At 68.8% G+C, this 54818-nt stretch carries 60 protein-coding genes and 1 pseudogene (1 of these 61 running past the window's edge); 47 read left to right on the top strand and 14 right to left on the bottom strand.

Translation table 11 applies throughout. From position 1 onward, the window contains the following. A protein-coding gene (locus QMO56_RS16705; protein ID WP_283527503.1) for an FUSC family protein crosses the window boundary here: on the bottom strand, positions 1-723 show its 5' portion. It extends 1335 nt beyond the left edge of the window; 723 of the gene's 2058 nt are visible here — the first part of the coding sequence; it begins with the start codon at positions 721-723; the stop codon falls past the left edge of the window. A 520-nt stretch (positions 724-1243) separates the two neighbouring features. Here QMO56_RS16705 and rplK point away from each other — a divergent pair. The 44 genes from rplK to QMO56_RS16485 all read left to right on the top strand — a co-directional run bounded on the left by rplK (position 1244) and on the right by QMO56_RS16485 (position 37931). After that, complete coding sequence (gene rplK / locus QMO56_RS16700; RefSeq protein ID WP_283527501.1) at positions 1244-1678, top strand: 50S ribosomal protein L11; 435 nt, start codon at positions 1244-1246, stop codon at positions 1676-1678. A gap of 4 nt (positions 1679-1682) precedes the next feature. Continuing rightward, the gene (gene rplA / locus QMO56_RS16695; RefSeq protein ID WP_283527499.1) at positions 1683-2384 is read left to right on the top strand and encodes a 50S ribosomal protein L1; all 702 of its coding nucleotides are present in this window, start codon (positions 1683-1685) and stop codon (positions 2382-2384) included. A gap of 324 nt (positions 2385-2708) precedes the next feature. Then, positions 2709-3227: a 50S ribosomal protein L10 gene (rplJ, locus tag QMO56_RS16690; RefSeq protein WP_283527497.1), complete on the top strand. Its 519-nt coding sequence runs from the start codon at positions 2709-2711 to the stop codon at positions 3225-3227. A gap of 93 nt (positions 3228-3320) precedes the next feature. Further along, complete coding sequence (gene rplL / locus QMO56_RS16685) at positions 3321-3701, top strand: 50S ribosomal protein L7/L12 (protein ID WP_283527495.1); 381 nt, start codon at positions 3321-3323, stop codon at positions 3699-3701. A 187-nt stretch (positions 3702-3888) separates the two neighbouring features. Beyond that, complete coding sequence (gene rpoB, locus QMO56_RS16680; RefSeq protein ID WP_283527493.1) at positions 3889-8076, top strand: DNA-directed RNA polymerase subunit beta; 4188 nt, start codon at positions 3889-3891, stop codon at positions 8074-8076. Positions 8077-8161: 85 nt separating this feature from the next. Continuing rightward, complete coding sequence (gene rpoC, locus QMO56_RS16675) at positions 8162-12430, top strand: DNA-directed RNA polymerase subunit beta' (RefSeq protein ID WP_283527491.1); 4269 nt, start codon at positions 8162-8164, stop codon at positions 12428-12430. A 370-nt stretch (positions 12431-12800) separates the two neighbouring features. Next, positions 12801-13172 (top strand): 30S ribosomal protein S12, encoded by a 372-nt coding sequence (gene rpsL / locus QMO56_RS16670; protein ID WP_160939396.1) that lies wholly within the window; start codon positions 12801-12803, stop codon positions 13170-13172. A gap of 13 nt (positions 13173-13185) precedes the next feature. After that, positions 13186-13662, top strand: a complete 477-nt coding sequence (rpsG, locus tag QMO56_RS16665; RefSeq protein WP_160939395.1) for a 30S ribosomal protein S7 — start codon at positions 13186-13188, stop codon at positions 13660-13662. A 25-nt stretch (positions 13663-13687) separates the two neighbouring features. Then, a complete protein-coding gene (gene tuf / locus QMO56_RS16660; RefSeq protein WP_283527487.1) occupies positions 13688-14875 on the top strand; it encodes an elongation factor Tu in 1188 nt (395 codons plus the stop codon). 30 nt (positions 14876-14905) lie between these two features. Then, positions 14906-15214: a 30S ribosomal protein S10 gene (rpsJ, locus tag QMO56_RS16655; protein WP_007004401.1), complete on the top strand. Its 309-nt coding sequence runs from the start codon at positions 14906-14908 to the stop codon at positions 15212-15214. Between the two features lie 21 nt (positions 15215-15235). Then, positions 15236-15922: a 50S ribosomal protein L3 gene (gene rplC, locus QMO56_RS16650; protein ID WP_283527481.1), complete on the top strand. Its 687-nt coding sequence runs from the start codon at positions 15236-15238 to the stop codon at positions 15920-15922. A 10-nt stretch (positions 15923-15932) separates the two neighbouring features. Continuing rightward, positions 15933-16553, top strand: a complete 621-nt coding sequence (gene rplD / locus QMO56_RS16645) for a 50S ribosomal protein L4 (RefSeq protein WP_283527479.1) — start codon at positions 15933-15935, stop codon at positions 16551-16553. Next, complete coding sequence (locus tag QMO56_RS16640) at positions 16550-16882, top strand: 50S ribosomal protein L23 (protein ID WP_283527477.1); 333 nt, start codon at positions 16550-16552, stop codon at positions 16880-16882. Before rplD ends, QMO56_RS16640 begins: the two co-directional genes overlap by 4 nt. A 4-nt stretch (positions 16883-16886) precedes the next feature. Then, on the top strand, positions 16887-17720 hold the full coding sequence (gene rplB / locus QMO56_RS16635; RefSeq protein ID WP_283527475.1) for a 50S ribosomal protein L2: 834 nt from the start codon (positions 16887-16889) through the stop codon (positions 17718-17720). 5 nt (positions 17721-17725) lie between these two features. After that, a complete protein-coding gene (rpsS, locus tag QMO56_RS16630; protein WP_076958669.1) occupies positions 17726-18004 on the top strand; it encodes a 30S ribosomal protein S19 in 279 nt (92 codons plus the stop codon). 4 nt (positions 18005-18008) lie between these two features. Continuing rightward, positions 18009-18413: a 50S ribosomal protein L22 gene (gene rplV / locus QMO56_RS16625; RefSeq protein ID WP_283527471.1), complete on the top strand. Its 405-nt coding sequence runs from the start codon at positions 18009-18011 to the stop codon at positions 18411-18413. 1 nt (position 18414) lies between these two features. Next, complete coding sequence (gene rpsC, locus QMO56_RS16620; RefSeq protein ID WP_283527469.1) at positions 18415-19092, top strand: 30S ribosomal protein S3; 678 nt, start codon at positions 18415-18417, stop codon at positions 19090-19092. Positions 19093-19104: 12 nt separating this feature from the next. Further along, entirely contained in the window at positions 19105-19527 is a 423-nt protein-coding gene (rplP, locus tag QMO56_RS16615) for a 50S ribosomal protein L16 (protein ID WP_160935939.1), read from the top strand. A gap of 4 nt (positions 19528-19531) precedes the next feature. After that, positions 19532-19738: a 50S ribosomal protein L29 gene (gene rpmC / locus QMO56_RS16610; RefSeq protein ID WP_283527467.1), complete on the top strand. Its 207-nt coding sequence runs from the start codon at positions 19532-19534 to the stop codon at positions 19736-19738. A gap of 17 nt (positions 19739-19755) precedes the next feature. Then, positions 19756-20049, top strand: a complete 294-nt coding sequence (gene rpsQ, locus QMO56_RS16605; protein WP_283527465.1) for a 30S ribosomal protein S17 — start codon at positions 19756-19758, stop codon at positions 20047-20049. A 13-nt stretch (positions 20050-20062) separates the two neighbouring features. After that, positions 20063-20431, top strand: coding sequence for a 50S ribosomal protein L14 (gene rplN, locus QMO56_RS16600; protein ID WP_160935941.1), 369 nt, complete (start codon positions 20063-20065; stop codon positions 20429-20431). Between the two features lie 2 nt (positions 20432-20433). Beyond that, positions 20434-20754, top strand: coding sequence for a 50S ribosomal protein L24 (gene rplX, locus QMO56_RS16595; protein ID WP_160935942.1), 321 nt, complete (start codon positions 20434-20436; stop codon positions 20752-20754). Next, positions 20751-21311 (top strand): 50S ribosomal protein L5, encoded by a 561-nt coding sequence (gene rplE / locus QMO56_RS16590; protein ID WP_283527462.1) that lies wholly within the window; start codon positions 20751-20753, stop codon positions 21309-21311. Before rplX ends, rplE begins: the two co-directional genes overlap by 4 nt. A gap of 52 nt (positions 21312-21363) precedes the next feature. Continuing rightward, positions 21364-21669 (top strand): 30S ribosomal protein S14, encoded by a 306-nt coding sequence (gene rpsN, locus QMO56_RS16585; RefSeq protein WP_283527460.1) that lies wholly within the window; start codon positions 21364-21366, stop codon positions 21667-21669. A 9-nt stretch (positions 21670-21678) separates the two neighbouring features. After that, positions 21679-22077 (top strand): 30S ribosomal protein S8, encoded by a 399-nt coding sequence (rpsH, locus tag QMO56_RS16580; protein ID WP_283527459.1) that lies wholly within the window; start codon positions 21679-21681, stop codon positions 22075-22077. Between the two features lie 13 nt (positions 22078-22090). Further along, positions 22091-22627: a 50S ribosomal protein L6 gene (rplF, locus tag QMO56_RS16575; protein ID WP_283527457.1), complete on the top strand. Its 537-nt coding sequence runs from the start codon at positions 22091-22093 to the stop codon at positions 22625-22627. 1 nt (position 22628) lies between these two features. Further along, entirely contained in the window at positions 22629-22991 is a 363-nt protein-coding gene (gene rplR / locus QMO56_RS16570; protein WP_283527455.1) for a 50S ribosomal protein L18, read from the top strand. Positions 22992-23003: 12 nt separating this feature from the next. Then, positions 23004-23615: a 30S ribosomal protein S5 gene (rpsE, locus tag QMO56_RS16565; RefSeq protein WP_283527453.1), complete on the top strand. Its 612-nt coding sequence runs from the start codon at positions 23004-23006 to the stop codon at positions 23613-23615. Further along, positions 23608-23823 carry a 50S ribosomal protein L30 gene (gene rpmD, locus QMO56_RS16560; RefSeq protein ID WP_283527451.1) on the top strand — a complete coding sequence of 72 codons (216 nt, stop codon included), beginning with the start codon at positions 23608-23610 and terminating at the stop codon, positions 23821-23823. Before rpsE ends, rpmD begins: the two co-directional genes overlap by 8 nt. Before the next feature lies 1 nt (position 23824). After that, positions 23825-24316, top strand: coding sequence for a 50S ribosomal protein L15 (gene rplO / locus QMO56_RS16555; protein ID WP_283527449.1), 492 nt, complete (start codon positions 23825-23827; stop codon positions 24314-24316). Between the two features lie 121 nt (positions 24317-24437). Further along, positions 24438-25796, top strand: a complete 1359-nt coding sequence (gene secY, locus QMO56_RS16550) for a preprotein translocase subunit SecY (protein WP_283527447.1) — start codon at positions 24438-24440, stop codon at positions 25794-25796. A 40-nt stretch (positions 25797-25836) separates the two neighbouring features. After that, the gene (locus tag QMO56_RS16545) at positions 25837-26484 is read left to right on the top strand and encodes an adenylate kinase (RefSeq protein WP_283527446.1); all 648 of its coding nucleotides are present in this window, start codon (positions 25837-25839) and stop codon (positions 26482-26484) included. A gap of 234 nt (positions 26485-26718) precedes the next feature. Further along, positions 26719-27096 (top strand): 30S ribosomal protein S13, encoded by a 378-nt coding sequence (gene rpsM, locus QMO56_RS16540; protein ID WP_160935953.1) that lies wholly within the window; start codon positions 26719-26721, stop codon positions 27094-27096. Between the two features lies 1 nt (position 27097). Continuing rightward, positions 27098-27493, top strand: a complete 396-nt coding sequence (gene rpsK, locus QMO56_RS16535; RefSeq protein ID WP_283527443.1) for a 30S ribosomal protein S11 — start codon at positions 27098-27100, stop codon at positions 27491-27493. Positions 27494-27517: 24 nt separating this feature from the next. Then, on the top strand, positions 27518-28534 hold the full coding sequence (locus tag QMO56_RS16530) for a DNA-directed RNA polymerase subunit alpha (RefSeq protein ID WP_283527441.1): 1017 nt from the start codon (positions 27518-27520) through the stop codon (positions 28532-28534). 27 nt (positions 28535-28561) lie between these two features. Further along, complete coding sequence (gene rplQ, locus QMO56_RS16525; protein WP_283527439.1) at positions 28562-28990, top strand: 50S ribosomal protein L17; 429 nt, start codon at positions 28562-28564, stop codon at positions 28988-28990. A gap of 207 nt (positions 28991-29197) precedes the next feature. Further along, positions 29198-30022 carry an NAD kinase gene (locus QMO56_RS16520; RefSeq protein ID WP_283527438.1) on the top strand — a complete coding sequence of 275 codons (825 nt, stop codon included), beginning with the start codon at positions 29198-29200 and terminating at the stop codon, positions 30020-30022. A 135-nt stretch (positions 30023-30157) separates the two neighbouring features. Continuing rightward, a complete protein-coding gene (locus tag QMO56_RS16515) occupies positions 30158-31744 on the top strand; it encodes an ABC transporter substrate-binding protein (protein ID WP_408906533.1) in 1587 nt (528 codons plus the stop codon). Between the two features lie 3 nt (positions 31745-31747). Then, positions 31748-32719, top strand: coding sequence for an ABC transporter permease (locus QMO56_RS16510; protein WP_283527434.1), 972 nt, complete (start codon positions 31748-31750; stop codon positions 32717-32719). Between the two features lies 1 nt (position 32720). Then, positions 32721-33656, top strand: a complete 936-nt coding sequence (locus tag QMO56_RS16505; protein WP_283527432.1) for an ABC transporter permease — start codon at positions 32721-32723, stop codon at positions 33654-33656. A gap of 10 nt (positions 33657-33666) precedes the next feature. After that, a complete protein-coding gene (locus tag QMO56_RS16500; RefSeq protein WP_283527430.1) occupies positions 33667-34680 on the top strand; it encodes an ABC transporter ATP-binding protein in 1014 nt (337 codons plus the stop codon). Further along, positions 34677-35678 (top strand): ABC transporter ATP-binding protein, encoded by a 1002-nt coding sequence (locus QMO56_RS16495; RefSeq protein WP_283527429.1) that lies wholly within the window; start codon positions 34677-34679, stop codon positions 35676-35678. Before QMO56_RS16500 ends, QMO56_RS16495 begins: the two co-directional genes overlap by 4 nt. A 232-nt stretch (positions 35679-35910) precedes the next feature. After that, positions 35911-36918, top strand: coding sequence for an asparaginase (locus tag QMO56_RS16490; RefSeq protein ID WP_283527427.1), 1008 nt, complete (start codon positions 35911-35913; stop codon positions 36916-36918). A gap of 380 nt (positions 36919-37298) precedes the next feature. After that, a complete protein-coding gene (locus tag QMO56_RS16485) occupies positions 37299-37931 on the top strand; it encodes a DUF882 domain-containing protein (RefSeq protein ID WP_349362367.1) in 633 nt (210 codons plus the stop codon). Between the two features lie 7 nt (positions 37932-37938). On the opposite strand, the gene QMO56_RS16480 is transcribed toward QMO56_RS16485, so the two are convergent. The 9 genes from QMO56_RS16480 to QMO56_RS16440 form a co-directional block, all read right to left on the bottom strand. Next, positions 37939-38835 carry a delta(1)-pyrroline-2-carboxylate reductase family protein gene (locus tag QMO56_RS16480; RefSeq protein WP_283527423.1) on the bottom strand — a complete coding sequence of 299 codons (897 nt, stop codon included), beginning with the start codon at positions 38833-38835 and terminating at the stop codon, positions 37939-37941. A 170-nt stretch (positions 38836-39005) separates the two neighbouring features. Further along, a complete protein-coding gene (locus QMO56_RS16475) occupies positions 39006-40175 on the bottom strand; it encodes a mandelate racemase/muconate lactonizing enzyme family protein (protein ID WP_283527421.1) in 1170 nt (389 codons plus the stop codon). A 13-nt stretch (positions 40176-40188) separates the two neighbouring features. Next, positions 40189-41304 (bottom strand): FAD-binding oxidoreductase, encoded by a 1116-nt coding sequence (locus QMO56_RS16470; protein ID WP_283527419.1) that lies wholly within the window; start codon positions 41302-41304, stop codon positions 40189-40191. Further along, positions 41301-42695: an FAD-dependent oxidoreductase gene (locus QMO56_RS16465; RefSeq protein ID WP_283527417.1), complete on the bottom strand. Its 1395-nt coding sequence runs from the start codon at positions 42693-42695 to the stop codon at positions 41301-41303. The genes QMO56_RS16470 and QMO56_RS16465 overlap by 4 nt, the downstream gene beginning before the upstream one ends. Further along, positions 42692-42967, bottom strand: a complete 276-nt coding sequence (locus QMO56_RS16460) for a (2Fe-2S)-binding protein (RefSeq protein WP_283527415.1) — start codon at positions 42965-42967, stop codon at positions 42692-42694. The genes QMO56_RS16465 and QMO56_RS16460 overlap by 4 nt, the downstream gene beginning before the upstream one ends. Then, positions 42964-43659, bottom strand: a complete 696-nt coding sequence (locus QMO56_RS16455; protein ID WP_283527413.1) for an SDR family NAD(P)-dependent oxidoreductase — start codon at positions 43657-43659, stop codon at positions 42964-42966. The genes QMO56_RS16460 and QMO56_RS16455 overlap by 4 nt, the downstream gene beginning before the upstream one ends. Before the next feature lie 66 nt (positions 43660-43725). After that, positions 43726-45252, bottom strand: a complete 1527-nt coding sequence (locus QMO56_RS16450) for an ABC transporter substrate-binding protein (RefSeq protein ID WP_283527411.1) — start codon at positions 45250-45252, stop codon at positions 43726-43728. Positions 45253-45286: 34 nt separating this feature from the next. After that, positions 45287-46939: a hydantoinase B/oxoprolinase family protein gene (locus tag QMO56_RS16445; protein ID WP_283527409.1), complete on the bottom strand. Its 1653-nt coding sequence runs from the start codon at positions 46937-46939 to the stop codon at positions 45287-45289. Further along, entirely contained in the window at positions 46936-49008 is a 2073-nt protein-coding gene (locus tag QMO56_RS16440) for a hydantoinase/oxoprolinase family protein (RefSeq protein WP_283527407.1), read from the bottom strand. The genes QMO56_RS16445 and QMO56_RS16440 overlap by 4 nt, the downstream gene beginning before the upstream one ends. A gap of 171 nt (positions 49009-49179) precedes the next feature. On the opposite strand from QMO56_RS16440, the gene QMO56_RS16435 reads away from it, so the two are divergent. Both QMO56_RS16435 and QMO56_RS16430 read left to right on the top strand, forming a co-directional pair. Next, positions 49180-50016 (top strand): IclR family transcriptional regulator, encoded by an 837-nt coding sequence (locus QMO56_RS16435; protein WP_283527405.1) that lies wholly within the window; start codon positions 49180-49182, stop codon positions 50014-50016. A 148-nt stretch (positions 50017-50164) separates the two neighbouring features. Continuing rightward, positions 50165-50683, top strand: a complete 519-nt coding sequence (locus QMO56_RS16430) for a hypothetical protein (RefSeq protein ID WP_283527403.1) — start codon at positions 50165-50167, stop codon at positions 50681-50683. 14 nt (positions 50684-50697) lie between these two features. Here the strand turns inward: QMO56_RS16430 and QMO56_RS16425 are convergent, their stop codons facing one another. From QMO56_RS16425 to QMO56_RS16415, 3 genes are read right to left on the bottom strand one after another with little or no spacing between them, the layout of a single operon-like run. After that, positions 50698-51726 (bottom strand): Ldh family oxidoreductase, encoded by a 1029-nt coding sequence (locus tag QMO56_RS16425; RefSeq protein WP_283527401.1) that lies wholly within the window; start codon positions 51724-51726, stop codon positions 50698-50700. A 6-nt stretch (positions 51727-51732) separates the two neighbouring features. Beyond that, positions 51733-52482, bottom strand: a complete 750-nt coding sequence (locus QMO56_RS16420) for an MBL fold metallo-hydrolase (RefSeq protein WP_283527399.1) — start codon at positions 52480-52482, stop codon at positions 51733-51735. Between the two features lie 5 nt (positions 52483-52487). Continuing rightward, positions 52488-53477, bottom strand: coding sequence for a tripartite tricarboxylate transporter substrate binding protein (locus tag QMO56_RS16415; RefSeq protein WP_283527398.1), 990 nt, complete (start codon positions 53475-53477; stop codon positions 52488-52490). 147 nt (positions 53478-53624) lie between these two features. Here QMO56_RS16415 and QMO56_RS16410 point away from each other — a divergent pair, with 147 nt between their 5' ends. After that, on the top strand, positions 53625-54623 hold the full coding sequence (locus tag QMO56_RS16410; RefSeq protein WP_283527396.1) for a GntR family transcriptional regulator: 999 nt from the start codon (positions 53625-53627) through the stop codon (positions 54621-54623). 95 nt (positions 54624-54718) lie between these two features. On the opposite strand, the pseudogene QMO56_RS16405 reads toward QMO56_RS16410, so the two are convergent. Next, positions 54719-54818 (bottom strand): annotated as a pseudogene (locus tag QMO56_RS16405) (IS5/IS1182 family transposase); the annotation flags it as partial.

Below are 54818 nucleotides of genomic sequence, written 5' to 3'. Positions count from 1 at the left end.
GGTCGGCAGGGCACGGGCCCGCTCATGCAGCCGCGGCAGCCAGAGAAGCTGCGCCCGGCGATGGGGCGCTTCGTAGCGGGCCTGCTGGAACAGGGCGAGCAGCGCGGCACCGTCCCGCCCGATGCGGCGGCGCTCGGAGGAAAAGCGCACCGGGTCGTGCGGTGCGGTCAGGCTGTCGGCGGCGTAGCGGGCGAGGTCGTTCAGCCAGGCGCGGGTGGCCGCCAGCAGCCGCGGGGCGGAGGGGCGGGGAAAGAGGATGCCATGCATCAGCAGGGCGCAGAGGATGCCCAGGCTGGTCTCGATGACACGGTAGATGGCGGTGTCGAAGATGGTTCCCGGACTGTCCACCATGGGGAAGCAGATCAGCGCCGCCGTGTAGCCCGAAAGCATGAAGCCGTAGGAGCGCGGCGTCGGGTCGTAGAGCGAGGCGGCGAGGCAGAGGCCGATCCAGAGCGCTACGGCGAGGGAGAACAGGATCGGCTCGTCGATCAGGTTCGGCATCGCCAGCACGGAGAAGACACCGCCGCAGAAGGTGCCGATCAGGCGCCAGAGCGCCTTGGCCCGCAGCGCGCCGGTGAAGGTCTGCGAGACGATATAGACGGTGCCCACCGCCCAGTAGGGGCGGGGCAGGTCCAGCGAGAAGGCGATCCAGAGCGCCAGGGCCGCCGCGGCGAAGCTGCGCAGCGAGAAGAGCCAGTCGGCGCGACTCGGGAAGCCGGGCATCAGCGCAATTCCCCCGGGACGCCCCCTGGGACGTCCCCTGGCGCATCTCCGGGCGCACGGCGCGCTGGTACGGGACCTGCCGAGGCGATCCCGGCGCGGAACGGAACGGCCAGTGGAGGCGGGGGAAGGGAGCGCGGCATGGCAAACAGATAGCAACCTCATTATTAGGATTCAAAGCGTGATGCCATCCGCGCCGCCGATACCCGTTATTGCCACGACGGGGCTGGACGGCTTCCCGGCCCTCTCCGGCCGCCGCCTGGGCGAAACGAGTCTGGGGCGCCGGGGTTACGGAACGGCTTCCGCGGCACGGCGACGCGGGCGAGCCATGCGCGGCGTACAGTGCGCGATTGTATGGACTCACGCGGCTCCGAGGGGTATAGGGCCGCCTCCGCCAATTCTCCCCAGGGGCGCGCGCTTCGCGCGACCGGGTGGTTGCGGCGTTTTTTCAGGGACGCGGGAGGCCCTTGCCCAGCGGCGGGGCCGCCAGGACCGCGCGCCTCTGAGAGCACAGAGGACGGACATGGCTAAGAAGATCGTCGGCTACATCAAGCTGCAGATCCCGGCCGGCAAGGCGAACCCCTCGCCGCCGGTGGGTCCCGCGCTGGGTCAGCGCGGCCTGAACATCATGCAGTTCGTGAAGGAATTCAACGCGGCGACGCAGCAGATGGAGCCCGGCACCCCGACGCCGGTCGTCATCACGGCGTATTCCGACCGCACCTTCTCCTTCGTCACCAAGACGCCCCCGAACACCTACTTCCTGCTGAAGGCCGCCAAGCTCGACAAGGGCAGCCAGACCCCGGGCAAGGGTGGCGTGGTCGGCCGCGTGACGAAGGCGCAGCTGCGCGAAATCGCGGCGACGAAGATGAAGGACATGAACGCCAACGACGTCGAGGCCGCCGTGCGCATGCTGGCCGGCTCCGCCCGCTCGATGGGCATGTCCGTGGTGGAGGGCTGAGCTCATGGCCAAGCAGGGCAAGCGTCTGAAGGCGATCTACGCCGGGCTGGACCGTGACAAGCAGTATGCGCTGGCCGAGGCCATCGCGACGCTGAAGTCCGCCGCCAAGGCGAAGTTCGACGAGACCATCGAGATCTCGATGAACCTGGGCATTGACCCGCGCCATGCCGACCAGATGGTGCGCGGCGTGGTCGGCCTGCCGAACGGCACCGGCAAGACGGTGCGCGTGGGCGTCTTCGCCCGCGGCCCGAAGGCCGAGGAGGCGCTGGCCGCCGGCGCCGACGTGGTGGGCGCGGACGACCTCGCCGCCGCGGTGCAGGAAGGCAACATCAACTTCGACCGCTGCATCGCCACGCCCGACATGATGGGCCTGGTGGGCCGGCTCGGTAAGATCCTGGGCCCACGCGGCCTGATGCCGAACCCCCGCCTGGGCACCGTGACGATGGACGTGAAGGGCGCCGTGCAGGCGGCCAAGGCCGGTCAGGTGGAGTTCCGTGCCGAGAAGGCGGGCATCGTGCATGCCGGCATCGGCAAGGTGTCCTTCTCCGATGACCAGCTGGTCGAGAACGCGCGCGCCTTCATCGAGGCCATCCAGCGCGCCAAGCCGACCGGCGCCAAGGGCAGCTACGTGAAGAAGGTTGCCGTGTCCTCCTCTATGGGCCCCGGCCTGAAGGTGGATCTGGCCTCGCTGGCCGCCCAGGCCTGAGCCTGGGCTGAGAAATACGCGCGCCGCCTCCAGGCGGCCGCGGGCAGGGAGCTCCGGCGCAGGCCGTGGCTTCTGAAACCTGTCCGAGAGCGCATGTGGCCCGATCGCGGGCCCTAAGGGGGCGTCAGTCCCGCAGGCGTGAGATGGGGATGCTGAGAGATCGCCGACCGGTGCCGTGCGACGCGCGGCCCGGCGGGATGGGCTTGGTCTTCCGCAGACTCAGACAGGCGAACCGGGGTGTACCGGGGCCATTGGCCCGGGTCCGCCCCCGTGTGAACCGGCCGGTCCCCCTCCACAAGGGCCGGTCACCGACGGAGACGGGAGTTGGATCGTACGGAGAAGCGTGCGTTCGTTGCCTCCCTCGCGGAGGTGTTCGCGGATACTTCCTTTGTGCTCGTCGCCCAGAATAACGGGATGACGGTCGCCGAGGTGAGCAGTCTGCGGCGCCAGATGCGGGCGGCGGGCGCGACGTATAAGGTCGCGAAGAACCGGCTGGCCACCCTCGCCCTCGACGGCACTCGCTTCCAGGGCATCGCGCCGCTGCTGAAGGGGCCGACCGCGCTTGCGTGGTCGACGGATCCCGTCGCAGTGGCGAAGACGGCCACGGAGTTCGCCAAGGGTAACGACAAGTTCGTGATCCTGGGCGGGGCGCTGGGTGAGCAGACGCTGAACGCCGATGGCGTGAAGGCGCTGGCTTCCCTGCCCTCGCTCGAAACCCTGCGTGCGCAGCTGGTGGGTCTCATCCAGACCCCCGCGACGCGCATCGCCGGCGTGCTGCAGGCACCCGGTGGGCAGGTGGCGCGAGTGCTGGCGGCTTACGCCAAGAAGGACGAGGCGGCCTGAGCGGCGCCTTTCGCGGAAGACACCTCCGGCGCCCCAGGGGTGCCGGGGATTGCATTCAACATGCCAAGCGACTACATCGAAGGATAGAGAACCATGGCCGATCTCGCAAAGCTGGTTGACGAGCTCTCCAGCCTGACCGTTCTGGAAGCCGCCGAGCTGTCCAAGCTGCTGGAGGAGAAGTGGGGCGTTTCCGCCGCTGCTCCGGTGGCGGTTGCCGCCGCTCCGGCGGCGGGTGGCGCGGCTGCCCCGGCCGCCGAGGAGCAGACCGAGTTCACGGTCATCCTGGCGAAGTCCGGTGACAAGAAGATCAACGTCATCAAGGAAATCCGCACCATCACCGGCCTGGGCCTGAAGGAGGCCAAGGATCTGGTCGAGGGCGCGCCGAAGACCGTGAAGGAAGGCGTTTCCAAGGACGAGGCCGAGAAGATCAAGAAGGTGCTCGAGGAGAACGGGGCGTCTGTCGAGGTCAAGTGAGGGCTTTCCGGCTGTGCGGCGCCTTCCGGGGCGCCGCCTGGCTGGGCGAGACTGAATGCGAGACGGGCGGGGATCCTCTCGGGTCCCTGCCCGCGACTGCGTTGCGTGAAGCCATCACGCGGCGCGCGACGATCGGGTACCCGCCGGCCGGGGCGGATGGGCCGGAGCGAAGGGAAGCAGGACGGGCATGAACGCAATCACGAAGTCGTTCACCGGGCGGAAGCGCATCCGGAAGTCTTTCGGGCGCCTGCCCGAGGTGGCGCCGATGCCAAACCTCATCGATGTGCAGCGCGCCTCCTATGAAGGCTTTCTGCAGATGGGCGTGGACCCGGATGCCCGCACGAATACCGGGCTCCAGGAAGTGTTCAAGTCGGTCTTCCCGATCGACGATTTTGCCGGGCGCGGCCGCCTGGAGTTCGTCCAGTACGAGCTCGAAGAGCCGAAATACGACGTCGACGAGTGCATGCAGCGGGGGCTCACCTTCGCCGCGCCGCTCAAGGTGCGCCTGCGCCTGATCGTCTGGGACGTGGACGAGGACACCGGGTCCCGCTCCATCCGGGACATCAAGGAGCAGGATGTCTACATGGGCGACATGCCGCTCATGACGGACAACGGCACCTTCATCATCAACGGTACCGAGCGCGTCATCGTCAGCCAGATGCACCGCTCGCCGGGCGTCTTCTTCGACCATGACAAGGGCAAGACGCACAGCAGCGGCAAGTACCTCTTCGCCGCGCGCGTCATCCCCTATCGTGGCTCCTGGCTCGACTTCGAGTTCGACGCCAAGGACATCTGCTACGTCCGCATCGACCGCAAGCGCAAGCTGCCGGCGACGACGCTGCTCTACGCGCTGGATTCCGGCCGCACCGAGGCGCTGCGCGCCGAGCGGGCCGACAGCAGCGGCAGCCTCGAGTCGGGCGAGGTCCGCGGCATGGATGCCGAGGAGATCCTCAACACCTTCTATGAGCAGGTGGTGTTCAGCCGCGGCCCGAAGGGCTGGAGCCAGCCCTTCAACCCGGACTCCTTCCGCGGCGTGAAGCTGCTGGACAACCTGGTGGACGCGGAGAGCGGCGAGGTGGTCGCCGAGCGCGACACCAAGCTGACCCCGCGCCTGGCCCGCAAGATCGCCGAGGCCGGCACCAAGGAGGTGCTGGTCGGGCGCGCGGACCTGCTCGGCCGCTTCGTCGCCGAGGACCTGGTGGACCTCACCACCGGCGAGATCTGGGCCGAGGCGGGCGAGGAGCTGACCGAGCCGAAGCTGGCCGCCATCGAGCAGGCCGGGCTGGACCGGCTGCCAACGCTGGCCATCGGCCAGAATGTCGGGCCGTGGCTGCGCAACACCCTGGCGGTGGACAAGAACGGCAGCCGCGACGAAGCGCTGATGGATATCTACCGGGTCATGCGCCCGGGCGAGCCGCCGACGCCGGAGACCGCCGAGGCGCTGTTCCGCGGCCTGTTCTTCGACGCCGAGCGCTATGACCTCTCCACCGTTGGCCGCGTGAAGATGAACATGCGGCTGGGCTTCAGCCTGGAGGATGTGCCGGACACGGTGCGGGTGCTGCGCAAGGCCGACATCCTGGCCACCCTGCGCACCCTGCTGGAGCTGAAGGACGGCAAGGGCCAGATCGACGACATCGACAATCTCGGCAACCGCCGGGTGCGCTCGGTCGGCGAGCTGATGGAGAACCAGTACCGCGTCGGCCTGCTGCGCATGGAGCGGGCGATCAAGGAGCGCATGGGGTCGGTCGATATCGACACCGTCATGCCGCACGACCTGATCAACGCCAAGCCGGCGGCGGCGGCGGTGCGCGAGTTCTTCGGCTCCTCGCAGCTCTCGCAGTTCATGGACCAGACCAACCCCCTCTCCGAGGTGACGCACAAGCGCCGCCTCTCGGCGCTGGGCCCGGGCGGTCTGACCCGCGAGCGTGCCGGCTTCGAGGTGCGCGACGTGCACCCGACGCATTACGGCCGCATCTGCCCGATCGAGACGCCGGAAGGCCCGAATATCGGCCTGATCAACAGCCTCGCCACCTTCGCCAAGGTGAACAAGTACGGCTTCATCGAGACGCCGTACCGCCTGGTGCGGGATGGCAAGATCACCGGCGAGCCGCGCTACCTCTCCGCCATGGAGGAGGAGAAGCTCGTTGTCGCCCAGGCGGATGCCGAGGTGGACAACGATACCGGCGAATTCCGCTCGGACCTCGTCTCCGTCCGCCAGGGCGGCGACTTCCGGCTGGTGAAGCCGGAGGAGGTGACGGCGATCGACGTCTCGCCGAAGCAGCTGGTCTCGGTGGCCGCGGCGCTGATCCCGTTCCTGGAGAACGATGACGCCAACCGCGCGCTGATGGGCTCCAACATGATGCGGCAGGCCGTGCCGCTGGTGCGTTCCGACGCGCCGCTGGTCGGCACCGGCATGGAAGCGGCCGTGGCGCGCGACTCCGGCGCCACCATCGTGGCGCGCCGTGGCGGCGTGGTGGACTCGATCGACGGCGCCCGCATCGTGGTGCGCGCGACGAACGAGGACGGCACGACGCGCGGCGTCGACATCTACCGGCTGCGCAAGTTCCAGCGCTCCAACCAGAGCACCTGCATCAACCAGCGCCCGCTGGTGAAGGTGGGCGACCTGGTGGCGGCGGGCGACATCATCGCCGATGGTCCGTCCACCGAGCTGGGTGAGCTGGCGCTGGGCCGGAACGTGCTCGTCGCCTTCATGCCGTGGAACGGGTACAACTTCGAGGATTCCATCCTGATCAGCGAGCGCATCGCGACGGATGACGTCTTCACCTCGATCCATATCGAGGAATTCGAGGTGATGGCCCGCGACACCAAGCTGGGCCAGGAGGAGATCACCCGCGACATCCCGAATGTCGGCGAGGAGGCGCTGCGCAACCTCGACGAGGCCGGCATCGTCTATGTCGGCGCCGAGGTGAACCCGGGCGACATCCTGGTCGGCAAGGTGACGCCGAAGGGCGAGAGCCCGATGACGCCGGAGGAGAAGCTGCTCCGCGCCATCTTCGGCGAGAAGGCCTCGGACGTGCGCGACACCTCGCTGCGTCTGCCGCCTGGCACGACCGGGACCATTGTCGATGTGCGCGTGTTCAACCGCCGCGGCGTCGACAAGGACGAGCGCGCCATGGCGATCGACCGCGCCGAGATCGAGCGCCTGGCCAAGGACCGCGACGACGAGAAGTCGATCCAGGAGCGCAGCTTCCACTCGCGCCTGCGCGAGCGGCTGCTCAACCAGAAGGCCAGCGGCGGCTTCAAGGGCGTCAAGGCGGGCACCCCCATCACCGACGAGGTGCTGGACCAGTTCGCCAAGGCCACCTGGCGCCAGATCGGCGTGCAGGATGACGCCGTCATGGTCGAGATCGAGGCGCTGAAGCGCGAGTTCGACGCTGCCGTGGACCGGCTGCAGAAGCGCTTCGAGTCGAAGGTCGAGAAGCTGCAGCGCGGCGACGAGCTGCCGCCCGGCGTGATGAAGATGGTCAAGGTCTTCATCGCGGTGAAGCGCAAGCTGCAGCCCGGCGACAAGATGGCCGGCCGCCACGGCAACAAGGGTGTCGTCTCCCGGGTGGTTCCGGTGGAGGACATGCCCTTCCTGCCGGACGGCACCTCGGTGGACCTGGTGCTGAACCCGCTGGGCGTGCCCTCGCGCATGAACATCGGGCAGATCCTGGAGACCCATCTGGGCTGGGCCTGCGCCAATATCGGCAAGTCCATCGGCGAGCTGGTCGAGGACTACCGCCGGGCGGGCGCGGCGCGCGAGGCGCTGCTCGAGAAGCTCCGCGAGGTGTACGGCCAGGAGATCTTCGACCGCGATATCGAGGACATGACCGAGGAGCAGCTCATCGAGCTGGGGGAGAACCTCAAGAAGGGCGTTCCCATCGCCACCCCGGTCTTCGACGGCGCACGGATCTCGGATATCGAGGGCATGCTCTCCCAGGCGGGCCTCGACACCTCCGGGCAGACCCAGCTGGTCGACGGCCGCTCCGGCGAGCCGTTCGAGCGCAAGGTCACGGTCGGCTACATCTATATGCTGAAGCTGCACCACCTGGTGGACGACAAGATCCACGCACGCTCCATCGGCCCCTACAGCCTGGTCACCCAGCAGCCGCTGGGCGGCAAGGCGCAGTTCGGCGGTCAGCGCTTCGGCGAGATGGAGGTCTGGGCGCTGGAGGCGTATGGCGCCGCCTACACCCTGCAGGAAATGCTGACGGTGAAGTCGGACGACGTGTCCGGCCGCACCAAGGTGTATGAGGCGATCGTGCGCGACCAGGACAACTTCGAGGCCGGCATCCCGGAGTCCTTCAACGTCCTGGTAAAGGAGTTGAAGTCGCTCGGCCTCAATGTCGATCTGGAGAACCGCCCGGCGTGACCCTGCCGATGCGCATAAACGACACTTTTCTCAGCCGCGCCGGGGAGTCCCTGGCGCGGCGGCCTCACCTTGAGAGGACGGCCGCATGAACGAGCTGATGAAGATCCTGGGCCAGACCGGCCAGGCGATGACGTTCGATCAGATCAAGATCACCATCGCCTCGCCCGAGCAGATCCGCTCCTGGTCCTATGGCGAGATCAAGAAGCCCGAGACGATCAACTACCGCACCTTCAAGCCGGAGCGGGACGGTCTTTTCTGTGCGCGCATCTTCGGTCCGATCAAGGACTACGAGTGCCTGTGCGGCAAGTACAAGCGGATGAAGTTCCGCGGCATCATCTGCGAGAAGTGCGGCGTCGAGGTCACGCTGGCCAAGGTGCGCCGCGAGCGCATGGGCCATATCGAGCTGGCCTCGCCGGTCGCGCATATCTGGTTCATGAAGTCGCTGCCTTCGCGCGTCGGCCTGATGGTCGACATGTCGCTGAAGGACCTGGAGAAGGTGCTCTACTTCGAGAGCTACGTGGTGCTGGAGCCGGGTCTGACCGACCTGAAGCTGCACCAGTTGCTGACCGAAGATCAGTACGTCAACAAGCAGGACGAGTTCGGCGAGGACGCCTTCTCCGTCGGCATCGGTGCCGAGGCGGTGAAGCAGATGCTCGCCGGCATCGAGCTGGACCGCGAGAGCACGCAGCTCCGCGCCGACCTCAAGGAGACCACCTCCGAGGCCAAGCGCAAGAAGCTGGTCAAGCGGCTGAAGATGATTGAGTCGTTCAAGGAGGGCGGCGCCCGCCCCGAATGGATGATCCTCGACGTCATCCCGGTGATCCCTCCCGAGCTGCGCCCGCTGGTGCCGCTGGACGGCGGCCGCTTCGCGACCTCCGACCTGAATGACCTCTACCGTCGCGTCATCAACCGCAACAACCGCCTGAAGCGGCTGATCGAGCTGCGCGCGCCGGACATCATCGTGCGCAACGAGAAGCGCATGCTGCAGGAGTCGGTGGACGCGCTGTTCGACAACGGCCGCCGCGGCCGCGCCATCACGGGGGCCAATAAGCGCCCGCTGAAGTCGCTCTCCGACATGCTGAAGGGCAAGCAGGGCCGTTTCCGGCAGAACCTGCTGGGCAAGCGCGTCGACTATTCCGGCCGTTCGGTGATCGTCGTAGGTCCCGAGATGAAGCTGCACCAGTGCGGTTTGCCGAAGAAGATGGCGCTGGAGCTGTTCAAGCCCTTCATCTACTCCAAGCTGGAGAAGTACGGCCACGCCACCACCATCAAGGCCGCCAAGCGGATGGTGGAGAAGGAGCGGCCGGAGGTGTGGGATATCCTCGAAGAGGTTATCCGCGAGCACCCGGTGATGCTGAACCGCGCGCCGACGCTGCACCGCCTGGGCATCCAGGCCTTCGAGCCGGTGCTGGTCGAGGGCAAGGCGATCCAGCTTCACCCGCTGGTCTGCACCGCCTTCAACGCCGACTTCGACGGCGACCAGATGGCCGTGCACGTCCCGCTGAGCCTTGAGGCCCAGCTGGAGGCGCGCGTGCTGATGATGTCCACCAACAACATCCTTAGCCCCGCCAACGGCAAGCCGATCATCGTGCCGAGCCAGGACATCGTCCTCGGCCTCTACTATCTCTCGCTGGAGACGCCGGAGTTCCGGCAGGCCCAGCAGGAGCTGGAGCAGATCCGCGCGCTGATCGCGGGTGCCGACGGCAAGACCGAGGCCGAGCTGACGGAGGAGGAGCGCAAGGCGCTGCTGCACCGCCCGCATGTCTTCGGCGACCTGGGCGAGGTGGAGCAGGCTCTGGCTAGCGGCGCCATCACGCTGCACACGGCCGTCATGGCCCGCGTGCCGGCGCCGACCGCCGAGAATGCCAGCCGCCGTGAGACGGTGCTGACCACGGCCGGCCGCATGATGATGGGCGCGCTGCTGCCCCGGGACCCGCGCACGCCCTACAGCCTGGTCAACCGCCAGCTGACCAAGAAGTCCATCTCGGACGTCATGGACGCGGTCTACCGCCATTGCGGCCAGAAGGAGTCGGTGATCTTCGCCGACCGCCTGATGTCGCTCGGCTTCAAGCAGGCGGCCAAGGCCGGCATCTCCTTCGGCAAGGACGACATGATGATCCCCGCCGAGAAGGAGGGGCTCATCGCGCGCACCAAGGCCGAGGTGAAGGAGTTCGAGCAGCAGTATCTCGACGGCCTGATCACGGCCGGCGAGCGCTACAACAAGGTGGTCGACGCCTGGTCGCGCTGCACGGACGAGGTCGCCACGGCGATGATGAAGGAGATCTCCCGCCAGGAGGTCGGCCGCGTCACCAACAGCGTCTGGATGATGTCGCATTCCGGTGCGCGTGGCTCGCCGGCGCAGATGCGCCAGCTCGCCGGCATGCGCGGCCTGATGGCCAAGCCCTCGGGCGAGATCATCGAGCAGCCGATCATCTCGAACTTCAAGGAAGGCCTGACGGTGCTGGAGTACTTCAACTCCACGCACGGCGCCCGCAAGGGCCTGGCCGACACCGCGCTGAAGACGGCGAACTCGGGCTACCTGACCCGCCGCCTGGTGGACGTGGCGCAGGACTGCATCATCGTCGAGGATGATTGCGGCACCGAGCGCGGCATCACCGTGCGCGCCGTGATGGATGGCGGCGAGGTGGTCTCCTCGCTCTCCGAGCGGATCCTCGGGCGGACGGTGCAGCGCGAGATCGTCCACCCGGACACAGGCGAGGTGCTGCTGCCGCGCAACGCGCTGATCGAGGAAGCCGATGCCGAGCGCATCGAGAAGGCCGGCGTGGAGGAGGTCTATATCCGCTCCGTGCTGACCTGCGAGGCGCGCTCGGGCGTCTGCGGCCACTGCTACGGCCGTGACCTGGCGCGCGGCACGCCGGTGAACATCGGCGAGGCGGTCGGCGTCATCGCGGCGCAGTCGATCGGCGAGCCGGGCACGCAGCTGACCATGCGTACCTTCCACATCGGCGGCGCGGCGACCCGGGGCGCCGAGCAGTCGGCGGTGGAGGCGACGGGCGAGGGCACGGTTGTGGTGCTGAACCGCAACGTCGTCACCAACAGCCAGGGCGCGACCATCGTCATGGCGCGGAACTGCGAGATCGTGCTCAGCGACACCAATGGCCGCGAGCGCGCCCGCTACCGTGTGCCCTATGGTGCCCGCCTGCTGGTCGCGGAGGACGGCCTGGCCGTCAGCCGTGGCCAGAAGCTGGCCGAGTGGGACCCGTTCACCCTGCCGATCATCACCGAGAAGGGCGGCGCCGTCGAATATGCCGACCTGATCGAGGGCGTGACGCTGGTGGAGCGGCAGGACGAGGTGACCGGCCTCTCCTCCAAGGTGGTGGTGGACTACAAGCAGGCCGCCAAGGGTGCCGACCTGCGCCCGCGCATCATCCTGAAGGACGAGCGCGGCGCGATCGTGCGCCTCGCGAACGGCGCCGAGGCCCGCTACTTCCTCTCGCCGGACTCGATCCTCTCGGTGGAGAACGGCGCCGCGGTGCAGGCCGGCGACGTCATCGCCCGCCTGCCGCGCGAAAGCTCCAAGACCCGCGACATCACCGGCGGTCTGCCGCGCGTCGCGGAGCTCTTCGAGGCGCGCCGGCCGAAGGACCACGCGATCATCAGCGAGATCGATGGGCGCGTGGAGTTCGGCAAGGACTACAAGGCGAAGCGCCGCATCCTGGTGGTGCCGGAGCAGATCGGCGACGAGCCGCCGACCCCGCGCGAGTACCTGGTGCCGAAGGGCAAGCACGTCTCGGTGCAGGAAGGCGACTACGTGAAGGCCGGTGACCCGCTGGTCGACGGTCCGCGCGTGCCGCATGACATCCTGCGGGTGCTGGGCGTCGAGGCGCTGGCGAACTACCTGGTGAATGAGATCCAGGACGTCTATCGACTGCAGGGCGTGAAGATCAACGATAAGCATATCGAGGTGATCGTCCGTCAGATGCTGCAGAAGGTGGAAATCCTGGATCCGGGCGACACCACTTTCCTGGTCGGTGAGACGGTCGAGCGCATCGAGTTCGAGATCGAGAACGAGAAGCTCATCGCCAACAAGGAGCGCCCGGCGCGCGCCGAGCCGGTGCTGCAGGGCATCACCAAGGCCTCGCTGCAGACCACCAGCTTCATCTCGGCGGCCTCCTTCCAGGAGACGACGCGGGTGCTGACCGAGGCGGCGGTGGCCGGCAAGGTGGACCACCTGGCGGGCCTGAAGGAGAACGTCATCGTCGGGCGCCTGATCCCGGCGGGCACGGGCTCCGTGATGAACCGGCTGCGCGCGCTGGCGGCCCAGCGCGACCGTCAGCGGCTGCCGCAGGGCCAGGGCGCGCTGCCCCGGCCGGGAAGCCAGGCGGCGGAGTAACGGAAGGGCTGCGGGTCGGGGTTGGACCCCGCTCCGCAGCCAGGCTGAAGCTGGCCGGCGCGCTCTGCGCCGGCTGCATGGGAGCCGGGCTCGATTCGGGCCCGGATTCTTTTGTTGAAGGGTGCGGCGTGCTTGACTCATGGGGGGTCGGCGCGTAGGTTCCGCGCCCTCGACGGGGTCGATCCCTACCTGGATCGGCCTGCGGAGTTCTGGACGACAGGTTCTGAGCCGCCGGTGCCGCCGCCCTCTGGGTAGGCCGAGGCCGGAGGCGGGACACAGGGCCCGAAGGGTGGCGCAGCCGCGCCATTCCCTCGGGCGCTCTTGCTTGGCAAGGGACCTGGGCGTTGGAAAAAGGGCACGAAGGGGCGTCATGCCGACGATCAACCAGCTCATCGCCACTGGGCGTGAGCCCAAGCCGAGCCGTAACAAGGTTCCGGCCCTGCAGGGCTGCCCGCAAAAGCGTGGCGTCTGCACTCGCGTTTACACCACCACTCCGAAGAAGCCGAACTCGGCGCTGCGCAAGGTGGCCAAGGTTCGCCTGGTGAACGGCTACGAAGTCGTTTCCTACATCCCGGGCGAGGGGCACAACCTGCAGGAGCACTCGGTGGTGCTGATCCGCGGCGGCCGCGTGAAGGACCTTCCCGGTGTGCGCTATCACATCCTGCGCGGCGTGCTGGACACGCAGGGCATCGCCAAGCGGCGCAAGCGGCGCTCGCTGTATGGCGCGAAGCGGCCGAAGTAAGGGATAGAGAGCGATGTCGCGTCGCCACAGCGCCGAGAGGCGAGAAGTCCTGCCGGACCCGAAGTTCGGGGACATTGTGCTCAGCCGTTTCATGAACGTGCTGATGTATGACGGCAAGAAGAGCACGGCCGAGCGTATTGTCTACGCCGCCATGGACACCCTGAAGCGCCGTGGTGGGCCCAACAGCGATCCGCTGCGCCTCTTCCACGAGGCGATGGACAATGTGAAGCCGGCCGTCGAGGTCCGCTCCCGCCGTGTCGGCGGCGCCACCTACCAGGTGCCCGTCGAGGTCCGCCCCGAGCGGCGCCAGGCTCTCGCCATCCGTTGGCTGATCGAGTCTGCCCGCAAGCGCGGCGAGCACACGATGGAGGAGCGGCTTTCTTCCGAGCTGATGGACGCGGCGAACAACCGCGGCACCGCCGTGAAGAAGCGCGAAGACACGCACCGGATGGCCGAGGCCAACAAGGCCTTCAGCCACTACCGCTGGTAACGACACCCGATCGGGGACGAAGACAATGGCGAAAGCTAAGTTTGAGCGGAACAAGCCGCACTGCAACATTGGGACGATCGGGCACGTTGACCATGGCAAGACGTCGCTGACGGCGGCGATCACCAAGGTTCTGGCGAAGTCGGGCGGTGCGTCGTTCACGGCGTATGACCAGATCGACAAGGCGCCGGAGGAGCGTGCGCGCGGGATCACGATCTCGACGGCGCATGTCGAGTACGAGACGGCGAACCGGCACTACGCGCATGTGGACTGCCCGGGCCACGCCGACTACGTGAAGAACATGATCACCGGCGCGGCGCAGATGGACGGCGCGATCCTGGTGGTGTCGGCGGCCGACGGCCCGATGCCGCAGACGCGCGAGCACATCCTGCTGGCGCGGCAGGTTGGCGTTCCGGCGCTGGTGGTGTTCCTGAACAAGTGCGACATGGCCGATCCCGACCTGCTCGAGCTGGTCGAGATGGAAGTCCGTGAGCTGCTGTCGAGCTACCAGTTTCCTGGCGACGACATTCCGGTGATCAAGGGCTCGGCGCTGATGGCGCTGGAGGACAAGGACCCGGAGCTCGGCGAGAAGGCGATTCTCGCGCTGATGGAGGCGGTGGACAGCTACATCCCGCAGCCGGAGCGCCCGAAGGACCGTCCGTTCCTGATGCCGATCGAGGACGTGTTCTCGATCTCCGGCCGCGGCACGGTGGTGACCGGCCGGGTGGAGCGCGGCATCGTCAAGGTCGGTGATGAAGTCGAGATCGTCGGGCTGAAGGCGACGGTGAAGACGACGGTGACGGGCGTCGAGATGTTCCGCAAGCTGCTGGACAGCGGCGAGGCGGGCGACAACATCGGCGCGCTGCTGCGCGGCACGAAGCGCGAGGACGTGGAGCGCGGCCAGGTTCTGGCGGCCCCCGGCTCGATCAAGCCGCACAACAAGTTCAAGGCCGAGGCCTATGTGCTGACGAAGGAAGAGGGCGGGCGGCACACGCCGTTCTTCACCAACTATCGTCCGCAGTTCTACTTCCGCACGACCGACGTGACCGGCGTGGTGACGCTGCCGGCGGGGGTGGAGATGGTGATGCCGGGCGACAACGTGTCGATGGACGTCGAGCTGATCGCGCCGATCGCGATGGACGAGGGCCTGCGCTTCGCCATCCGCGAGGGCGGCCGCACCGTCGGCGCCGGCGTCGTCGCCTCCATCAGCGCGTAAGCGGACGCGGAAAGAGACAGGCGCCAGACCATGGACAGCCAGAACATCCGCATCCGCCTCAAGGCGTTCGATCACCGCGTGCTGGATGGCAGCACGCGGGAGATCGTGAACACCGCGAAGCGGACCGGCGCGCGCGTGCGGGGCCCCATCCCGCTGCCGACCGAGATCGAGCGGTTCACCGTGAACCGCTCCCCGCATGTCGACAAGAAGAGCCGTGAGCAGTTCGAGATCCGGACGCATCGGCGACTGCTTGATATCGTCGACCCCACCCCGCAGACCGTGGACGCGCTGATGAAGCTCGACCTGGCCGCCGGTGTGGATGTCGAGATCAAGCTCTAAGGCCCGGGGGAGCAATCTGCCATGGCCGCGAAGAATGGTCGCACCGGCCTGATCGCGAAGAAGCTGGGTATGACCCGGCTGTTCAACGACGACGGCTCGACCGTGCCCGTCACCGTGCTGCACCTCGACCAGGTGCGCGTGGTGGCGACCCGCACGGATGAGAAGGACGGTTATAGTGCGGTGCAGCTGGGCATTGGCCTGGCGAAGCCGAAGAACGTCTCGAAGCCCAACAAGGGTCATTTCGCCAAGGCGGGTGTCGAGGCTCCGAAGAAGGTTGTGGAGTTCCGGGTGGCCGCCGAGGCCGCGCTGGAGCCGGGCGCCAAGCTGACCGCGAATCACTTCGTGAAGGGTCAGCTGGTCGACGTGACCGGGCAGTCGAAGGGCAAGGGCTTCGCGGGTGCGATGAAGCGCTGGAACTTCAGCGGCCTGGAAGCGACGCACGGCGTCTCGATCAGCCACCGTAGCCATGGTTCGACGGGTAACCGTCAGGACCCAGGCAAGACCTTCAAGAACAAGAAGATGGCTGGCCATCTGGGTGTTGAGCGCGTGACCACGCAGAACCTGGAGGTCGCCGGTTTCGACCTCGAGAAGGGTCTGCTGATGGTCAAGGGCGCGGTGCCTGGTGCGAAGGGCGGGTATGTGCTGGTGCGCGACGCGGTGAAGTCCGCGCGCCATGCCGATGCGCCGTTCCCCGCGGCCGTGGCCTGAGGGTAACGACATGCAGGTTCCTGTCATCACCCTGGATAACGGCCAGGCCGGCGAGATCGATCTCCCGGACGCGCTGTTCGCCGCTACTCCTCGCGCCGACGTCATGGCGCGCGTGGTGCACTGGCAGCTCGCCAAGCGCCGCGCCGGCACCCACAAGGTGAAGGGGATGGCCGAGGTTTCCGGGACGACCAAGAAGCCGTATCGGCAGAAGGGCACCGGCAACGCGCGCCAGGGCTCGCTCCGCGCGCCGCAGTACCGCACCGGTGGTGTGGTGCACGGCCCCGTCGTGCGCGACCATGGCTACGCGCTGAACAAGAAGGTCCGCCGCCTGGGCCTGATCAGCGCGCTGAGCCAGAAGGCTGCCGAGGGCAAGCTGATCGTCCTCGACACCGCCGCGCTGGGCGCCGAGGCCAAGACCTCCGCTGTGGCCTCGAAGGTCAAGGCGCTGGGCTGGAAGAGCGCGCTGGTGGTGGACGCCACGGTCGAGGACGGCTTCGGCCGGGCCGTGCGCAATCTCCCGCACGTGAACGTTCTGCCGACGCTTGGTGCGAACGTCTACGACATCCTGAACCATGATGTTCTGGCGGTGACACGCCAGGCCATCGAGGCTCTGAAGGAGCGGCTGGCATGAGCGAGACCGCGACCAAGAAGCCCGCGATCGTGATCTCGCGCGAGAAGATGTATCAAACCATCCTCGCGCCGGTCATCACCGAGAAGGCCACCGGCCTCGCCGAGCAGAACCAGGTCACCTTCAAGGTGCCGCTGTCTGCCACGAAGCCGGAGATCAAGGCCTCGGTGGAGGGTCTGTTCGGCGTGAAGGTTCTCGCCGTGAACACGATCCTGACCAAGGGCAAGACCAAGCGGGTGCGTGGCCGCGAGGGCCAGCGCTCCGACTGGAAAAAGGCGATCGTGCGCCTGGCCGAAGGCCAGAGCATCGATCTCACCACGGGGCTCGCTTAACGCCATGGCGCTGAAGCACTTTAACCCGGTCACCCCGAGCCAGCGCGGGACGATCCTTATTGATCGTTCCGAGCTGTACAAGGGCAAGCCGGTCAAGCAGCTGACGGAGGGCAAGAACCACTCCGGCGGCCGCAACAATCATGGTCGCATCACCGTCCGGTTCAGGGGCGGCGGACACAAGCAGAGCTACCGCGTCGTCGATTTCAAGCGGCGGAAGTTCGATGTGCCGGCCACCGTGGAGCGGCTGGAATACGATCCCAACCGCACCGCCTTCATCGCGCTGCTGAAGTACGAGGATGGCGAACTCGCCTACATCCTCGCGCCGCAGCGCCTGAAGGTGGGTGACACGGTGGTGGCGGGTGAGCGCGTCGACATCAAGCCGGGCAACGCGATGCCGCTCGGCTCGATCCCGGTCGGCACGATCGTCCACAACATCGAGATGAAGCCCGGTGCTGGCGGCAAGATCGCCCGCTCGGCCGGCACCTACGCCCAGCTCGTCGGCAAGGACGCCGGCTATGCGCAGGTGAAGCTGATGTCCGGCGAGCTGCGCCTGGTGCGTGGCGAGTGCATGGCCTCCATCGGTGCGGTGTCCAACCCGGACAACCAGAACCAGGAGATCGGCAAGGCCGGTCGCAGCCGCTGGCTGGGCCGTCGCCCGCACAACCGCGGCGTCGTGATGAACCCGGTCGATCACCCGCATGGTGGTGGTGAGGGCCGGACCTCGGGCGGTCGTCACCCGGTCACTCCCTGGGGCAAGCCGACCAAGGGTTACAAGACCCGCACCAACAAGCGCACGGACAAGCTGATCGTCCGTCGCCGCAACGTGACGAAGGGCTGACCGCGATGTCGCGCAGTGTCTGGAAGGGCCCGTTCGTCGACGGTTACCTGCTGAACAAGGCGGAAGCGGCGCGTGCCTCCACCCGCAACGAGGTCATCAAGATCTGGTCGCGGCGGAGCACGATCCTGCCGCAGTTCGTGGGGCTGACCTTCGGCGTGTACAACGGGAAGAAGTTCATCCCCGTGCAGGTGTCGGAGAACATGGTGGGGCACAAGTTCGGCGAGTTCTCGCCGACCCGCACCTTCACCGGCCACTCGTCGGACAAGAAGGCGAAGCGAGGCTGATGCGATGAGCAAGCCGAAGCACGAGCGCACGCTCGCCGAGACCGCGGCGCAGGCCGTCACCCGGAACATCCGGGTGTCGCCGCGCAAGCTGAACCTGGCCGCCGGCCTGATCCGTGGCAAGAAGGCGCAGGACGCGGTCGCGATCCTGACCTTCTCCAAGCGCCGGATCGCCCAGACCGTGAAGGCGACGCTGGAGAGCGCCATCGCGAACGCGGAGAACAACCACCAGCTCGATGTCGACCGCCTGGTCGTCGAGCGGGTGGAAGTGGGCCGCGCCATCGTGATGAAGCGCTTCCATGCGCGCGGCCGCGGCAAGGCGGCGCGGGTCGAGAAGTGGTTCAGCCACCTGTCGATCACGGTTGCCGAGCAGCAGGCGGAAGCCGAGCCGGCACAGCAGGAGGCCGCGTAACATGGGCCACAAAGTCAATCCGATCGGGCTGCGGCTCGGCATCAACCGCACCTGGGACTCCCGCTGGTTCGCCGGCGAGGACTATTCCCGGCTGCTGCATGATGACCTCAAGCTGCGCAAGACCCTGAAGGACCGCCTGAAGGGTGCGGGCGTCTCGAAGGTGATCATCGAGCGTCCGGCGAAGAAGCCCCGCGTGACGATCCACGCCGCCCGTCCGGGCGTCGTGATCGGCAAGAAGGGCGCCGACATCGAGGTGCTGCGCAAGGACCTGGCGAAGCTCGCCGGAGCCGAGGTGGCGCTGAACATCGTCGAGATCCGCAAGCCGGAGATCGAGGCGCAGCTGGTGGCGGAGAGCATCGCCCAGCAGCTGGAGCGCCGCGTGGCCTTCCGCCGGGCGATGAAGCGCGCGGTGCAGTCCGCCATGCGCCTTGGCGCCGGCGGCATCCGGATCAATTGCGGCGGCCGCCTCGGCGGTGCCGAGATCGCCCGGATGGAGTGGTATCGCGAGGGGCGGGTGCCGCTGCACACGCTGCGCGCCGATATCGACTATGGCACGGCGACCGCGAAGACCACCTATGGCACCTGCGGTGTCAAGGTGTGGATCTTCAAGGGCGAGATCCTGGCTCATGATCCGCTGGCGCAGGACAAGCGCGCTGCGGAGCAGGCGCCGCAGCGCTGAGGGGTATAGGAAATGCTGAGTCCCAAGCGCACGAAGTTCCGTAAGGCGCACAAGGGTCGGATCAAGGGCGTGGCGAAGGGCGGCTTCTCGCTGTCCTTCGGCGGCTTCGGCCTGAAGGCGCTGGAGCCGGAGCGCGTCACCGCCCGGCAGATCGAGGCTGCGCGCCGCGCCATCACCCGCGCCATGAAGCGTCAGGGCCGGGTGTGGATCCGCATCTTCCCGGACGTCCCGGTCTCGACCAAGCCGGCCGAAGTCCGCATGGGCTCCGGCAAGGGCGCGCCCGAGTACTGGGTGGCCCGCGTGAAGCCGGGCCGCATGATGTTCGAGATCGACGGCGTGACGCCCGAGACGGCGCGCGAGGCGCTGACCCTCGGGGCGGCCAAGCTGCCGATCAAGACCAAGTTCGTGACCCGTCTGGGCGCGGCGGAGGCCTGAGCCGATGACGAAGATCGTGGATGTCCGGGCCAAGACCCCGGACGAGCTGAAGGTGATGCTGCTGGACCTCCGCAAGGAGCAGTTCAACCTGCGCTTCCAGCGCGCGACGGGCCAGCTTGAGGCGGTTTCCCGCATCAAGGTGGTGCGCCGCGACATTGCCCGTGTTAAGACGGTGCTGGCCGAGCAGTCCCGCTCGGCCGCCAAGGCCTGATTGAGGAGACCCCGGCTATGCCGAAGCGCGTCCTCACCGGGCGGGTCGTCAGCGACAAGATGGACAAGACCGTGACGGTGCTTGTCGAGCGTCGCGTGATGCATCCGCTCTACAAGAAGTTCATCCGGCGCTCGAAGAAGTACGCCGCGCATGACGATGCCAACCTGTGCAAGGAAGGCGACGTCGTGGCGATCGAGGAGTGCCGCCCGATCAGCAAGCGGAAGACCTGGCTGGTTGTCGAGCGCAATGGTGAGGCGGTCGTCACCCCGGGCTTCAGCGCGGGCGCTGCCGCGGCTGTCGCGCAGGCCTGAGGACGACTGACCGATGATTATCGTTGAGTCCAACCTCGACGTCGCCGACAACTCGGGCGCGCGCCGCGTCCAGTGCATCAAGGTGCTGGGCGGCTCGAAGCGTCGCACCGCCTCGGTGGGCGACATCATCGTGGTGTCCGTGAAGGAAGCGATTCCCCGCGGCAAGGTGAAGAAGGGCGACGTGCAGCGCGCCGTAATCGTGCGCACCGCCTATTCCGTGCGCCGGCCGGACGGCACCGCCATCCGCTTCGACCGCAACGCGGCCGTTCTGATCAACAAGCAGAACGAGCCGATCGGCACCCGCATCTTCGGCCCCGTCGTGCGCGAGCTGCGCGCGCGGAAGTTCATGAAGATCATCTCGCTGGCGCCGGAGGTCCTGTAACCATGGCCGCGAAGATCAAGAAGGGCGATCGCGTCCAGATCCTGACGGGCAAGGACAAGGGCAAGCGTGGCGAGGTGCTGCGCGTGCTGCCTGAGGACGGGCGTGCGGTGGTGCAGGGCGCCAATGTGGTGAAGCGCCACATGAAGCCCCGCGGCATGGGTCAGCAGGGCGGCATCGTGGAGAAGGAGGCGCCGATCCACCTCTCCAACCTGGCGCTGATCGACCCGAAGTCGGACAAGCCGACCCGCGTCGGCTTCAAGGTGCTTGAGGACGGCAAGAAGGTCCGAGTGGCCAAGGCCTCGGGCGAGGTGATCGACGCATGAGCGAGGCGAAGGAACTGCCGCGCCTGCAGCAGCATTATGCTGAGGCGGTGCGCAAGCGACTGGTCGAGGAGTTCGGCTACGCGAACCCGATGGAGGTTCCGAAGCTCTCCAAGATCGTCATCAACATGGGCGTGGGCGAAGCCGCGGGCGACCAGAAGAAGCTGGACGCCGCCGTGGCCGACCTCGCTGTCATCGCCGGCCAGAAGCCGGTGAAGACGCTGGCCAAGAAGGCGATCGCCGGCTTCAAGATCCGCGAGGGTCAGGCGATCGGCTGCAAGGTGACGCTGCGGCGTGCCCGGATGTACGAGTTTCTCGATCGCCTGGTGACGATCGCGCTGCCGCGCATGCGTGACTTCCGCGGCCTGCCGGGCAATAAAGGCTTCGACGGCCGGGGGAACTTCGCCCTGGGCCTGAAGGAGCAGATCGTGTTCCCCGAGATCAGCTACGACAAGGTGGACGCGGTTCGCGGCATGGACATCGTGTTCGTCACGACGGCGAAGACGGACAAGGAAGCCAAGGCCCTTTTGAAGGGTTTCGACATCCCCTTCGCCACCTGATGTTTGGAAAACCGCCCGTTGGATCGGGCAGGTTCCGGAGGATTTAGACCGCATGGCCAAGACCTCGGCTGTCGAGAAGAACCAGCGCCGCGCGCGCCTCTCGAAGCTGCATGCTGCCAAGCGCGCCGCCCTGAAGGACGTGGTGATGAACCGCGAGCTCCCCGTTGAGGAGCGCTTCGAGGCGACGCTGAAGCTGGCTGAGCTGCCGCGCAATGGCGCCAGGGTGCGGGTTCGCCTGCGCTGCGAGCTGACCGGCCGCCCGCGCGGCAATTACCGTAAGTTCAAGCTGAGCCGTAACATGCTCCGCGATCTGGCCTCGAGCGGCCAGATCCCGGGTCTTGTTAAGGCGAGCTGGTAAGGGGGCCGCATGTCGCTGTCCGATCCGCTGGGCGATATGCTGACGCGCATCCGTAATGCGCATCGCGCCCGTCAGTCCCGCTGCACCTCACCCGCCAGCCGCCTCCGCGCCGATGTGCTGGAGGTGCTGAAGCGCGAGGGCTACATCCGCGCCTGGCGCTCCGAGCAGGTCCGCCCGGGCATCAGCATGCTCGATATCGAGCTGAAGTATTCCGAGGGCGAGCCGGCCATCAAGGAGATCATGCGTGTCTCCAAGCCTGGCCGGCGCGTCTACTCCAAGATCCGCGAGCTGCCGAAGTTCTACAACGGACTCGGCATTTCCATTCTCTCCACGCCGCGTGGCGTGATGAGCGACAACGAGGCCCGCGCTGCCAATGTCGGCGGCGAGGTCCTCTGCCGCGTGTTCTGAGGGAGGGAGAGGCATGTCGCGCGTCGGCAAGTATCCCGTCCCCGTTCCTGCGGGCGTGACGGTTGCGCTGAAGGACGGTGTGGTCTCGGCAAAGGGCAAGCTCGGCGAGCTGTCCATGCCCGTGGTCACGGACGCCGTCTCGGTCAGCGTCGAGGACAACCAGGTCACGGTGAAGCCGCTCGGCTCCGACCGCCGTTCCCGCACGCTGTGGGGCACCACCCGCAGCCTGATCAACGGCATGGTCACTGGCGTCTCCACCGGCTTCTCCAAGTCCATGGAGATCACCGGCACGGGTTACCGCGCTGCGGTCCAGGGCAAGGAACTGGTGCTGAACCTCGGCTACAGCCACGAGATCCGCTATCCGATCCCGGAAGGCATCAAGATCACCACCGAGCGCCCGACCGCCATCCGCGTCGAGGGCGTGAACAAGCAGGTGGTCGGTCAGGTGGCTGCCGAGATCCGCGGCTTCCGCGGCCCCGAGCCCTACAAGGGCAAGGGCGTGCGTTACGCGGACGAGGTGATCCTCCGGAAGGAGGGGAAGAAGAAGTAAGATGGCGAACAAGCTCAATCTGCAGGAGCGGCGGCGCGCCCGTCTGCGCTTCCAGCTCCGGCTCAAGAGCGGTGGTCGGCCCCGTCTTTCGGTCTTCCGCTCGGGCAAGCACATCTATGCCCAGGTCATCGACGACAAGGCCGGGCGCACCCTGGCTGCGGCGTCCACGCTGGAGAAGGCGCAGCGCGAAAGCCTGCGCACCGGCGCCGACAAGGACGCCGCCACCCTGGTCGGCAAGCTGCTGGCCGAGCGGGCCAAGGCGGCGGGCGTGACCGAGGTCGTGTTCGACCGTGGGCCCTACCTGTATCACGGCCGGGTGAAAGCCCTGGCGGACGGCGCCCGCGAGGGCGGGCTGTCGTTCTAAGGAGCACAGAATATGGCACGTGAACCGAGGAGCGGCGGCGGCGGTGACCGCGATCGTCGCGGCCGCGGCCCCGATCGCAACAATGAGCGCGAGCAGGGCGACGAGCTGAAGGACAAGCTGGTCACCATCAACCGCGTGGCCAAGGTGGTGAAGGGTGGCCGTCGTTTCTCCTTCGCCGCGCTGGTCGTCGTGGGCGATGAGAAGGGCCGGGTTGGCTGGGGCGCCGGCAAGGCGCGCGAGGTGCCGGAGGCGATCCGCAAGGCGACCGAGCGCGCCAAGCGGACCATGATCCGTGTGCCGATGCGCGAGGGTCGCACCCTGCACCATGACGTGATCGGCGAATTCGGCGCCGGCCGCGTGATCCTGCGCGCCGCGCCGGCGGGCACCGGCATCATCGCCGGCGGCCCGATGCGCGCGGTGTTCGAGACGCTGGGCATCGGCGACGTGGTCGCCAAGTGCACCGGCACGACGAACCCGCACAACATGGTCAAGGCGACCTTTGCGGCGCTGACGCGTTGCACCAGCCCGCGCGCCGTGGCGTCCCGCCGTGGCAAGAAGGTCTCGGACCTGCTCGGCCCCCGCAAGGATGCCGAGCCGGCGCAGGAGGCGGTGGCCAGTGTCTGAGAATCAGTCCTCTGGGGCGAAGAAGACGGTGCGGGTGACGCAGATCGCGTCCCCCATCGGCCGCAAGCCCGGCCAGCGCGAGACGCTGATCGGGCTCGGGCTCAACAAGATCCGCCGCACGCGCGAGCTGGAGGACACTCCGGCCGTGCGCGGCATGATCCGCAAGGTCGCGCACCTGATCCAGGTGGGCGAGACCACGGAGAAGTGACATGAAGCTGAACGAGCTGCGCGACAACGAGGGCGCGCGGAAGAAGTTCAAGCGCATCGGCCGCGGTATCGGCTCCGGCAAGGGCAAGACCGGCGGTCGCGGCGTGAAGGGCCAGAAGGCGCGTACCGGCGTGTCGCTGAACGGGTTCGAGGGCGGCCAGCTCCCGATCTACCGGCGCCTGCCGAAGCGTGGCTTCGTCAACCTGTTCCGCAAGGAATACGCGCCGATCAACCTGAACACCCTTGATGCGGCCATCGAGTCGGGCCGCCTGCCGGAAGGCCAGGCGATCGACGAGGCGGCGCTCGAGGCGGCCGGGCTGGTCCGTACCGGGGCGAAGATCGCCGGCGTGCGCCTGCTGGCGCGCGGCGAGATCAAGCGGGCGGTGAACATCACCGTCTCCGGCGCCTCGGCCGCGGCGGTCGCCGCGGTCCAGGCGGCCGGCGGCACCGTCACGGTGCTGACCCCCGCGAAGGAAGAAGCACCCGCGGCGTAAGCCTTGCGCCCCCGACCTCCGGGGGGCTAGGTGATGCAGCATCAGGGCAAGGCAGCGGCGCCGCGGGACAGCCCCCCGGCGCCGCAGTCATGTTGCCCATCGGACATCGAGGGGCGAAATCATGGCGTCCGCCGCCGAACAGCTCGCGGCCAACCTCAATCTCGGCGTGCTGTCCAAGGCCACCGAGCTCAAGAAGCGCATCTGGTTCACGCTGGCCGCGCTGATCGTCTATCGAATCGGCACCTACATTCCCGTCCCGGGCGTGGACGCGGGCGTGATGGCCGAGATCCTGCGCCAGCATGGCAGCGGCATCCTGGGCATGTTCGACATGTTCACGGGGGGCGCGCTGGGCCGCATGACGGTCTTCGCGCTCAACATCATGCCTTACATCTCGGCCAGCATCATCATCCAGCTGATGTCCTCGGCCTTGCCGACCCTGGAGGCCCTCAAGAAGGAGGGCGAGTCGGGGCGCAAGAAGCTCAACCAGTACACCCGCTACCTGACGGTGCTGATCGCCATCTTCCAGGCCTATGGCATCGCCATCGGGCTGGAGGGGATGCAGGGCAGCTTCGGCCCGGCGGTCTACAATGCAGGGCTGTTCTTCCGCGTCTCCTGCGTCGCCACCCTGGTCGGCGGCACGCTCTTCCTGATGTGGCTGGGCGAGCAGATCACGGCGCGGGGCGTCGGCAACGGCATCAGCCTGATCATCTTCGCCGGCATCGTGGCCAATGTGCCCTCGGCTCTGGTGGCCACGCTGGAGTTGGGCCGCACCGGCGCGCTCTCCACCGTCTTCATTCTGGCCTTCCTGCTGATCGCGCTGGCGGTCATCGCCTTCGTGGTCTTCATGGAGCGCGCCCAGCGGCGCATCCCCATCCAGTACCCGAAGCGGCAGGTCGGCAATCGGATGTTCGGGGGCGAGAGCACCCATCTGCCGCTCAAGCTGAACACCGCCGGCGTCATTCCGCCGATCTTCGCCTCCTCGCTGCTGCTGCTGCCCGCCACCTTTGCCGGATTCGCCGGTGGCCAGGCCGATGACGGCTGGGTCAGCCGTATCAGCGCGGCGCTGGCGCATGGTCAGCCGCTCTACATGGCGCTCTACGTGGCGCTGATCATCTTCTTTGCCTTCTTCTACACCGCCGTGGTGTTCAATCCGGCCGAGACGGCGGACAACCTGAAGAAGCATGGTGGCTTCGTGCCCGGCATCCGCCCTGGCCAGGCCACCTCGGACTACCTCGACCGGGTGCTGACCCGCCTGACCGGGGTCGGCGCCGTCTATCTCTGCATCGTCTGCCTGCTGCCCGAGATCCTGATCAGCCAGTATGGCGTGCCCTTCTATTTCGGGGGCACTTCCCTTCTGATCATTGTTTCGGTCACCATGGATACGGTGGCCCAGGTGCAGTCGCACCTGTTCGCGCACCAGTACGAGGGACTGATCCGCAAGGCCCGCCTGGGCGGCCGCGGCGCACCGCGGCTGCGGTGAGGAACGACGCAACGACGTGCAGGAAGGTGGGAACGCCGCGATGAACCTGATTTTGCTGGGGCCCCCAGGGGCCGGCAAGGGCACCCAGGCCAAGCGTCTGGAGGAGCGGCATGGGATCGCGCAGATTTCCACCGGGGATATGCTGCGCGCCGAGGTGAAGAGCGGCAGCGAGATCGGCCGGCAGGCGAAGGCGATCATGGAGCAGGGGGCGCTGGTCCCCGATGACATCATCACCACGATGCTGGCCAAGCGGGTCTCGCAGCCCGACTGCGCCAAGGGCTTCATCCTGGACGGCTTTCCCCGCACCACGCCGCAGGCGGAAGCGCTGGACCGGATGCTGCGGGAGAAGGGACTGCAGCTCGATCACGTGATCGAGCTGCAGGTGGATGACGATGCGCTGGTCGAGCGCATCGCCGGCCGCTTCACCTGCGCCAAATGCGGCGCCGGCTATCACGACACCTTCAAGCCGACGGCCAAGCCCGGCGTCTGCGATGCCTGCGGCAGCACGGAGTTCGTCCGCCGCGCCGACGACAAGGCCGAGACGGTGGCCGCGCGGCTGGAAGCCTATCACCGCCAGACCGCGCCGCTGCTGCCCTATTATCAGGCGCAGGGCAAGCTCAGCGCCGTGGACGGCATGGCCGGCATGGATGAGGTGGCCAGCCAGATCGAGGCCGTCCTGGCGAAATGAGGCGCCGCGGCCCGGCCGCGGCTCTTCTTTCCGGCGCGGGGCCGGCATGGCCGCCCCGCCCCTTGACTCTCCCTGCCGGAACTCGTTAAACCCGCGCCTCTCGCGCGGCGGGGGTTCGCCCCGGCCGTGACGATGGCTGCGCCTGGCTGACTTCGGGCCGGGTAGCGCCGATCACCTTCACCGGCACCCCTGCCGGCACGAACGGGGGCCGGATGGCCCCGGGAGCAGGTATCAATGGCACGCATTGCAGGCGTGAACATTCCAACCAACAAGCGCGTCCTGATCTCGCTTCGCTACATCTACGGCATCGGTCCGTCGAACGCGAAGGACATCTGCGAGCAGCTCGGCATCCCCGAGGACCGCCGCGTCAACCAGCTGACGGATGAGGAAGTCCTCAAGATCCGCGAGCTGATCGACCGCGAGTACCGGGTCGAGGGCGACCTGCGCCGCGAGAACGCGATGAACATCAAGCGCCTGATGGACATGGCCTGCTACCGCGGCCTGCGTCACCGGAAGGGCCTGCCCGTTCGTGGCCAGCGCACCCACACCAATGCCCGCACCCGCAAGGGTAAGGCCGTGGCGATCGCCGGCAAGAAGAAGGTGACGAAGTAAGATGGCCCGCCAGCCCAGCAGCACGCGCCCGCGCAAGAAGGAGCGCAAGAACATCGCCACCGGCGTGGCGCATGTGCTTGCCAGCTTCAACAACACCATCGTCACCATCACGGACAGCCAGGGCAACGCCATCGCGTGGTCTTCGGCCGGCAGCCAGGGCTTCAAGGGCAGCCGCAAGTCCACCCCCTACGCCGCCCAGGTCGCCGCCGAGGATGCCGGCCGCAAGGCCCGCGAGCACGGCATGGAGACGCTGGAGATCATGGTCTCCGGGCCGGGTTCCGGACGTGAATCCGCGCTGCGCGCTCTGCAGGCCGTGGGCTTCTATGTCACGGCGATCAAGGACGTGACCCCCATCCCGCACAATGGCTGCCGTCCGCGCAAGCGGCGTCGGGTCTGAGGCGAGGCTGCAGGAGAAACCGTAGTGCTCGAGCGCAACTGGCGTTCCCTGATCCGCCCCGAAAAGCTCGATGTCGAGCCGGGGGGCGACCCCTCGCGCGTTGCGACGGTCGTGGCGGAGCCGCTCGAGCGCGGCTTCGGCATGACGCTGGGCAATGCGCTGCGTCGCGTGCTGCTGTCCTCGCTGCAGGGCGCGGCCGTGACCGCCATCCGCATTGACGGCGCGCTGCACGAGTTCAGCAGCCTGCAGGGCGTCCGGGAGGATGTCACCGACATCGTCCTGAACATCAAGCGGCTGGCCATCCGGATGCCGGGCGAGGGCGCCAAGCGCCTGCAGCTCATCGCCACCGGTCCGGGCGAGGTCACCGCGGGGCAGATCCAGACCACCGGCGACATCGAGATCGCCAATCCGGAACTGGTCATCTGCACCCTCGATGACGGTGCCAAGCTGGCCATGGAGCTGACGGTCGATGTCGGCAAGGGCTATGTGCCGGCCAGCGAGAACCGCCCGGAGGATGCCCCGATCGGGCTGATTCCGGTGGATGCCATCTACTCCCCCGTCCGCCGCGTGGCGTACCAGGTGCAGCCGACCCGCGTCGGCCAGCGCACCGACTACGACAAGCTGGTGATGACGGTGGAGACGGACGGCACGGTGGCTCCGGACGATGCGGTTGCCCTGGCGGCGCGCATCCTGCAGGACCAGCTCCAGCTCTTCATCAACTTCGATGAGCCGCGCGAGCGCAAGGTGGAGGAAGTGCAGGAGGACCTGCCCTTCAACCGCAACCTGCTGCGCAAGGTGGACGAGCTGGAACTGTCGGTCCGCAGTGCGAACTGCCTGAAGAACGACAACATCGTCTATATCGGCGATCTGGTGCAGAAGACCGAGCAGGAAATGCTCCGCACGCCGAACTTCGGCCGCAAGTCGCTGAACGAGATCAAGGAGGTCCTCGCCTCCATGGGGCTGTCCCTCGGCATGACCGTGTCGGGCTGGCCGCCGGAGAATATCGAGGACCTCGCCAAGAAGATCGAAGAGCCGTTCTGATTTCGGCGGCGTGAAGGAATAGGACCAATGCGTCACGGGGTTGCCGGCCGAAAGCTCGGCGTCACATCCGCCCATCGCAGCGCCATGCTCCGTAACATGGCGACGAGCCTGCTCAAGCACGAGCAGATCACCACCACCCTGCCCAAGGCCAAGGAGCTGCGCCCCTACGTGGAGCGCATCATCACCCTGGGCAAGCGCGGTGACCTGCACGCGCGCCGTCAGGCTTACGCGCAGATCATGGACAAGAAGGTGGTGGAGAAGCTCTTCACCACCATCGCGGAGCGCTACAAGGCGCGCCAGGGTGGCTACACCCGCGTGCTGAAGGCGGGCATCCGCTATGGCGATGCTGCCGACATGGCGGTGATTGAACTGGTCGAGCGCGACGTCGCGGCCAAGGGGCTGGATTCCGGCCCGAAGCCGGAGGCCGCCGAGGCCGAGGGGCAGGAGGCGGCGTAAGCTGCCTTCAGCACCAGGGATTGCCGGACGGGGCGGATGGGTGACCATCCGCCCTGTTTGCGTTCCCGGCCTGCCGGACAGTGCCGGAGAGGCCCCTTGCGGCGGACTGCGCCGCCGGGCTTGATGCCAGCCGATGCGGAAGGAGGTCCCCGCCATGCCTGTCCCGACCGCGCCGGCAGGCCCCGCCAGGGCCGTGGGGCGCTGTGCATGACCGCTGCCCTGATGGGCTCTGCCCCGTCCTGCGACGCGCCGGAGCTGCCGGCCGAGCTGCAGGGGCGGATCGCCTTCTTCGCCGCGCCGACCGACGTGGCGGAGAATGCCCGCGCCCGCTTCATCGCCCTCTACGGAGATGCCGCGCCGGAGCAGGCGGCGGTGCTGGTGGCGCTCGGCGGCGATGGCTTCATGCTGGAGATGCAACACCGTTTCCTCGGCCGCAACCTGCCGATCTACGGCATGAACTGCGGCAGCGTCGGCTTCCTGATGAACGCCTTCCACGAGGACGACCTGCTGCCGCGGTTGCGCGTCGCCCAGGCCGCCATGCTGCACCCGCTGCGGATGCGGGCGCTGAACGCCGCCGGGCAGATGCAGGAGGCGCTGGCGATCAACGAGGTCTCGTTGCTGCGAGAAACGCGGCAGGCAGCCAAGATCCGCATCCTGGTGGACGGCAAGGAGCGGCTGGCCGAACTGATCTGCGACGGCATCCTGGTCGCCACCCCGGCCGGCAGCACGGCCTACAATCTCTCGGCGCATGGCCCGATCGTGCCGCTCGGAGCCAACCTGCTGCCGATGACGCCGATCTCAGCCTTCCGCCCCCGGCGCTGGCGCGGCGCCCTGCTGCCGGCCGAGGCCGTGGTGATGTTCCAGGTGCTGGAGCCCGCCAAGCGGCCGGTCGCCGCCGTTGCCGACTATGTCGAGGTTCGCGACGTCCGCTCGGTGGAGGTGCGCGAGGACCGTACGATGCGGCTGACCCTGCTGTTCGATCCGGACCACGGTCTGTCCGAGCGGATCATTGCCGAGCAGTTCACCGTCTGAGCGCGCGAGCGAAGGCGCGGCTGTGAGCATTCGTTGCCTCCGCGTTTGAAAAAGCCCTGAAACCTAGCGGACCCTTTTGCATTCTGCTAAACCGGCCCGATTGAGAGGCGTTTGCTTCCGGGGGCAGGAATCATGATGAACCGCAAGAAGGCGGCCGCGATGGCCGCCGTTTCGGCGTTGGTGCTGGGCATGACGGGCGCCGCCCGGGCGCAGAACCTCACCATGGCCGTGGGTGCGCAGGTGACGTCGCTGGACCCGCATTACCATGCGCTGTCGCCGAACTTCGCCGTGGCGACCATGCTGTTCGACACGCTGACGCAGTTCGATGCCGCTGCGAAGCTGGAGCCGGGGCTCGCGGAGTCCTGGAAGGTGGTCGAGCCGACCGTCTGGGAGTTCAAGCTGCGGCCGGGCGTCCGCTTCCACAACGGCAATCCGCTGACGGCCGATGACGTGGCCTTCACCATTTCCCGGGTGCCGAACGTTCCGAACAGCCCCTCCTCCTACGCCATCTACACCCGCGCCATCGAGCGTGTGGAAGTGGTGGATCCGACCACCGTCCGCTTCCACACCCGCACGCCCTATCCGCTGCTGCCGAACGACATGTCGCAGGTTGCGATCCTCGACAAGGAGACGCATGAGGGCGCCGGCACGGATGACTTCAATTCCGGCAAGGTCGCCATCGGCACCGGCCCCTTCCGCTACGTGAACTTCCGCAGCGGCGACCGGCTGGATCTGGAGCGCAACGACGCCTACTGGGGCCCCAAGCCCGACTGGGCGAAGGTGAACTACCGCATCGTCGTCAACGACTCCGCGCGCACTGCCGGGCTGCTGGCGGGCGACGTGGACTTCATCGACCAGGTGCCGACCAGCGACATCACCTCCCTGCGTCGCGACGGCCGCGTCCGCCTGGCGGAGAAGGATGGCCTGCGCATCATCTTCCTGGCGCTGGACCACCTGCACAAGGACGGCTCGCCCTTCATCGCCGGCAATGATGGCAAGCCGCTCAACAAGAATCCGCTGCAGGATCTCCGCGTGCGCCGCGCGCTCTCCATGGCGATCGACCGGCAGGCCATCGCCAGCCGCGTGATGGAAGGCGCGGCCCAGCCCGCCGGCCAGTTCCTGCCGAAGGGCGCCTTCGGCTACGTGCCAGGGCTGGAGGCTCCGAATTCCGACCCCGACGCCGCGCGCAAGCTGCTGACCGAGGCGGGCTATCCGGACGGCTTCCGCATCACCCTGCACGGGCCGAACGACCGCTACATCAACGATGGCCGCATCGTGCAGGCGATCGGCCAGTTCTGGACCCGCATCGGCCTGCGCACCTCGGTGGATGCGCAGCCCTGGACGACCTTCATCTCCCGCGCCGGCAAGCAGGAGTTCAGCGCCTTCCTGGTGGGCTGGGGCACTTCCTCGGGCGAGGCCTCCTCGCCGCTGCGCTCGCTGGTCGCCACCTACAACCGCGACAAGGGCTACGGCACTTCCAACCGCGGTCGCTACTCCAACCCGGAGATGGACGCCAAGCTTGAGGCGGCGCTGAGCGAGATGGACGACGAGAAGCGTGAGAAGCTGCTGCAGGAAGCGACGACGATCGCGATGCAGGATGTCGGCATCATCCCGATCCACATCCAGAAGAACATCTGGGCGATGCGGCCGACCCTGCGGCACGACTCCCGCGCGGACGAACTGACCCGCGCGCAGGACGTGCACCCGGCGGCGGCGCGCTGATCGATGGCGGTCTATCTCCTCCGCCGGCTGCTGCAGTCGGCCCTCGTGATGCTGGCGATGTCCGTCATCGTCTTCATCGGCATCTACGCGATCGGCGACCCGGTCGAAATCCTGATCAGCCCGGAGGCCGACCAGATGGAGCGTGAGCGCGCGGTCCGCGCGCTCGGCCTCGATCTGCCGCTGTGGATGCAGTACCTCTCCTTCCTCGGCAACGCGCTGCGCGGCGATCTCGGCCGCAGCTTCGTGTTCAACGAGCCGGCGCTGCAGCTGATCCTGCAGCGCATGCCGGCGACGCTGGAACTGGCCTTCGGCGCCACCTTCATCGCGTTGCTGGTCGGCCTGCCGCTCGGCCTCTATGCCGGCCTCAAGCCGAACTCCTTCGGCGCCAAGACCGTGATGGCCGGCTCGATCCTGGGCTTCTCGCTGCCGACCTTCTGGGTCGGGCTGATGATGATCATGGTCTTCGCCGTGCAACTCGGCTGGCTGCCCTCCACCGGCCGCGGCCAGACCGTCGATGTGCTGGGGCTGCGCTGGTCCTTCCTGACCTGGGATGGGCTGCAGCACCTGATCATGCCGGCGATGAACCTCGCGCTGTTCAAGATCAGCCTGGTTATCCGACTGACCCGCGCCGGCGTGCGCGAGACCATGCTGATGGACTACGTGAAGTTCGCGCGCGCCAAGGGCCTCTCCCCGGCGCGCGTGACCTATGTGCACGTGTTCAAGAACATCCTGATCCCGGTCGTCACCGTGGTCGGGCTGGAGCTGGGCTCCACCATCGCCTTCTCGGTGGTGACGGAGAGCGTCTTCGCCTGGCCGGGCATGGGCAAGCTGATCATCGACAGCATCAATGTTCTCGATCGCCCCGTCATCGTCGCCTACCTGATGATGATCGTGCTGATGTTCATCACCATCAACCTGCTGGTCGACCTCGCCTATTCGGCACTCGATCCGCGCGTGCGGCTGGAGGGCAAGTGAGATGAGCACGACAACCGCCAACTCCGCCGCGCCGGCGCCCGCCTCGGCGCCGGCGCCCAAGGTCGAGACGCCGTTCCGTCGCTTCGTCTCCGAGTTCGCCGAGAGCAAGCTGGCGCTCTTCGGGCTGATCGTCATCGTGCTGATCGCGCTGATCGCCCTCTTCGCGCCCTGGCTGGCGCCGCAGAACCCCTACGACCTCGCCCAGCTCGACATCCTCGACGGGCGCCTGGAGCCGGGTACCCGCAACGGGCTGGACACCTTCACCTATTGGCTGGGCACCGATGACCAGGGGCGCGACATGCTCTCCGGCATCATGTACGGCCTGCGCATCTCGCTCACCGTGGGCGGCGGCTCGGCGATCATTGCCTGCGCCATCGGCGCCACGCTCGGCCTGCTCGCCGCCTATGCCGGCGGCAAGGCCGATACGGTGATCATGCGCCTCGTCGACCTGCAGCTCTCCTTCCCCTCGATCCTGGCCGCGCTGATGATCCTGGCCTTCCTGGGCAAGGGCGTGATGAACGTCGTGCTGGCGCTGGTGATCGTCGAATGGGCCTACTACGCCCGCACCGTGCGCGGCACCGCGCTGGTCGAGCGCGGGCGCGAGTATATCGAGGCGGCGCAGTGCCTGGCGCTGCCGACGCGCCGCATCATCTTCCGCCACCTGCTGCCGAACTGCCTGCCGCCGCTGATCGTGGTGGCGACCATGCAGGTGGCGCGCGCCATCGCGCTGGAAGCGACGCTGTCCTTCCTCGGCCTCGGCGTGCCGATCACCGAGCCCTCGCTCGGCCTGCTGATCTCCAACGGCTACGAGTACATGCTCTCCGGCAAGTACTGGATCAGCTTCTACCCGGGCATCGCGCTGCTCGTGACCATCGTCTCCATCAACCTGGTGGGCGACCAGCTGCGCGACGTGCTCAACCCGCGACTCAAGAAGTAAAGGGGAGGGCATGGCACAGACCCCGACCGCCAACGCCGCGTCACCCGTGCTGGAGGTGCGCGACCTCCAGACCCATTTCTTCACCCGCGCCGGGGTGGTCAAGGCGGTGGACGGCGTCTCCTTCACCGTCCGGCGCGGCAAGGTGCTGGGGCTGGTGGGCGAGTCCGGCTCCGGCAAGACCGTCACCGGCTTCTCGATCCTGGGGCTGGTGGATGCGCCGGGCCGCATCACCGGCGGCTCCATCCTGTTCCATGGGCAGGACCTGGCGAAGCTCTCCGAGGAGGAGATGCGGCAGCTGCGCGGCAACCGCATCGCCATGATCTTCCAGGACCCGATGATGACGTTGAATCCGGTGCTCCGGATCGACACGCAGATGATCGAGACGGTCCAGGCGCATGCCAAGGTCAGCCGCGAGGAGGCCCGCCAGCGCGCCCGCGACACGCTGGGCATGGTCGGCATCCCCTCCCCGGAGGAGCGGCTGAAGGCCTATCCGCACCAGTTCTCCGGCGGCATGCGCCAGCGCGTCGCCATCGCCATCGCGCTGCTGCACCGGCCCGAGGTGATCGTCGCCGACGAGCCGACCACTGCGCTCGACGTCACCATCCAGGCGCAGATCCTGGCGGAGGTGCAGAAGCTCTGCGCCGAGACCGGCACGGCGATGATCTGGATCACGCACGACCTCTCCGTGGTCGCCGGCCTCGCTGACGACCTGGCGGTGATGTATGCCGGCCGGGTGGTCGAGCGCGGCCCGGTGAGCGAGACGCTCGATGCGCCGCTGCATCCCTATACCGCCGGGCTGATCGGCAGCGTGCCCTCGCGCAACAAGCGCGGCGAGCCGCTGCGGCAGATCCCGGGCATGACGCCTTCGCTGCTGAACCTGCCGGCGGGCTGCGCCTTTCGCACCCGCTGCCCCAATGCGCAGGAGAAATGCAAGCAGGACCCGCCGCTTGGCGAGTTGCTGCCGGGGCGCGAGGCACGCTGCTTCTTCCCCTACAATGTGCCCGCCGGAGAGGCCGCCGCATGAGCACGACGCCGATCATCGAACTGAAGGGCGTCTCCAAGCGCTTTTCCAAGAAGCTCGACTTTGCCGGCAAGCTGGCGAAGAAGCTCGGCGTGCCGGTGAAGGAGGAGACGGTCCATGCGGTGGACGAGGTCAGCTTCACCGTCAACAAGGGCGAGGTGGTCGGGCTCGTCGGCGAATCCGGCTGCGGCAAGTCCACCCTCGGCCGCATGGTGGCCGGCATCATGCCGGCGACCGCGGGCGAGATCCGCTGGCACGGGCGTGAGCTGAGCTCGCTTTCCGGCGCCGAGGCGCGGAACGCCAAGCTGCAGACCCAGATGATCTTCCAGAACCCCTATGCCAGCCTGAACCCGCGCATGCGGGTGGCGGACATCGTGGGCGAGGCGCCGCTGGTGCATGGCCTGACCAAGCGCGGCGAGTACGACAGCTACGTTGACAACCAGCTCCGCCGCGCCGGGCTCGATCCCTCGCTGAAGCGGCGCTACCCGCACCAGTTCTCCGGCGGTCAGCGCCAGCGCATCGGCATCGCCCGCGCGCTGGCGGTGCAGCCGGAATTCATCGTCTGCGACGAGGCGGTTGCGGCGCTGGACGTCTCGATCCAGGCGCAGATCCTGAACCTGTTCCTGGACCTGCGGCGGGAGCTGAACCTCACCTACCTGTTCATCAGCCATGACCTCGGCGTGGTGGAGCATCTCTCCGACCGCGTCGTGATCATGTATCTGGGCCGGGTGGTGGAGGAGGCTTCGGCGGAGGAGGTCTTCAGCAACGCCAACCACCCCTATACCCAGGCGCTGCTCGACGAGGTGCCCCGCATCGAGGTGCGCAAGAAGCAATTCGCCGGCATCAAGGGCGAGATTCCCTCGCCGCTGAACCCGCCCTCCGGCTGCCACTTCCATCCGCGCTGCCCGCATGCCTTCGAGCGCTGCAAGGTGGAGCGCCCGGCGCTGAAGGAGATCGCCCCGGGGCACCGGTCGGCCTGCCATCTGAACGACAAGACCTGAGGCGGGTGGCGGCCGGTTGCGCCGCCGCCATGTCGGGAGGAAGAGGGCCGGGGAAGGCATTCCCCGGCCTTTTTCAATGCTCCTCCTTGCCGGACCAGGCAGCGGGAAAGGCGCGGCGGCCGGCAAAGGGCGCCGGGTTCGGCCGCCTGGCGCGGCTTGACGGTGCGGCCGCCGCGCGGGGATGAAGGCCCGGCAGGCCACCGGAGACGGCGGCTGCCACAGGAGGCCATAGATGCAGGATCCGGTTCTGGTCGAGGTGATGCGCGGCGCGCGGGTGGAATCCTGCCATGCCGGCGCCTTCGCCGTCGTTGATGCGGAAGGCGGCGTTCTGCTCTCGGGCGGGGACATCGACCGCCCGGTCTATCCGCGCTCCGCCGTGAAGGTCATCCAGGCCCTTCCTCTGGTCGAGAGCGGCGCGGCCGACCGCTTCGGGCTGGACGACGAGGCCCTGGCGCTCGCCTGCGCCTCGCATGGCGGCGAGGCGCGCCATGTCGCGGTGGCAGCGCGGATGCTCGCGGCTGCCGGGCAGGACGCGGGCGGGCTGGAGTGCGGCGCGCACTGGCCGAGCTTCGCCCCGGCGGCGCGGGCGCTGGCCTGCGAGGGGGCCGAGCCGGGGCCGCTGCACAACAACTGCTCGGGCAAGCATGCCGGCTTCATCTGCCTGGCCTGCGGGCTGGGCGAGGATCCGCGCGGCTATGTGACGCCCGCCCACCGCGTCCAGCGCGAGGTCCGGGCAGCGCTGGAGGCGGTAACGGGCACGCCGCTGCGCGAGGGCAGCCACGGGATCGACGGCTGCTCCATTCCCACCTATGCCATCCCCCTTCGCGCGCTGGCGCAGGGCTTCGCACGCATCGGCACCGGAAGCGGTCTGGCGCCGGGGCAGGCAGCGGCGGCACGGCGGCTGCGTCGGGCGGTGGCTGCGCATCCTTTCCTGGTGGCCGGCACCGGGCGCTTCGACACGGCCGTCATGGAGGCCCTGGGCGAGCGGGCTTTCGTGAAGGTGGGGGCGGAAGGCGTGTTTTGCGCGGCCTTGCCCGAAGCTGGGCTGGGGATCGCCATCAAGTGTGACGACGGCGCGGTGCGCGCGGCCGAGGTGATCATGGCCACGCTGCTGCGCCGTCTGCTGCCGCTGGACAGCGCGGAGGAGAGCGTGCTCGCGCCCCTCGCCGCGCCGGAGATGCAGAACTGGAACGGCATCACCGTCGGCATGCTGCGCCCGGCCGCGGCACTGACTGCCTGAAGAAGAAGGCGGGGGGGGGGGAATTCCCCCCCAGGCCCTATCTTCTTTCTCCAAACATTCCGTAGGCGGCCAGAAAGCGCGAAAATCTGCAGTAAGAAGAAGGGGGAGGTTGAGAGAACTCCTTCTCCCGAATCCTGTTGTGCCGCAGACCTGACCCAGATCATCGCAGCCCTTCTACAGCGGATGTTTGACCAGAGTGGCTGGGCCCCGATTCGCGTCCGGCAGGACACGCGATGCGCGTAGACTTGGTCGGGCACTTATCGCGCTGATTTCCAGGACTTTTCGCTTTACCGTGAGACTTCCCCCTGCGGCGGGAGGAATGTTCGCAATCGCGCGAGGCCGGGTTCCGGCATGTGGCGTTCACGCTTACCAATGCCGCCATGCGCCGCCGAATCTTTTTTCTTGCAACCGCCGCGGCTGGAATGCTGGCCGCGCCGGGTGCTGTTCACGCTGCGACACGCCGTCGCTTTCCCGAGCTTTCAGCCGCCCGGCGGCTGCAATTGCGGCATGCTGCATCCGGCGCGAAGTTCTCCGGGATCTATCGCACCGGCCAGTCCGTGGATCCTGGCGCGATGGCGGAGCTTTCGGAAGTGCTGGCCGATACCCGCACGGGCGCCGTGCGCCCCTTCGATCCCGAGGTGATCGATATTCTCTGGGAACTCGGTCAGCAGCAGAAGTTCACCGAGTTCGCCATCCTCTCCGGCTATCGCACACCGGCCACCAACCGCGCCGTGCATGGTGCCGGCGACAGCCAGCATCTGCGCGCTGCCGCGCTCGATGTGGAAATGCCGGCGGCGAAGTTCGATGCCTTCGGGGAGGCGGCGCTGCGCCTCGCGCGCGGCGGCGTCGGCCTCTATCCGCAGCACGGCTTCATCCATGTCGATTCCGGCCCGGTGCGGCGCTGGGGCGGCGGAGGCCCCGCCGGCACCATGGCGGTCCGCGCGCCGAAGCTCTCGCCTGCCGAGGAGCGCCTGAACCGTCTGGCCGAGGCCTGGGCAGCCGCGCGGCGCTGAACGCCGCTCAGCCTCCCCAGGCGGCCTGCGCCGCACGGCAGGCCGCCAGGTCCCAGGCCGCGCAGCCGACGCTCTTCAGGAAAACGGGTCGGCTGAAATCGGGCGGCGTGTCCAGGGCGGTGGCAAGCGGCCGCACGCTGGCCCAGTCCGTTCCCGCCGCTGCGACGTCCCCGGCCTCGACCGGGGCGCCGACCGGGTCGTCCACATAGATCTGGCTGCCGGTGATGGTCGGCGCGCCGATCTCCACCATGTCGAGCCGGTAGGCGCCGACGCCGATCACCAGGCAATCCGCCCGCGCAGGCGCATCATAGACCGGCTGCCTGCTGCTGGTGGCGGCGATCACCACTTCGGTGGAGGCTGCTGCGTCATTCCCGGCGGGATGCACGGCCCCCCCGAGCGCATCGCAGAAGGCGCGTACCGCTTCAGCACGCCGCCCCTGCACCGCAATCCGCACGCCGGGGAAGAGTTCCAGCAGCGCCTCCGCATGCGCGCGCGCCTGCGCGCCGATGCCGATCAGCAGGGCGGCCCGTGGCGGCGCGGGGCGCAGGCGTTGGATGCCCAGCATCGAGATGGCGGCGGTGCGGCGGGCGGTGACGGTCGGGCCGTCCAGCACGAAAAGCGCGCGGCCATTGGTCGCGTCCAGGCAGGTCACCTGGCCTTGCAGTGCCGGAAGGCCCGCTGACGGGTTGCCGTTGTAGATGGTGATCAGCTTGTGCGCGATCAGGTCCGGCGCGCTGCAGGGCATGGAGAGCAGCATCCCCGCCCCGCCGCCGACCGGCACCACCAGCCGCTCCGGGCTGACGATCTCGCCACGCTGATAGGCGGGCAGGACCTCCTCCAGCGCCGCGATCAGGCGGGGATAGGCGAGCAGGCGGGCGGTTTCCGCGGCGTCATGGATCTGCATGGGGGCAAGCGCATCAGGAAATCGGCGCGGTGGCAAGAAGGCTGGGGGGAATGAATTCCCCCCAGGCCCCCCATCTTTCTTCTGTCAGTTTCCCGCGCCGGCGGCCGGCGCAGCGCCAAACTGACAAAAAGAAGATGGGGGTTTGGGGGAATTCCTTCCCCCAAGCTTTTTCATGCGTCCAGCCTGAGATCCGCCCGCAGGAAGGGCGCCACCCGCTCCTCCACCAGGTCCACGCCGAGCCCGGGACGCTCGGGAATGGCCAGGCGGCTGTTCTTCACCTGCGGCTCCAGCGGCGCGTCCACCAGGGCGAAGTGCTCCGGCACGCGGAAGGGATAGAGTTCCTGGATCAGGAAGTTCGGGATGCAGGCGTCGAGTTGCAGCGCGGCCGCGGTGGCGACCGGCCCGGCACAGAGATGCGGCTGCACCCGCATGTTGTACATCTCCGCGATGGCGGCGATCTTCTTCGTCTCCATGATCCCGCCCACCGTGCCGATATCGGGCTGCACGATGGCCGCGGCCCGCAACTCGAAGAGGCGCCGGAAGCCATAGCGCGTGTAGAGCCGCTCGCCGGCCGCGACCGGGACGGTGATGCGCTCGGCCACCAGCTTCATGGCATCAGGATCGAAGGGATCGACCGGCTCCTCCAGGAAGAAGAGGTCAAATTCCTCCAGCTTCCGGCCGAGGCGGATGATGGCGTCGGTGGTCAGTTCGGCGCTCATGTCCACCATCAGGTCCACATCCGGCCCCACGGCGTCGCGCACGGCGCGCACACGTTCCACCGCAAGCCTCTCGAAGTCGCGGTCGAACTCGCGGCGGGAGACATGCGCGAAGATGCCGTTGGGGTGGTCCTTGATCGGCGTGGCCAGCGGGTAGAATTTCAGCGCGTCATAGCCCTTGGCCACCGCCTGCTCGGCGGCGCGCGCCATCTCGTCGGGCGTGACGGCGCGGAAGGACCAGCCATTGGCATAACACCGCACCTCCTGCCGGCAGCGCCCGCCCAGCAGCTCATAGACCGGCACGCCCAGCGCGCGGCCCTTGATGTCCCAGAGCGCCGTCTCGATGGCGCTGATGGCGGCGTAGAGGATCGGCCCGCCACCCTTGGCCCAGAAGGTGTGGTCGTAGAGGTCGCTCCAGATCGCCTCGATCTGCCGCGCGTCGCGCCCGAGCACGATCCGGCGCAGCATTTCTTCGAGCGTGGCGGCGGCGCCGGTCGCGCCGATGCCATAGGCCAGCGCCGCCTCGCCAAGGCCGCAGATGCCCTCATCCGTCCAGAGGCGCAGGATCAGCGGCGTGCGGCCGTCGATCTTCGTGAAGTAGATCTGCGCGCGGGTGATCTTCATGCCGGGCCTCCTTTCAGGCGGCAGGCTGGAAGCGGTCGATGCGGAAGGCGTCGAGCGGGATGTCGGTCCGGCCGTCCAGCACCAGCTCGCTCATGATGGCGCCGATGGCGGGGCCGAGCTGGAAGCCGTGCCCGGAGAAGCCGAAGGCATGGAACAGGCCCGGCGTGGTGCGGCTCGGCCCGATGACGGGAATGCCGTCGGGCATCTTGCCGTCGATGCCGCTCCAGGAGCGGATCACCTGTGCGCCCGCCAGTTCCGGCACCAGTTGCACGGCGAGGTCCAGCATTTCCAGCGTGACCTCCGGCAGCGGGCGCGCCCAGGGGACGGCGGGGTCGGACTCGCCATGCCCGCCGCCGATGATGACGTTGCCGCGCGGGATCTGCCGCAGATAGACGTTGCCGCCGACCACGCCGAGATTGGGCTCGATGAAGTAGGGGACCGGCTCCGTCACCGCCATGTTCGGGCTGAGCGGCTTCACCGGCACGGGCTCGCCGAAGGCCTCCGCCACCGCACCGCCCCAGAAGCCGGCCATGTTCAGCAGCACCGGCGCGCGGAAGGTCTCGCCAGCCCCGCTGACCAGCTCGAACTGCCCGGCGGCGTGGTGCTGCGCGACGATCGTGGTGTGCTCGCGGATCTCCGCGCCGGCCGCGCGCGCCGCCTGCGCCAGGGCCGGGGCGAGCAGGCGCGGATTGGCCGAGCCGTCCTCCGGCGCGAAGGAGCCGGCCACCACCGCCGGCCCCAGCCAGGGATATTCACGATGGATGGCGTTGCGCCCGACCATGCGCAGCGGCAGGTCGTGCTGCTTGGCCACGTCCAGATAGGCGATCAGCTCGGCTTCCTCGGCGTCGCTGCGCGCCAGCTTGAGGTGGCCTGTGACGGTGAACTCCGCCTCGGTGCCAGTGATGTCCTTCAGCCGGCCCCAGAGCTCGCGCGAGCGGCGGGCGATGGGCAACTCGGCCGGATTCCGGCCTTGCTGGCGCACGCCGCCATAATTCACCCCCGAGGCCTGGGAGCCGACCAGGCCGCGTTCCAGCAGCACCACCTTCACGCCGCGCTGCGCCAGGTGCAGCGCCGCCGAGCAGCCGGCGCCGCCGCCGCCCAGCACCAGGACCTCGCCTTCGGTGCTCATGGTACGGCCTCCGGAGCAGGGCGGGGCGCGGCGATGGGCAGCGGCTTCACCGGCGGCTGGCCGCGCAGCCGGCCGATGGCTTCCACCGGCTGGCCCAGTTCAGCGGCCAGGATCTCGGCCGCAGCGGCACCGCAGACGCGGCCCTGGCAGCGGCCCATGCCGGTGCGGCTGAAGGCCTTGGCGCGGTTCATCTCCGGCGCCGGGCCGGCGGCGTTGTCGGCGCGGGCGGCGGCGCGCAGCTCGCCGGCGCGCAACCCCTCGCAGCGGCAGAGGATGGCCTCGTCCGGCAGGGCGGCGGCGAGATGGGCGGGGAAGGGGAAGGCGCGATCCAGCGCCGCGCGGAAACGCTGCTGGCGGGCGAGCGCCGCATCCAGCCGCGCGACGGTGGTGGCCTCCACCGCCTGCCCGGCATCCTGGAGAAGCGCGAGAGCGGCGCGGGCGCCGGCCAGTTCGGCGACCTCGGCGCCGCCGATGCCGGCCCCGTCCCCGGCGAGATAGTGGCCCGCCACGGGCGTGCGCCCGGCGGCGTCGCGCACCGGCACCCAGTTGTGCTGGAGCGCGTCGAAGCGGAAGGGAATGCCGGCGAGGTCGGCGAGCTGCGCCTCGGGCCGCAGGCCCCAGCCCATGCCGACGGCGTCGCACGCCACCGCATGCTCGCGGCCGGAAGCGTCGCGCCAGCGCAGGCCGGCGACGCCCTCCGCCCCGCCTTCGATGGCCAGCGGTGTCACGCCTTCCGCGACCGGCACACGATGCGCCCGCAGCCAGCCAACATAGAAAAGCCCCTTGGCGAAGGTGGCGCCGCCGCGCAGCAGCCCGGGCGCCGCCGCGGCCTTGGTGGCGAAGGGCGTGGTGTCCAGCACCGCCGCCACCTCGGCCCCCGCCTTGGCGTACTGGTAGGCGACGAGCCAGAGCAGCGGCCCGCTGCCCAGAAAGACGACGCGCCGGCCGATGCCGCAGCCCTGCGCCTTCAGCGCGATCTGCGCGCCGCCCAGGGTGGTCACGCCCGGCAAGGTCCAGCCCGGCACGGGCAGGACGCGGTCCATGGCGCCGGTGCAGAGCAGCGCGGCATCATATTCGACGACGGCCTGCGTGCCGCGATGCAGCGTGTGCAGCCGCTTCGCGCCAGGGCGGATGTGCCAGGCCAGGGTTTCCGGGCGCCAGTCGGCGCGGGCCTTCAGCGCATCGAAGGCGGCGTGCAGGGCGGTGGCGCGCTTCGCCTCGAAACCATAGAGCGTGCGGGCATTGCGTTGCAGCGGGGCAGGGGGGCGCTGGTAGATGCGGCCGCCGCCCTCCGGCGCCTCATCGATCCAAACGGGGCGGTGGCCTGCCGCCATGAGCACTTCCACCGCGCGCACCCCGGCGGGGCCGGCGCCGACAACGGCAATCCTCATCCGCGTTTCACCGCCATTCCCGCTTCAGCGGGAGTGGCGCAGGCGCGCACCCGGCCCAGCCCCTCCACCGCCACCCAGCAATCCTGGCAGGCACCCATCAGGCAGAAGCCGGCGCGCTCGCCATCGCCGAACTCGCTGCGGCGCAGATGCCCGGCGTCGGCGGCGAGCAGCGCGGTCAGCAGCGTATCGCCCTGCTGCGCCTCGATCGTCCGCCCATCAAGGGTGAGCGCGATGCGCGGCCGGTCGGCGTCGCGCAGGCGGTGCAGCCTCACAGCATGTCCTCGTGGCGGCAGTTGACCAGCAGCTCGGCGACACTGGCCGTGTTCGGCAGGTGCAGCAGCACCTCGGCCAGCACGGCGATGTCCTCGGGGCGGGACATCTTCTCGCGCGGCCATTTCGTCACATGCGCCGTCATGTCGGTGTCCACGAAGCCCGGGCAGAGCACGCTGGCGCGGATGCCGTGCTCGAAGCCGAGCCGCCGCACCTCCTGTGTCAGCGCCATGACGGCGAACTTGCTCATGGCATAGGCGAGGTTGTCGTTGCGCACGCGCTTGCCGGAGAGCGAGGCGATGTTCACCACCCGGCCCGTGCCACTCGCCACCAGATGCGGCCAGGCAGCGCGGATGACGCGCATCGGACCCTTGGCGTTGATGGTCCAGAGGCTGTCGAAAGGCGCCTCCTCGCCGTCCAGCAGCGTGCCGCGCGTGTTGCTGCCGGCGGCGTTCACCAGCGCGTCGAGACGGCCATGGCGCTCGATCGTGGCGGCGACCCAGGCCTCGGCGCTGCCGGGCTGCGCAGCCTCGTAGCGGTGGTGGGTGAGGTTGGGATGCTCCGGCAGGCGGCTGGCGTCCCGCACCCCGGCACTGATGGTGCAGCCGGCGGCCAGCAGCCGCTCCAGCACGGCGCGCCCGATGCCCCGGGTAGCGCCGGAAATCATCACCACGCGCCCCTGCGGCGTCAGCATGGCGTTTCCTTCCGAGGTGGAGGTGGGAGGGGCGGCGCAGACGGCGCCGCCCGGAGGCCGCGGCGCTCAGGCCAGCGCGGTGCTTTCGAAGGTGAGGCCGGAATAGAAGGTCAGCGCGCCCGGCAGGTTCTTGAAGCCCGTGATACCCTTCTGCATGGCATAGCCCTGGTTGCGCCAGTTCAGCCCGACCATGGGCACCTGCTCGATCGAGACCTGCTCCATCTCACGGTAGATCGCCTTGCGCTTGGCCGTGTCGAACTCGGCGCGGCCGGCGGCGAGCAGCTCGGTGATGCGGTCGATCTTCAGCCCGTAGCTGCGGACATAGGAGGGTGAGAGGCTGCCATCGAGAAAGTTGGCCAGCCCGTTCGGGTCGTTGCTGTCGGCGGCGGTGCCCATCACCGCCATGTCGTACTGCCCGCGGTTGCCGAGCGCGACGCGCGTGCCCCAGTCCGGCAGGTTGAGCTGCGCCTGGATGCCGACGGCGGCCAGGTGCTGCTGCACCACCTCGGCCGTGTCCTTGTGCATGCCGTATTGCGCGGTGGAGAGCAGGTTGCAGCTGATGCTCGGCTGCCCCGCCTCGGCCAGCAGCTTCTTCGACATTTCGGGATCGTACTTCCAGGCGTCCTTGAACTCGGGATTGTAGAACTCGCTGGATTCGTCGATCGGCAGGTGCTCCAGCGGCGAGCCACGGCCGAAGAAGGCAGCCTTCACCAGGTCCGTGCGGCGGATGGCATGCGCCACGGCGCGGCGCACCCGCGCGTCGTTGAAAGGCGGGCGCGCGCCGTTGAACACCAGGAACATGAAGGGGCCGTCCACGGCGTCCAGCTTCAGCGCCGAGTTCTCGTCGATGCTGCTCATGGACTGCCAGGGCACGTATTCGATCAGGTCCACGTCGCCGGCCTGCAGGGCGGCAGTGCGCAGGTTCTCGTCGGAGTAGGCGACGGCGCGGATGCCCTTCAGCTTCGGCAGGCCGGGCTTGTAGTAGCCCTCGAAGGCCTCCAGTTCGAGCGAGGCGCCGCGCTCCTGCGACTTCAGCACGAAGGGGCCGGCGCCGATGAAGTCATTGCCCGAGGATTTCCGCGAGCAGATCGGCATGTGATAGCTGGCCATCCAGCTCGGCAGCGTCACCACCGGCTCCTTGGTGGTCAGCCGCACCGTGCGCGCATCCGGCGTCTCGATGCGGGCGATGCTGCGCATCTCGTTGCGGAAATAGGCGGTGGAGCGCTCGCCGGCGACCTGCTCGATGGTCCACTTCACGTCCTCGGCGGTCACCGGGTCGCCGTTCTGGAACTTCGCCTCGCGCAGCTTGAAGATCCAGGTGGTCTCGCCCTCGCGCGACCAGGATTCGGCGAGCCCCGGCTGCAGCGAGCCGTCCTCGCCATAGGCGACCAGCCCGCGATGGATCATCAGCTTCACCGTCGCCGCCGCGGTGCCGCTGTTGGCCCAGGGCTGGATGGTGGGCGGGAAGCTGGAGAGGCCGAAGCGCAGCACGCCGGAACTGGCCGCGCGCGCGCCGGGGATGCGCAGGAAGGGCAGCAGGGCGGATGCGGCGGTACCGGCCAGGACGGCCCGTCGGGTGGCACTGGTAGCCATGCGGAACTCTCCTTTCCCAGATGGTCGCTGTCGCTCAGGGCGCGTGGTGATAGGCCTCGCGCGCGGTTGCGGCGCTGATCGTCCCCTCGGCCAGATCGCGCGCCACGGCCTCGGCGCTGCGCTGCTCGGGCGGCCCGTAGCCGCCACCGCCAGGGCTGACGATGGCGAACCACTGCCCCGCCTTCAACACCGCCGTGTTGCCGGTGAACTGCACGCCCGGTCCGCACTCCACCGCACCATGCCCGCCGCCACCGCCGCCGAACAGGCCCCAGCTCCGCGAGTGCAGGCGGGAGGTGTCGATGCGGACGCGGCAATCCTCGTCGGCGCGATAGACCCGGCGCAGCCCCATGCCGCCGCGGAAGCGCCCGATGCCGCCGGAATCCTGCACCAGCTCGTAGCGCAGCAAGGTCAACGGGTACTCGATCTCCAGCGCCTCGACCGGCAGGTTGGAGGTGTTGGTGGTGTGCACATGCACGCCGTCCAGCCCGTCCTTGGTGGCGCGGGCGCCATTGCCGCCGCCCATGGTCTCCAGATAGACCCAGAGCGCGCCATCCGCCTTGCGGCTGCCGATGAAGCTGGCGACGGTGCAGGTGGAGTTGGTGCAGGCGGTGACACGCTCCGGCACCGCCTGGGCCAGCGCGCCGAGGATCATGTCGGAAACACGCTGGCAGGCCTGCAGCCGGCCGTTCACCGCGGCCGGATGCTTGCAGTTGAGCATGCTGCCCTCGCGTGCCGTGACGGCGAGGGGGCGCGCCAGCCCGGCATTCGGCAGGATGGTCGGGTCCACCACCGACTTCACCGCGTAGTACACGGTGGCGAGCAGCGCCGTATAGGTCATGTTGAGGCCGGCGCGCATCTGGTCCGGCCCATCGAAATCCAGCGTCATGCCGTCGCCCTGCACCGTCACGCGCAGCGAGAAGGGCAGGGTGCCGTCGATCTCCGGGCTGTCGAACTCGTCCTGAAAGGCATAGGTGCCGTCGGGAATGGCGGCGATGCCGGCGCGCATCTTGCGCTCGGCATAGTCGAGCAGCGCGCTGCCGGCGGCCAGCACCGTCTCCGTGCCATACTTCGCGCAGAGCGCCTGGAAGCGCTGCACGCCGACACGGTTGGCCGCCATCTGCGCGCGCAGGTCCGAGAGCCGCTCGTGCGGCACCTGGCAGTTCAGCAGGATGAGGTCCTGGATGTCCTTCTGCAGCACCCCGGCGCGGTAGAGCCGCACCGGCGGGATGCGCAGCCCCTCCTGGTAGATGTGGGCATGGCCGCGATCGGCGAAGTCGGAGTGGTGCGCCAGGTTCACCGTCCAGGCGGCGATCCGGCCCTCCACGAAGATCGGCTCGGCGAGCACGATGTCGGGCAAATGGGTGCCGCCGCCCTCATAGGCGTCGTTGCCGACGAAGACGTCGCCCGGCCGCATGTCTTCCACCGGGTGGCGGCGCATGATGTGCGGGATGATGCCGATGAAGCTGCCGAGATGGATCGGGATATGCTCGGCCTGGCACAGCGTCTCGCCGGCGGCGTTGAACAGTGCGGTGGAGCAGTCGCGCCGCTCCTTGATGTTGGTGGAGTAGGAGGCGCGGATCAGCGCCTCGCCGGTTTCCTCGACGATGGAGGAGAGGGCGGCGCCGATCACCTCGACGGTGATCGGGTCCAGCGCCGGGGCGGTGCTGGCCTGCAACGCTTGGCTCATGCCGTCACCTCCAGGATCAGGTTGAGATAGGCGTCCACGCGGGCGTTCATGCCCGGCGGCACCACGGTGGTGGTGTCCATCTGCTCGACGATGGCGGGGCCGGCGAAGCGGTTGCCGGGGGCGAGCGCGTCGCGGCTGTAGATCGGCGTCGGCACGAAGTCGCCGGCCTCGGGGAACCAGACCGGCCGCTGGCCGGTGATGGCGCCGGAGGCGTCCGGTCCGGCCTCGGGATAGGCCTTCAGCTCGGCCTTGCGCACCAGCCCGGTGGCTTCCAGCCGCAGCGTGACGATCTGCACCGTCTCGCCCTCGGCGACGAAGCCGTAGCGCTGGCGATGCGCCTCGGCGAAGCCCTCGACCAGTGCCCGCAGGGTTTCGCCGGTGATCTCGCCCTCCAGCAGCGGCACGGCCAGCTCGTAGTTCTGGCCCTGGTAGCGCATGTCGGCGGTGCGGGTCAGGCGGCGCGCCTCGGGGGCGATGCCCTCATGCCCGAACCACTCGGCGGCGCGCCCGGCCAGCTGCGCGAAGCCTGCCGCCACCTCCGGCACCGCCGCCTCGTCCGCCGTTACCAGCTTGGTCGCGGCGAAGTCGGCGCGCAGGTCGGTCAACAGCAGGCCCATGGCGCAGAGGATGCCGGGATTGCGCGGCACCAGCACGCGCTTCATCTCCAGCTCCTTGGCCAGCCGCGCCGCGTGCAGCGGGCCGGCGCCGCCGAAGGCCATCAGCGTGTAGTCGCGCGGGTCGTGCCCGCGCTGCACGGAGATGACGCGGATGGCACGCGCCATGTTGGCAGTGACAACGGACAGGATGCCCTGCGCCGTCTCCATCACGCCGAGGCCGAGCTTCTCGGCGAGTTGCCCGATGGCCGCCTTGGCCAGGTCCTGCCGCACCGCCATGCGGCCGCCGAGCAGGTGCGTCGGGTTCAGCGTCTGCAGCACCACGTTGGCGTCGGTGGTGGCGGGCTCGGTATTGCCGCGGTCGTAGCAGACGGGGCCGGGATCGGCGCCGCAGGAGCGCGGCCCGACCTTCAGCAGCCCGCCGGCATCCACATGGGCGATGGAGCCGCCACCGGCGCCCACGGTGTGGATGTCGAGCATCGGCGCCTTGATCGGGTAGCCGTGCACCACGGCCTCCGAGGTCAGCTTGCACTGGCCGCCCTGCAGCAGCGCCACGTCGGTGGAGGTGCCGCCCATGTCGAAGGTGATCAGGTCCTCGAAGCCGGCCAGGGCGCCGATCGCCTGGGCGCCCACCACGCCGGTCGAGGGGCCGGAGAGCACGGTACGCACCGGCATGTCGGCGGCGGTCGAGAAGCCGATGACGCCACCGTTCGATTGCGTCAGGTGCGGCGCCACGGACATGCCGAGGGCCTGCAGCCGCGGCGTCAGGCGCTCGATGTAGCGGCGCATGACCGGGCCGAGATAGGCGTTCAGCACGACGGTCGAGAGCCGCTCGAACTCGCGGAACTCGGGCGCGATCTCGTGGCCGGCGCTGATGAAGGCCTCCGGCATCTCCTCGCGCAGGATGGCGACGGCGCGCTGCTCGTGCTCGGGGCGGACGAAGCCGTAGAGGAAGGAAACCGCAACCGCCTTCACGCCCGCCTCGCGCAGGGCGCGGGCGGCGGCGCGCATCCGCTCCTCGTCGAGCGGCGTGTCGATCTCGCCGGTGTGGCGCACCCGCTCCGGCACTTCCAGGCGCAGGTCGCGCGGCACCAGGGTGGGCGGCTTGTCGGCCTGCATGTCGTAGAGGTCGGGGCGCTTCTGCCGGCCGATCTCCAGCAGGTCACGGAAGCCGTCGGTGGTGACCAGGCCGGTGCGCACGCCGCGGTGCTGGATCAGCGCATTGGTCGCGACCGTGGTGCCGTGCCCGAAATAGGCGACCGGCGCGCCGGGCTGCTCGCCCGCCTCCGGGGCGACGCGGCGCATGCCTTCCTCGACGCCCTGGGCGATGCCGCGGGACGGATCATCCGGCGTCGAGGAGACCTTCCAGACCTCGACGCGGCCTTCCTCCTCGTCGAAGAGGCAGACATCGGTGAAGGTGCCGCCCGAGTCCACGCCCACACGCCAACGCGCCATGCTGCAGCTTCCTCCAGGGATGGATGCAGGGAACGGCGATTACTATTTCGTTGCAACCCCTGGGGCGGCAAGCAGCTTTTTCTCTGAATGGGAAAAACGCGCTGCAACTTCCATTCAATGGAATTCCATGACCAAATCTTAGGCCTGTGATGCCGATATCCGGAATTCCTCGTGCTCGACCCCGCCAGCAGCCTGCACCGTGCCTTCACCCTGCTTCGCCTGCTTGGCGAGGGCGGTCCCGGCGGGCTCCGCCTGACCGGGCTGGCGGAGGCCGCCGGCCTGCCGCGCCCCACGGCGCACCGGCTGCTGCGCAGCATGGCGGCGGAAGGGTTCGTGCAGTTCGATCCGCGGAGCAAGCGCTATGCGCTCGGGCTCGACCTGTTCCTGCTTGCCGCCCGCGCCGGCAGCCCGCAGGGCCTGCGCGAGATCGCCCGGCCGGCGCTGCTGCGGCTCACCGCCTCCCTCGGCGAGACGCTCTTCCTGCTGGTCCACAACGGCTACGACGCCGTCTGCATTGACCGTTCCGCCGGGCCGCTGCCGATCCGTTCCTTCACCGGCGACATCGGCGGGCGCGTGCCGCTCGGGGTGGGGCAGGGCTCGGTCGCCATCCTTGCTTTCCTGCCTCCCGGGGAGCAGGACGAGGTGATCCGCCATAACCTGCCCCGCATGCAGCAGATCGGCCTGTTCGACGAGGCCTCGGTGCGCACCGAGCTGATCCGCGTGCGGGGCGAGGGGCATGCGGGTGGCGCCACCGGCCTGATTCCGGGGATGGCCGGGCTTGGCGTTCCCATCCTGGACCGCGAGGGCAGAGCCGTTGCCGCGCTCAGCGTCGGCAGCATCGAGGAGCGGCTGACGCCGGCGCGGCGCGCCGTGATCGCGCAGATGCTGAAGCAGGAGGCGGCGGCGATCGCAGCCCGGCTCAACCCCTTCGATCCCGTGCTGCGACGGGCCGGCGCGGCGATGGAGCCGGCTCCGCAGCCCGCCGGCACCGGGCCGCGCGGGCGCTGAGGCCGCCTCCTGCGCCGGGGCCATCCCTCGTCGCGAGATCCGGCCTCCCATATGGCAATGGAGCGCGTATAATCAGGTGCGGGATTGTATTTGAGCCGTGACATCCCAGCGCCGCCTCGTCCCCTTCCTTTTCGGATCAGGAACTGTCTTGGTTGAATTGACCCCCGAACAGCGCCAGGCCGCGCAAGCGCGAGGTCGCCACGTCGTGGCGGCGACGGACGAGCAGATCGCAACCCTCTCGATGCAGCGGCGGGTCTTCTGGATGGAGGGGCGGGCCTTTCTGGTGGTCCGGCCGGATGGCTTCCTGGAAACTGTGGCCACCTTGCAGGCCCTTTTGCGGCAGCCCCTGCCCGAGCGGAGCATCATCGGCCCTGCGCACCCGCCGGCTGCCCCGGAGGAAGCGCGCCCCGCCGCAAGCCCGGAAGCAGCGGCCCCCTCGGCCCCCGCTGAACCGGAGCCTGCCGCGCCTGACACGGCGCCACCCAAGGGGTCCGAGCCTCCGCCCGCCGCCAGGGCGGAGCGGCCGGCCACCGGCGCGCTGGCCTACACGGCGCGCCTGGTGGCATCCTATGTGGCGACCAACCCGGTCGCCATTGGGGAGCTCGACGGGCTTATCCGCAGCGTCCACCGCGCCGTCATGACGGCCAGCCAGCCGCGGCAGCGGTAGCAGGCCGCGCCGCCTCAGCCCCTGGCCAGCGCCTCCACCGCCTGCAGGTCGGCTGTGGCCACCACCACCCCGTCGCGCTGGCTGCGCCCATAGGTCGCCATCTCGCGGTCGCCTGGCGCCATCACCGGCGCGGCCGGGTCGGCCGGCGGCGTGCTGCGCAGGATGCCGCCGAAATCGGCCATCCGCTCCCGCAGCCACTCCTGCGCCTGCATCCGGCTGGTGTCGATCAGGACGAAGACATGGCCGAGATTCTGTGCCACGCCCGGGTTCTTGTCCCAGGCCTGCACATGGGTCAGGTAGGCGGCGCCGGAGAGCAGGCCGGCCAGCAGGTCGACCATGACCGCCAGCCCGTAACCCTTGTGGCCGCCGACCGGCAAAAGGAAACCCTTCAGCGCCCGGACCGGATCGGTGGTCGGCTGGCCCTCGGCATCGGTCGCCCAGCCTTCCGGCATCGGCGCGCCATGCTCGGCCAGCTTGCGGATCTTGGCGCGCGCCGCGACGCTCAGCGCCATGTCCAGGATGATCGGGTCGCCGCCCGGATTGGGCATGCCGATGCCCATCGGGTTGTTGCCGACCCGCGTGTCCTTGCCGCCCCAGGGCGCGATGGTGGTGGTGGCGTTGCTGGCGATGAAGGAGGCGAAGCCCTCCTGCGCCGCCAGGAAGGCATAGGGCAGCACCGGGCCGAAATGGTTGCTGCCGCGTGCGAAGGCGGCGCCGACGCCGACCTCCCGCGCCGACTCCGTCGCCGCCCGCAGCGCCCGCATGCCGACCAGCGTGCCGACGCCGTTCTGCCCGTCCACCATGCTGAGGCCGGGCGCCACCCGCGTGACCTCCACTTTCGCCTGCGCGTTGATGCCGCCCAGCTTCACCCGCTCCAGGTACTGCGCGACGCGGCTGATGCCATGCGTGCGCAGGCCGAACATGTCGGCCAGCACCAGCACCCGGGCCGCCTCGGCCGCCTCGGCCTCCGGCATGCCGCCGCGCGCCAGGGCGCGGGTGGCAAGGGCAAGAAGCTCGGCCTCGGGGATCTTTGTCTCGGTCATGGTGCCTCAGTCGCAGCGGAGTTCGAAACGGGTGATCTGCTCGATGTCCTCGCCGAACCAGGCGGCGATGGCGGCGTCGCGCGTGCCGACATAGGCGGCGTGGCCGTTCTCATCGAGGCGCAGGGTCAGGTCGTGGCCGGGGATCACCAGCGTGCCCGGCACCTTGCGCCACAGGTCCCAGATAGCGGCGATGGAACGGCCGGTGGCCGCCTCGTCCTCGCTCATGTCCGCCCGGCCGCAGAGCAGCTCGGCGCGGTTCTTGGCGGCGTCGCCGGTGAAGATCACCGGCGTCTCGTTTGCCGTCAGGTGGAAGACCAGGCAGCCCGGCGTGTGGCCGGGCGCCAGGATGGCGTGCAACCCGGGCAGGAACTCCTCGCCGGACCTGATGCGCCGCACCTCCGGGTTGCGGTCCAGCGCCGCGACGTAAAGCTCGGGCAGCGGGTCGAAGCCCGGCGGCTGCGCGGCGGCCCAGCGCAGCTCCTCCTCGCCGATCCAGACCGTGGCGCGCGGGAACAGCGTGAAGTTCACGGCGTGGTCGTAATGCGCGTGGGTCAGCACGACGTCGGTGACGTCCTCCGGCTTCACGCCCTGGGCGGCGAGCTGCTTCGCCAGGACCTTGCGCACGCCGAAGGCGCCGACATCGATGAGAATGCAGCGGCCCTCGCCGCGCAGCAGGGCGATGGTGCTCCAGCCCAGCCCGCCATGGCAGACGGACTTGCCGGGGAAGCCCTGCACCAGGACGTCAATGCGGTACATTGCGCTCAGCCCTCCACGGTGATTCTGGCGTCGTCGATGATCCTGGCGAACTTCACCGCGTCTTCCTCGACGAAGCGGCGGAAGGCGGTGGGATCGAGGCGGCGCGGAATGATGCCCTGCTCCATCAGCTTGCGCTGCAGCGTCGCGTCCTGCAGGGCGCTGTCGGCGGCCGCGGCGAGCTTGTCCATCACCGGGGCCGGCAGCCCGGCGGGGGCGAAGAGGCCGAACCAGTTGATCAGCTCGTAGCCCTCCATTCCCGGCGCGGTGCCGAGCGGCGCGACCTCCGGCAGCTGCGGCATGGGCTTGCCGGAGGTGACGGCGACGGCGCGCAGCTTGCCGTCCTGGATCAGCGGCAGGGCGGCGCCGAGGCTGCTGAAGCTCATCGTCACGCGGCCGGCCGCCACGTCGGTCACGGCGGGGGCGGAGCCGCGGTAGGGCACGTGCAGCACGTCGGTGCCGGCCATGTGGTTCATCAGCTCGCCCGCCAGGTGCTGCGGGTTGCCGATGCCGGAGGAGGAGAAGGAGAGCTTGCCCATGTTCGCCTTCGCATAGGCGATCAGCTCGGCCGGGTTGTGCACGGGCAGGCTCGCCGGCACCACCACGAGGCAGGGGACGGTGCCGCAGAGCGCGACCGGCGCCAGCTCCTTCGCCGGGTCATAGGTCATGCGCTCCTTGTAGAGCGCGGGATTGACCGCCACCTCGCCGGCCGCCGCGAAGAGCAGGGTGTAGCCGTCCGGCGCCGCCTTCGCGACCGCCTGGGCGGCGATCATCGCGCTGGCGCCGGGGCGGTTGTCCACGATCACCGGCTGGCCCAGCCGCTTCTCCATCGGCGAGCCCACCAGCCGCGCCACGATGTCCACCCCGCCGCCCGGCGGATAGCCGACAAGGGCATGGACCGGCCGGTCCGGATAGGCGGACTGCGCCCGGGCCGGGCGGAAGCCGGGGGCGAGCAGGGCGAGACCGGTGGAGGCGGCGAAATGGCGGCGCGTGAGCATGGTCGGGTCTTCCTTGGTGCGACGGGCAGGGTGCGGTCCGCTGCTCCGGAGGTCATCTCGCCCTGATGAATTGCATAATGTTCGATGTAAATGCAATCCTGCATCGCCGACTTCGCAAGCCGGCGCAATCTGGCAAGATCGGCAGGGATGGAACGAGAGATCACGACCAGGGCGGCCCCGGGTGCCCAGGCCGGCATGGCGGCGGAGCTGGCGGCGGCGATCGCGGGGGAGATCGGCGCCGGCATGATGCCGCCCGGGACGCATCTCCCCGCCCAGCTGCTGGCCGACCGCTTCGGCGTCTCGCGCTTCCCGGTGAACCAGGCGCTGCGCCTGCTGGCCGAGCAGGGGGTGGTGAAGGCGGAGCCGCGGCGCGGCTTCTTCGTCGCCGAGAAGGGGCGGCACACGGCGGAGGCGCTGGCCGGGCGCGGCGGGCGGGACCCGCTCTCGCGCATCTACTTCGCCATGGCCGAGGACCGCGTGGCCGGCCGGCTGCCCGACTCGATCTCCGAGGCGGCGCTGCGGGAGCGCTACGGCGTCAGCAAGGGGCAGCTCGCCCAGCTGCTCGACCGCATCGCGGCGGAAGGCTGGGCGGAGCGGCGGCCGGGCTATGGCTGGCGCTTTTCCTCCGTACTGACCACGCCGGACGCGCTGGAGCAGACCTACCGCCTGCGCCTGGCGGTCGAGCCGGCGGCGCTGCTGGAGCCGGGCTACCGGCTGAGCCCCGAGATCGCCGCCCAGTGCCGGGCGGTGGAGGAGCACATGCTGGCCGGCGGCATCGAGACCGCCTCGGCCGACGCGCTCTACGAGCGCGGCGTGCGCTACCACGAGGCCATCATCGGCGCCTCGGGCAATCCCTTCATGCTCGACACGCTGCGGCGGGTGAACCGGATCCGCCGGCTGCTGATCTATCGCTCCCTGACCGACCGGCAGCGCTTCTACCGCCAGGCCCGCGAGCACCTTGCCATCCTCGACCTGCTGGAGGTCGGGCGGAACGCCGAGGCGGCCGAGGCGATGCGGGCGCATCTGAGCACGGTGGTGACCAGCCTGCGTGGCATGCGAGGCCTGTTGGAAGCCGCCAGCCAGGCCCGGCCGCCCGAGGCTTCAGCCGGGGCCAGGGGCGCCGCCCCTGGAACCCCGCCGGGGTGACAGTGCCACCCCGGACCCCGCCATCACAAAGAATGCCGGGGTCTGGGAGAACTCAGTTTCCCCAGCGGGCAGGGCACTAGGCGGTGGTGACGATTTCAGCGGAGTAGGATGGCGATTGAGGCGAGCAGAACGAAGCCGCGGAAGTTGGCGAGGAGCTTGTCGTAGCGGGTTGCGACGCGACGGAACTGCTTGAGG

The organism is Roseomonas sp. E05, from assembly GCF_030063475.1.
Classification (GTDB): Bacteria; Pseudomonadota; Alphaproteobacteria; order Acetobacterales; family Acetobacteraceae; genus Pseudoroseomonas.
Note: the sequence above shows the minus strand (reverse complement) of the source record. Positions and strands in the feature narration are given on the sequence as shown.

Bases quoted from the DNA above. Each gene is read 5' to 3' on its own strand.
- rpsC (WP_283527469.1), top strand. From the start codon at position 18,415: ATGGGCCACAAAGTCAATCCGATCGGGCTGCGGCTCGGCATCAACCGC.
- QMO56_RS16520 (WP_283527438.1), top strand. From the start codon at position 29,198: ATGACCGCTGCCCTGATGGGCTCTGCCCCGTCCTGCGACGCGCCGGAG.
- QMO56_RS16505 (WP_283527432.1), top strand. From the start codon at position 32,721: ATGAGCACGACAACCGCCAACTCCGCCGCGCCGGCGCCCGCCTCGGCG.
- rpmC (WP_283527467.1), top strand. From the start codon at position 19,532: ATGACGAAGATCGTGGATGTCCGGGCCAAGACCCCGGACGAGCTGAAG.
- rplX (WP_160935942.1), top strand. From the start codon at position 20,434: ATGGCCGCGAAGATCAAGAAGGGCGATCGCGTCCAGATCCTGACGGGC.
- rplP (WP_160935939.1), top strand. From the start codon at position 19,105: ATGCTGAGTCCCAAGCGCACGAAGTTCCGTAAGGCGCACAAGGGTCGG.
- QMO56_RS16450 (WP_283527411.1), bottom strand. From the start codon at position 45,252: ATGGCTACCAGTGCCACCCGACGGGCCGTCCTGGCCGGTACCGCCGCA.
- QMO56_RS16440 (WP_283527407.1), bottom strand. From the start codon at position 49,008: ATGGCGCGTTGGCGTGTGGGCGTGGACTCGGGCGGCACCTTCACCGAT.
- QMO56_RS16500 (WP_283527430.1), top strand. From the start codon at position 33,667: ATGGCACAGACCCCGACCGCCAACGCCGCGTCACCCGTGCTGGAGGTG.
- QMO56_RS16415 (WP_283527398.1), bottom strand. From the start codon at position 53,477: ATGCTCACGCGCCGCCATTTCGCCGCCTCCACCGGTCTCGCCCTGCTC.
- rpsN (WP_283527460.1), top strand. From the start codon at position 21,364: ATGGCCAAGACCTCGGCTGTCGAGAAGAACCAGCGCCGCGCGCGCCTC.
- QMO56_RS16515 (WP_408906533.1), top strand. From the start codon at position 30,158: ATGAACCGCAAGAAGGCGGCCGCGATGGCCGCCGTTTCGGCGTTGGTG.
- secY (WP_283527447.1), top strand. From the start codon at position 24,438: ATGGCGTCCGCCGCCGAACAGCTCGCGGCCAACCTCAATCTCGGCGTG.
- QMO56_RS16485 (WP_349362367.1), top strand. From the start codon at position 37,299: ATGCGCCGCCGAATCTTTTTTCTTGCAACCGCCGCGGCTGGAATGCTG.
- rplK (WP_283527501.1), top strand. From the start codon at position 1,244: ATGGCTAAGAAGATCGTCGGCTACATCAAGCTGCAGATCCCGGCCGGC.
- rpsL (WP_160939396.1), top strand. From the start codon at position 12,801: ATGCCGACGATCAACCAGCTCATCGCCACTGGGCGTGAGCCCAAGCCG.
- rpsQ (WP_283527465.1), top strand. From the start codon at position 19,756: ATGCCGAAGCGCGTCCTCACCGGGCGGGTCGTCAGCGACAAGATGGAC.
- rplA (WP_283527499.1), top strand. From the start codon at position 1,683: ATGGCCAAGCAGGGCAAGCGTCTGAAGGCGATCTACGCCGGGCTGGAC.
- QMO56_RS16425 (WP_283527401.1), bottom strand. From the start codon at position 51,726: ATGACCGAGACAAAGATCCCCGAGGCCGAGCTTCTTGCCCTTGCCACC.
- rpsM (WP_160935953.1), top strand. From the start codon at position 26,719: ATGGCACGCATTGCAGGCGTGAACATTCCAACCAACAAGCGCGTCCTG.
- QMO56_RS16475 (WP_283527421.1), bottom strand. From the start codon at position 40,175: ATGAAGATCACCCGCGCGCAGATCTACTTCACGAAGATCGACGGCCGC.
- rpsH (WP_283527459.1), top strand. From the start codon at position 21,679: ATGTCGCTGTCCGATCCGCTGGGCGATATGCTGACGCGCATCCGTAAT.
- QMO56_RS16495 (WP_283527429.1), top strand. From the start codon at position 34,677: ATGAGCACGACGCCGATCATCGAACTGAAGGGCGTCTCCAAGCGCTTT.
- QMO56_RS16480 (WP_283527423.1), bottom strand. From the start codon at position 38,835: ATGCAGATCCATGACGCCGCGGAAACCGCCCGCCTGCTCGCCTATCCC.
- tuf (WP_283527487.1), top strand. From the start codon at position 13,688: ATGGCGAAAGCTAAGTTTGAGCGGAACAAGCCGCACTGCAACATTGGG.
- QMO56_RS16640 (WP_283527477.1), top strand. From the start codon at position 16,550: ATGAGCGAGACCGCGACCAAGAAGCCCGCGATCGTGATCTCGCGCGAG.
- rpsE (WP_283527453.1), top strand. From the start codon at position 23,004: ATGGCACGTGAACCGAGGAGCGGCGGCGGCGGTGACCGCGATCGTCGC.
- rpoB (WP_283527493.1), top strand. From the start codon at position 3,889: ATGAACGCAATCACGAAGTCGTTCACCGGGCGGAAGCGCATCCGGAAG.
- rplO (WP_283527449.1), top strand. From the start codon at position 23,825: ATGAAGCTGAACGAGCTGCGCGACAACGAGGGCGCGCGGAAGAAGTTC.
- rpsS (WP_076958669.1), top strand. From the start codon at position 17,726: ATGTCGCGCAGTGTCTGGAAGGGCCCGTTCGTCGACGGTTACCTGCTG.
- QMO56_RS16445 (WP_283527409.1), bottom strand. From the start codon at position 46,939: ATGAGCCAAGCGTTGCAGGCCAGCACCGCCCCGGCGCTGGACCCGATC.
- rplF (WP_283527457.1), top strand. From the start codon at position 22,091: ATGTCGCGCGTCGGCAAGTATCCCGTCCCCGTTCCTGCGGGCGTGACG.
- rplL (WP_283527495.1), top strand. From the start codon at position 3,321: ATGGCCGATCTCGCAAAGCTGGTTGACGAGCTCTCCAGCCTGACCGTT.
- rpsG (WP_160939395.1), top strand. From the start codon at position 13,186: ATGTCGCGTCGCCACAGCGCCGAGAGGCGAGAAGTCCTGCCGGACCCG.
- rpsK (WP_283527443.1), top strand. From the start codon at position 27,098: ATGGCCCGCCAGCCCAGCAGCACGCGCCCGCGCAAGAAGGAGCGCAAG.
- QMO56_RS16410 (WP_283527396.1), top strand. From the start codon at position 53,625: ATGGAACGAGAGATCACGACCAGGGCGGCCCCGGGTGCCCAGGCCGGC.
- QMO56_RS16455 (WP_283527413.1), bottom strand. From the start codon at position 43,659: ATGCTGACGCCGCAGGGGCGCGTGGTGATGATTTCCGGCGCTACCCGG.
- rplN (WP_160935941.1), top strand. From the start codon at position 20,063: ATGATTATCGTTGAGTCCAACCTCGACGTCGCCGACAACTCGGGCGCG.
- QMO56_RS16545 (WP_283527446.1), top strand. From the start codon at position 25,837: ATGAACCTGATTTTGCTGGGGCCCCCAGGGGCCGGCAAGGGCACCCAG.
- QMO56_RS16510 (WP_283527434.1), top strand. From the start codon at position 31,748: ATGGCGGTCTATCTCCTCCGCCGGCTGCTGCAGTCGGCCCTCGTGATG.
- QMO56_RS16470 (WP_283527419.1), bottom strand. From the start codon at position 41,304: ATGAGCACCGAAGGCGAGGTCCTGGTGCTGGGCGGCGGCGGCGCCGGC.
- rpsJ (WP_007004401.1), top strand. From the start codon at position 14,906: ATGGACAGCCAGAACATCCGCATCCGCCTCAAGGCGTTCGATCACCGC.
- rpoC (WP_283527491.1), top strand. From the start codon at position 8,162: ATGAACGAGCTGATGAAGATCCTGGGCCAGACCGGCCAGGCGATGACG.
- QMO56_RS16465 (WP_283527417.1), bottom strand. From the start codon at position 42,695: ATGAGGATTGCCGTTGTCGGCGCCGGCCCCGCCGGGGTGCGCGCGGTG.
- rplD (WP_283527479.1), top strand. From the start codon at position 15,933: ATGCAGGTTCCTGTCATCACCCTGGATAACGGCCAGGCCGGCGAGATC.
- rplV (WP_283527471.1), top strand. From the start codon at position 18,009: ATGAGCAAGCCGAAGCACGAGCGCACGCTCGCCGAGACCGCGGCGCAG.
- rplB (WP_283527475.1), top strand. From the start codon at position 16,887: ATGGCGCTGAAGCACTTTAACCCGGTCACCCCGAGCCAGCGCGGGACG.
- rplR (WP_283527455.1), top strand. From the start codon at position 22,629: ATGGCGAACAAGCTCAATCTGCAGGAGCGGCGGCGCGCCCGTCTGCGC.
- rplQ (WP_283527439.1), top strand. From the start codon at position 28,562: ATGCGTCACGGGGTTGCCGGCCGAAAGCTCGGCGTCACATCCGCCCAT.
- QMO56_RS16420 (WP_283527399.1), bottom strand. From the start codon at position 52,482: ATGTACCGCATTGACGTCCTGGTGCAGGGCTTCCCCGGCAAGTCCGTC.
- rplE (WP_283527462.1), top strand. From the start codon at position 20,751: ATGAGCGAGGCGAAGGAACTGCCGCGCCTGCAGCAGCATTATGCTGAG.
- QMO56_RS16490 (WP_283527427.1), top strand. From the start codon at position 35,911: ATGCAGGATCCGGTTCTGGTCGAGGTGATGCGCGGCGCGCGGGTGGAA.
- rplC (WP_283527481.1), top strand. From the start codon at position 15,236: ATGGCCGCGAAGAATGGTCGCACCGGCCTGATCGCGAAGAAGCTGGGT.